This is a genomic window from Myxococcaceae bacterium, from assembly GCA_016000045.1.
Classification (GTDB): Bacteria; Myxococcota; UBA727; order UBA727; family JABDBI01; genus AER2-1.
On sequence record JAECQY010000001.1, the window covers coordinates 1 to 57261 of the forward strand.

The following is a 57261-nucleotide window of genomic DNA, read 5'->3' on the forward strand; positions in this document are numbered from 1 at the left end:
GCGTCTTGTTGTTGAAAACGCGTTCGCTAATTCCCCAAGGAATCCAGGAATCGGGCAAATCTTGACGCACGCCTGCCGGCAAAGGCTCTGGTTGAGGCGGTGGGCCACCGGCGGGAACCAACCGTAGCCCCGGCACCGAATCCTTGGCTTGAGAAGCAGGCAAAGACAACCCACCCGGTGCTGCATCTCGAAGCTCCAGCCCTATCTTCAAAGCTCCTGCCTTCGAACATTTCTCAGGCAGAGACCCCAGCTCGATCAATCGCAAGAGCTCTTCTTCCGCGGCCGAAGCCTCCGAAGCTTTGTCTATTTGACGCAGCCTGTGCATCTTTTGTCGGAGCTCTTTCATGCGCTGGTCCCGCTGGATCATTTGCGCGATGTAGTCGTCACCGATGCGAGTGAGCGGCACCCAAGCCGAACCGAGCGAAAGGGGCTTTACCTCTCGAACGCTGTCTCGAATTTGCCGACCCATTCGAGCCACTTCCGAGTAAGCATCTTGCAACCAAGCTGGGCGATATCCCAGCAGATTCCAAGCGAACAAGTTGGGGGATAAAGCAAAAACAAAGAAAATAGAAACGAAGATTTGATTCATACAAATAAACACTCTCCTCTCATTGACGAGGCCATTCAAAAAACGACTTTCTCTGTTCCTAGACTTTCCACTAAAAATCGTCAATGCTTAAACCGATTGGATCAGGGCAATCGCAAAAGGTGCTAACCGGGCACATAGGTGACACTCTCAAAAAGGAGAGTCACGATAAGCGATTCGTACCGATAACGGAACACCGTTTGCGGGACTCGGGGTAGTCAGGCTTAGTCGTCTATCCATCTGGTGGCTGAAGTTGGGGATTCTCCCTGAGCGCATGGAGCCAAGAAAACCACAAGTATTTGACCAATGGGGTACAAATGCGTTAATCAAGACGGACATCCTGACAAGAGTCGCGAAAAGAGTCGAAAATGTTGAGCGCAGAAGTTGAAGATATTATCCAAGATGCTTTTCAAGAAGCGCACCGACGTAGCCACGATGTGGCGACGGTAGAGCATCTTTTGTACTCTCTCCTGGAAGATCGAGACATTCAGCAGCTTTTGAAAAATTGTCACATTGATCCCAACCCCATTCGGTCTCAGTTGGATCTTTATCTGGATGCGGAGATTGAGAAAGTAAGCTTCGACGAAAGTCGCATCAAAATTGAAGCCAGCCTTGGATTTCAACGTGTCATCGAAAGCGCTACGATTCAAGCTCGTTCTGCCTCGCGCCAATTGGTGTGGCCCTTTCATCTCTTGGTGGCTATCTTTGACGAAAAAGAAAGCCCGGCGCTTTATTTCTTGGCCCAAGCGGGCCTCTCCAGGCTTGAGCTCGTGTCTCATATTGGGGATCCCATTCAAGACGACGAAGAAGACTTTGGAGACGTTTCAAACGCGCTGGAAGCCTTCACCGTCAATCTCACCGACAAAGCCAGGAATGGCGAACTGGACCTTTTGGTAGGGCGCCAGGAAGAGCTGACTCGTACCATTCATGTTTTGCTCCGACGACGCAAAAATAACCCCTTGCTTGTAGGCGAAGCGGGCGTTGGGAAAACAGCGATCGCCGAAGGACTCGCTCAAAAGATTGTCTCAGGCGACGTTCCCAAAGGACTCTTGGACGCTCAGGTGTATTCGCTGGATCTGGGATTGCTGCTGGCTGGGACTCGTTATCGAGGCGATTTTGAAAATCGCTTTAAAGCGCTGATGAAAGCACTTCGAGAAAAACCAGGAGCCATCCTACTGATTGATGAAATACACAATCTGGTCGGAGCGGGCTCTGCTTCCGGCAGTGGACCGGATGCGTCTAATCTCCTAAAACCCATCTTATCGGATGGTCACATTCGTTGCTTAGGCACCACGACATACAAAGAATATCGCACGCACTTCGAGAAAGATCGCGCTTTGGTTCGACGGTTTCAAAGGATTGATGTGGGAGAACCGACCGAAGACGACTGCCTCAAGATACTTCAAGGTCTGAAAGCGCGTTACGAGGAATTTCATGAAGTTCGAATCAACGCCAAAGCCCTTCAAGCCTGCGTGTTGCTCGCGAACCGATATTTGCCGGATCGGCATTTGCCAGATAAGGCCATTGATATCTTGGATGAAGCGGCTGCAGGTCTCAAACTCAAGGCTAAGAAAAATCCGATCGTTTCCGAGCAAGAAATACAAGCGACTGTGGCTCGTATGGCGCAAATACCGGCTAAACAGATCAATCCGGATGATCGAGCCTCTTTGCGAACTCTCGAGCAGCGTTTGAAAAATCTTGTATTTGGCCAAGACAAAGCCATCGAAGAATTGAGCGCTGCGATTAAGCTCTCGCGAGCGGGCCTGAAAGAACCTGAAAAACCGATTGGCTCTTTTTTATTCACAGGACCCAGTGGAGTCGGAAAAACTGAAATTGCGAAGCAATTAGCCAACGAACTCCAGATTGCTTTGATTCGCTTTGACATGAGCGAATACCTAGAGCGTCATGCCATCAGTCGCTTGATTGGAGCTCCACCGGGTTACGTTGGATTCGAGCAAGGCGGCCTGCTCACCGATGCAGTCTACAAAACCCCTCATGCGGTTTTATTGCTCGACGAGATCGAGAAAGCGCATAGCGATGTCTACCATATGCTGTTGCAAGTCATGGACTACGGAAAATTAACGGATAGCAACGGTCGTTCCACGGACTTTCGCCATGTTGTTTTGATCATGACCAGCAACGTGGGCGCTCAGGAATTGGCGCAACTGCGCATTGGATTTGGAGACACCACCAACGTCGGAGCCGATGAAACCGCTTTTAAGCGGCTATTTTCACCAGAATTCCGAAGTCGACTGGATGCTCGCATCTCATTTGAACCCTTAAAACAAGAATCCATGCGCTGCATCGTCGAAAAATTTCTCACCAAGCTCGTCGCACAAGCCCAGGAGCAGAAAGTCAGGCTTGAGATCACAGAGCGAGCAAAAGATTATTTAGCCCAAAAAGGCTACGATCGAGCCCTTGGGGCTCGACCTTTGGCTCGGGTCATCCAAACAGAGATTAAACGACCACTCGCCGAGCTTATCCTGAACGCCGAGTCAGCCGAGCTCCAGGTGAGCGTCGACTTGGACTCTTCAGAGCTTCGACTCAAAACGCTCAATTAGCGATTTGTAGGGTGTTTCAACAAACGACAAGACTCGTTCGCATCGCATCCCAAGTAAGTTCGAAGAACCAATCTGGCTTTCTCGAATTCAATGTCTAGGGACGATGCCCAGGTCTGAAGATTCTTTTTCGTGACGTGACATGCCTCAGAGATGGAACCATGGTTTCGCTGAGCTTCAATATCCGTGTCTAAACATCCGCTATCTGCCAAGAGTTCGATCACCCTTGCATCCATCGTGGCTTCAGCAGACAAAGTTTCATTCGACAACTCCGAGTCTGATGCTTCCTGCCTCGAATCCGGAAGGGCCGCAGGGACTTCGTGAGCAACCGATTGGTCACTGACTGGTCGAGCTTCCAAATTCGTCGCCACTTTGCCATTGTCTGAACCACAAGCAGACAGAAACAATCCCAAGACTAAAAGATATTTCTTATTCATAATTCCTCGAGGGAATAAGTTTATGGGTTCGACAATTAGATGTCAACAGGGCGAAAGAGTGCCTTGTCAGCGGCTCGGGCCACGGAACGTTCAGTTCTTTTCGAAACTTCTTCTCACGGATAAAACAGCCTTGTAACGCTTCACAATCACGACGGCCAAGAGTATCCATGCAAACATCAGCGACATGGCAATGTGCATGACGTAATCTGAAAACTGGATCGAGATTAAGAAAATCATCAAAAGAGCCGCGCTGCTTTTGGCGACTCGGTAGATGAGAATATCAATGAGAGCCTTGCCTTGTGTCTTCTCCAAATGACTCAGAGGAATGTACAACATCTCTTTAGAAGCTCGAAATATCGAGTAGTCAAAACACTTGCTGGTCACTTTCAAAATCGCTGCGGTCAAGAAATGAGGCGACACGATAAAGCTCAGGATAGCAAGTCCAAGCGTGATCGGAATCCCAACAAAAACTCCCCCCGTGCCCAAACTTCCGATCACCATCCCCGAAAAAAACTGTAAAAAGGTAGCGAACACATCAATGACAGCATGCACCTGACCAATCATCCCGGTCCGAGCATTCATTTCAGGATAGGCTATCTCGAGTGCTGCATTGAATTGCAAATCCACTAACGAAATCGATATCTGAACAATGGCGATCAAAAATAGCAGAGGCAACAAGTAGCGACTGTTTCGAACGACCGACAGACTTCCCGCTCCCAATTGCTTCACATCGCTTTTCTTAAAAACAGGCTTGCCTCCAAGTGTTCTTGAAAATGCAAGAGTCAAAATCGTGCAGAGCCCCAAACAAGGCAAAACCCCCAACAAAGCCCATTCCGTTCCGATTCGCATCGAAATAGGACCCACCATCAAATTGACCGCAAACCCGCCCAAGGAACCCATTCCCAACACAATACCATACGACTTTCGCGCGGATCGGATGTTGAACAAGGTATCCGCAAGGCTCCAGAATATCTCCACCAGCAAGATCATATAGACTTCTCGCCAAACGTAGAGGCCATAAACCGCATAAGGAATCTGCATTTTAAAGGCCAATAACCCAAGACACAGGAGAAGAGAGCTGAGAGTCGCGGCTCCTCCTAACAGCGCCAACAGCGAGTAGCGCGCATTGAATCGATTGTAGACCGCCATCGCAACGACTGTCGCGGCAGCGGAAAGCAAAAATACATTGGGAAGCCCCTTCGCACCGTAATGCTCCAGGAAAAGACTGTCGGTTACCGGCCGAGCAAACCCGTAGCTTGCGATAATGCACATTTGCAAAAGCGAAAACTGGAATAGCTTTAACTTGGAGGGTGATAGGTGGGAAGTCACCGTGCTTCTTTAAACAAGCGCGGATTGATTTTCAATGGGCATCCTTTGTAAGCTGAATCATGCCACTGAGTTTGCGAACGCTCACCCTGAAAGACAGCTTTACGCTCTACCACCTGCTTCTCAAAAACAAAGAACACTTAGCACCGTGGTTCGAATGGGCCCATGACATCGGGAGTATCCTCGATTGCACGGAGTTTATTCAGCAATCTCAAAACAGAGACTTTGGTATTTGGAACGACGGTACCATGATTGGAGTGGTGGGGCATCACGCGATCAACTGGCGCCACAAACACGCGGAGATCGGATACTGGATTGCTCAAGACTGGCAAGGAAAAGGGCTGGTCCAGCAAGCAGCCTCTTCGCTCATTGCTTACCTTCTCCATCAATATCAATTAAACCGAATTGAGATTTTGTGCACCGTTCATAACCAAAGAAGCCGCAAATTAGCTGAAAAATTAGGATTCACCTACGAAGGAATCCAACGCGAGGGTTATCTCTTTAGGGACCGCTATTGGGATGTCGCTTGCTATTCCTTGCTCGCTCGAGAGTTTAGAGCCCGAGTTCCGAACGAGTTAATACATCTTCCTTCGATACATCCACAGACACCCCTCGTCCGAGCAATGGAACTTGGACCGTAAGCCGATTTCTTCCATTCGCTTCTTTTTGAACAATCCCCCAAACCCCTTTTAAGCTTCCTTGAGCAATTTGAACTTCGATTCCAGGAACCAAGCAGGCAGTGGGTTCTACCTGCAACCCTGCGAGCGCTAAAACCTTCAGGCTTTCAATCTGTCGAGCAGGGATGCTGGGTGCAATTTGGCCGGATGACAAAGCGCTGAACGAACGACCCACAAAGTCGTAGATCGGTTTCAGCCGAATGATTTCGATGCGCGCTGGTGCGCTAAGTTCTAATCGTACGAACAGATAACCCGGGAACAGAGATTGCTCCAAGCGCTTGACGCGATCGCTCCAGGCTTTGCGCACCACCTGAGTGGGGAGAAACGTTTCTACTCCGTGCTGATTCAGCTCTTCAGAAACGGCTTTTTCTTGACGGATATAAACGGAAAGAGCGTACCACTTAGGTCCCGGACTGTTCGCCATACGAGCTATAATATCGCCCGAACTGGTAATATTTCCCAAAACCATAGACTTCGCTTCTTTGAGGAGAAAAATCGTTCAAAACCGTCCCAAATATCCGAGCACGAGCATCCGTCAGCGCGCGCAAGGTACGAAGCACTGAGGCTCGATAGCTCTCTCCGCTCTTGATCACCAGCAGCGTGCCATCCACTTGAGTGGCTAAGACAATGGGATCGGTGACCGCATTCACAGGAGGAGCGTCAAAGATAATGCGATCGTACTTGGTTTTTAATTTCTCCAATACCTCCCGGAATCGAGCCGTGTGAAGCAGCTCGGAGGGGTTTGGAGGAATGGGACCTGAGGTTAAAACGTCGACATTGGAAATGGAAGTCGTTTGAATCGCACGGGCTAAATCATGCTCTGACACAATTAAATTCGATAACCCTACCTCGTTCGAAAGTTTGAAACTCTGATGAACACGAGGCCTTCTGAGATCGCAATCGACCAGCAGCACACGATTTCCCGCATTCGCCATCGCAATCGACAAGTTAATCGCTGTCGTTGTTTTGCCTTCTCGTTCCGCTGAGGAGGCCACCAACAAAGATTGAAACGGATGATCGGGCGACATAAACAACAAATTCGTTCGAATCCCTCGACAGCATTCCGCCACCGCGCTTTTGGGGTTTGCTAAAGCGTAGAAATCGCGATTGATGATTTCTTCACCCGCAATCGTCGGCAAAACACCCAAGAAAGGAAGCTCGAGGGCGGCCTCAATATCGCTCTGCGTCTTGAAAGTTTGATCCATCAACTCCAACACAAGGGCAATGCCGATCGATAGAAACAAAGCCAGCAGAAGCGATACGACCAAATTGATTCGCCAATTGGGTTGGTAGGGCTTCGGCGGAATCCGAGCTTCATCCATCAAAGACACATTGCTCGATTGCAACATGCTGGTCACATTGATCTCTTTGAGACGATTCGTGACCATATCGTAAAGCTTCGTATTGGTATCGACTTCCCGTTTCAGGCGACCATAGTCATAGCTCAGTTTGTTCAGATGCGTTTCTTGCTCGCGCTGCTCTTGGATGGCATGCTCGAGGCCCATCTCTGTTGTGAGAAGGCTTTGACGATCGCGCTCTAACAGAGCGATGGTATTTTGAACTTCCTCTTGAACGGTTTTCTGAAGCGAGCCCAGCTCCAAATCGACGACTTTTAGTTTAGGGTGATCGGGTAAGTACCTGTGTTCGAGTTCGAGTCGCTTAGCTTTAAGCGCAATCAACTTTGTTTTTAAAGCCCCCATCATGGGCGCATTCTGAACTTCCGACAACGAATCGAGCAGTTTGGGATTCTCAGACACGCGCGCAAGCGCTTGAGCATTGACACGGCCTTCGATCTCTCTGGACTGGATTTCAGCCAATCGAGCCGTGAAAGTACCCATTCGTCCCTTGATCGCATCCATCTGACTCTCAAAGCTTGCATTCAGAATTCCACGCTCTTCCATGAACGCATACAAAGCTTTTTCGGAGTCGTCGAGCTTCTTCTTGAGTGTTTCGTATTGAGCCAAAAGCCAGACTTCAGCCTGTGTAGAGCTTTCTCTTTTTTTCGCTAATTTGTAGTCCAAATAAACTGCTACAACCGTATTCGCCAGTTCAGCTGCGAACTTTGGGTCCCAATGAATCGCATCCACCGAAACCATTCGGGTCTTTTTCTGTGGATTGATGCTAACGTAGGTAGGCAAAAATGCTTCAGGGTTCAAATCCTGGAACTCTTTGCGTTTCCTTAGATTGAGCCGTTCGTAAACTCGATGGGAAATTTGACGGCTTAGCATGGTCAGATATTCTGTCTGGAGATTCGCTTCTTCTGAAAACCAATTGGAGCTCGGTGTGACTTCTTGCAGGCCGGTTAAAATCTGAGGAAGGTTCGGCATCACCACCATCGTAGCCGAAGCTTTATAGAGTTTTTGTGTTCGCGCCGTGTAAATAACTCCCAAGAGAAAGACGGAGATAAAAACCGTCAAACAAAGAGGCCATCGTCTCAAAAGCGATGTCCAATAGCGCTGAAAATCCAAATTTTGCGAAGAATTCACAAGAGGCCTCTTTTAAAAAATGCTCTGAGGAACAAAGATAATGTCTCCAGGAAGAATGGGAATATCGGGAGCTTCGCCTCGGCCCATGTCGGACACTTTTGCTGTGAATCGTATAGACTTTCCGGCGTCAGACCGTGTGACACAGGCTCGATTGGAAGCCGATTGAGCGGTTGTTCCACCCGCTTTCGCAATGGCTCCGATCAAAGTCATGTTTTCCTCGTAGACATAAGGCCCCGGCGATTTCACCTCGCCCAACAGATAAACTTTTCTCGAGTTGGATTGCTGAATCAAGACGGAGACATCGGGATCTCTCAGGTATTTTTTTTGATATTCCAAGGCAATCAAATGAGCCGCCTCTTCCGAAGTCCTTCCCGTCATAGGAAGAAATCCAATCAAAGGCATGCGAATCGAGCCATCGGCACCAATCTGTCGGCTTCCGGATAATTCCGGTTCGTCAAAAATGCGAACTTCGATCACATCTCCAACTCCTAAAACAGCTTTTCGAATGCTAGCGAATTCCGGTTCGACCCTCGCTGAATGGACTCCCGTTCCCTGGTGAACACAGCCTAGAAACCCGCTCATCGCTAAAAAAAGTGACAGAATCGTTTTCATCAATAAACCACCCGAATGAATAAATGAATTTGGTAGCGCGTATAAAGTGATTCAAAAGTACCGCCATCTCCTCGAGCAACCCAACCGGAAGGCCCGAGAATCTGAGCCTCATCCGGATTGCTATTCGTCCATCTCCAAAATCCATCTGCCGCCAGCCCCAAACTGCACGCTTCGTTCATGGCATAGGCCAGACCGAGTTGCGTTTCGACAAAGAAGTCCGTTCGGTTGACCCAATTGGGATCCAGGCGATAATCGATGCTGGAAAGACTGGTATCGGGTTTGCCGTATTCGAATAGGCCGAAACTGGGTTTTAGCGTAAAGCTGTACTTCTGCGCCAGTTTTTGTTCGTAACGAAGCGAAAAATGATGATTCACCGAATCCAAATAAATTGGCGTAGGCGTCATTTTTCGAGAGGCTGAAAGACCCAAGGCAGAGCGCTTCGTGGGGGTCCAAGCCAGCATCGCATCAAAACCGATCGGGAAGAAGGTCGAAGCCAAAGACCTGTCTTTAGTTCGAAGCAAAATCCGTGAAAAGGAGGCACTGCTGGATAAAACCAACTGTTCCGTGATGCGACCGCTGAGCCCAAGACCCAGGTGAAGAGGGTTTGTCGTGACCCCTACTTGGTTGCTGTCGACGGATCCAAAAAAGCCATATCCCCCTTCCAAAAATACGGCTGTTTTGGGTAAAAACTGCCACGCCAGTCGACTGGAAAGCCCATACGACTGGTTATTTAAGATTCTAGGTTGAGTCGTTTTTGCGCCCAATGAAATGCTTGGATACCCCTGAGCTTGGTAGTCTCCTTGAACGGTCCAGGCTAATTTTCCACTGCCAGGGCGCCAAGTTTCCCCCACGGATAGTTTTCCGGTGAGGTTGGTCATATTTCCAACAAACAGTTCTCCCAAATTTCGAGAAGCCATGACGCCGCCACGGCTAAAAATGGAGAATTGAGCATTCGGATGATAGCTGCTTGCAGCTTCCACCTTCCCCGAAAAAACCAAAAATCCTGGATTATCCCCGAGGCCCATCAACCAAGCTAAAGTCGTCGCTCCTGCCGCCTCCAACACCAAGCGTTTGCTTTGGTTTGCGAAGGAGAAGGTTGGCGTCATCCGAAACAGAATGTCACTCGTCGATTTTCCTGCGCGTTGAGCATCGGTTTTAGAGTAAGGATTCGTGTTATACCCCAAACCAGCCTCCAGCGAAATCATCGGTTTTTGCCCTGAAGTTCCTTGAGCCCACCTAGGGCCCGCTCCCACAAGCATCCCCAAGATGCTGATGTACTTCAAAAGCCTAGGCATCATTCACCGATACGAGCGAAGTTCCATCTCATGCTGGCTCATCCAAACCCGCACTTCTCCATTGACCCCTGTGTCCCAGACTCGAGCTCCTGAATTTTTCCACCGCAACACCACCTCCGCATGGGGGAAACCAAATTGATTTCCAGGCTGCGTGCAAAAAACAACCTCACTGGGTCGAACTTGCCGAACCAGGTGTTCAGAAGACGAGCTTCGAGAACCATGGTGTGGAACCTTCAGCACTTGGGCATGCCACTGAGCGTTCGCCTGCTGTTCCACTGCGGCTTCCAGATCGCCCGGCATCAAGACGCTATTTTGACCCCATGAAATTTTCATCACGATGCTATTGTTGTTCGTTGACCAATTTGGATTTAGCTTTTGAGGAGCCAGCACCTCAATCGCTGCATCGCCGATGGGGTGAACGCCAAAAATCTCAGGCAACATGCGAATGCGAGTCCCCTGACGCCGGGCCAAGTTCGTGATTCGCTGGATCATGGGGTGATCCAGCGAAAACCCAGTGTGCCACAATTCTTGAACCGGCATCTGTTCTAAAACGTAGAGAAGCCCCAAAGCATGATCCAGGTCAGGATGCGACAAAACCATCAGATCCACCTTCGAAATATTTTTGCGCCTTAGCTGTCGGATCAATCCTTCTTCGCTGGGCCCGCCATCCACAATCGCGATATAGCCATTCGGAAAACGAAAAAGCGTCGAGTCCCCTTGACCAATCGCTAGGAAAATCACTTGCAAAGCCTTACGAGTTCGTATGCTTTCCTGGATCACCGGCCATAAAAAACAAGCTAATACCCAGCAAAGAGCCAACAACTTGCCAGGGAGCCGGCGCTTCCAAGTACCAATAGCCTCCCAAATAATCTCCCAAACCTTCACACAGTGCCTCAATCATCCCTGCAAACATCGCTGCGCTGGATACAAATCCCAAAAGCGCTAAAAGAATCGCTGGCGTTTGTAAGAACAAGGCGACTGGAACCAAAATCCAGTTGGCCACAATGCCGCCGATCGCTAAAGCTCCGAAGTAGTAAGCGGAAAGAGGCAAGGTCATCACTCCAGCTCCCAGCATCCCGCCGACTAGAATTCCGTAAATCGCTAAATAAGACAGGGTAAAGCTCGGGTCCAAAACGGATTCTGGCCACAGAAACACCGAGATCCAACCCGCTAGGCCAAAAGCATCCCAGAGACTCACGGACCGTTCACCCAGCAAACCGACTAAAAGACTCGAACTCATCAAAGCCGCTCGCACAGTGGAGGCCGAGCAACCCGATAATAATACAAAACTCCAAATAGCCGACAGGCTGAAGATTGCGGCTGGACAACTCGCCCACGATCGTCTACCAATGGCCGGGATCAGCAGCAAAATCCCTCGCAAAATCACAAAAAACAAAAACGACAGACCGCTGACTTGAAGCCCACTCACCGCCAATAAGTGCCCTGCTCCCACACGCTGGTAAATTTGCTTTTGCTCGTTCGAGAATAAGGCTGTATCGCCAATCATCAAAGCCAGCAAAACAGCGGCGTAGCGTGGATTTCCCGCCTCTTGAATCCGATTTCTGAGTTTTTGCCGCTGCTGACTCCAAAAGTTGGCCTCGGCATGAGTTTGCAGCACCTGAACTTTGAAGGGGTTGGAAACCCGAAGGTATCCATCCAAATGACGGGCCAAGGCAAACCAATACCCATCCAAGTCTCCAGGGGCCAAAGCGTGTTGTGGAGGGTGAACCACTCCCCACAACGCTAAGCGATCCCCGACGAAAACAGGTTTTAGAGCCGCTCCCTCTCTCAAAGAGACTTGGAGACGATAGCCCCGATCGCTGCGAAACCAAATTCGCCTTCCGTCTTCCAGGGTGTCGAACACTTCTTCCACAATTCCATCGATTCGTTCGTATTGTTTGGGTAGACGGCTCAAGCGATCCTCAAATTCGATCCGCCGATGCTGAGATTGAAAGCCACAAAGACCCCCAATACCGAGGATGAGAGCGAAGGCTCTCAAAGTTCTGGGGAGATTGAAGAGACCTAGAAGGCCCGATAAAGCGGCCAAAATCCAGCCATACGAAGGAATCTGAAGCACAAAACCCCCGTAGGTTCCAACAAGCGCGATCACAAAAATGAGAAAGCTCGGGGCCATGCTTACCAACAAAGGCCGAGGAAGTCGAAAGCAAGAGCCCCCATGGCGGCAATCACTTCCACACTGGCTTTTCGTTGAATTCGAGTGGATTCAAACAACCCCCAGGGCGCTGGCTTTGGCAAGGCAAGAAGGTACTGAACCACCTCCTCCTGAGTAGCCAATTGCCGAGCCTGCAAACCATACTGCAACAGCGCTTGCTGAAATTCCAGCGCAGACTGAAATCTTTGCGCACAGTCTCGTGCCAGCGCCTTTTGAAGAATCGCCTTCAGTGTAGCGCTCAGAAATTCGGGAAATTCAATCGAGCATTCATCGATCGCTTTAAGCGTCAAAAAATCGGTTTCGCGTTTGAAGAGCCTTTGACGAGTCAATAGCTCATAAAAAATCACCCCCATCGAAAACAAATCGCTCTGAATGCTCAGGCTTTTTCCAGCAGCCTGCTCGGGAGACATATAGGCGTACTTCCCTTTCAAGACTCCCGTGTTTGTATGCTCGGTGTAGCGTTCGCGTTTGGCAATTCCAAAATCGAGTAATTTAACCACACCGCTGTCGCTGAGCATCCAGTTCTGAGGCGATATATCGCGATGAATGATCTTTTCACCGTGAACCAGCGAAAGTGCCTGCAAGGCTTCCACGAACAAATAATTGACAACCGATTGCGGGATATAATACTGAGAAAGAACCCGCCAATCGAGCCCTTCAACGTATTCCAGGACCGCAAAATGCGGACCTCGTTCGATCACGCGGACAATTCGTTCGGATGAAAACGTCGACATGAGTTCGAATTCATGGACAAACATGCGTCGATAATCCCGATCGGACTCCCACTGAGGCAATATTTTTTTCAGCACCACTCGACGATTGCCGGCATCCCGAGCTAAATAAACCTCGGCCATTCCTCCTGCAGCGATCTTGCGTTCGATTTGATAAGTTTCCACGGAAAATCCAACAAAGCAAGGTTGGCAGCTTCTTCCAATTGCGATAAGTTCAACCGATGCCGTTGAGAGGGAAGCTGCAACTGCCCGGAGATAAATCAATTTCTCACCGCGCTCTGGTACTGGCCGCACTGGCCGAGGGGACTTCGTGTTTTAAAAACCTATCCAGCGGTTTGGACGTACGCTCTACCCTGCACTGCCTTCGATCCTTAGGGGTGGAAATCAAACTTCATCAAACCCTCGCACACGTGAAAGGAGTCGGCCTTTGGGGGCTCAAAAGCCCGACTCGCGCTCTGGATTGTGGGAATTCAGGAACGACTCTGCGCTTTTTAGCGGGTCTTTTGAGCCATAGCTCTTTTCAATCGACTCTGATCGGAGATGAATCGCTGTCCAAACGACCGATGAGACGCGTGGCAGACCCCTTGCGAGCGATGGGAGCCAATTGGGAGCTTCGGGATGAAAATTTTGCTCCAATCCTCATCAAACCCTCCCGTTTGCAAGGAACAAGCCTTCGTTTGGACATCCCAAGCGCTCAAGTCAAATCGGCTTTGTTGCTGGCTTCGCTTGGCATTGAAGGCCAAAACCGTCTCTTCGGACAGCTTCAGAGTCGCGATCATACAGAAAGATTGCTCGCTCACTTGGGTGCGAAAATCAAAATCGAATCGGATCAAATAAGCCTCGAAGGCGGACACCGTTTAGAGGCCCAAACCTTGTTCATCCCGGGCGATCTTTCCAGCGCTTCTTTTTGGATCACGGCCGCAACATTGATCCCCGGCTCCGAACTCCTTTTGGAAGACGTGTCTTTGAACCCAAGCCGCCTGCATTTCATCCACACTTTGCGGAAAATGGGCGCATGGATTGAAATTTTGGAGCAAAGCTCCGCCATCGAGCCCTTTGGAACCATCCGAATTCGATCCGCTCAGCTTCAAGCTTGCTCGATCGGCCCCGAAGACATCCCCGCGTTGATTGACGAAATACCCGCGCTTGCCATGGCATTCACGCAAGCGCACGGGCTCAGTGAAGTCACAGGAGCCGCAGAGCTTCGCTATAAAGAAAGCAACCGTCTTCAAGCCATTGCGCTGAATTTAGAATCCATGGGAGTACGGGTTGATCGCAGTGAAAATGGCTTTCGGATCCAAGGTCCTCAGCCTCTGCAAGGATCTCGGATTCAGACCTTCGGCGATCATCGAATCGCGATGGCTTTCACCATCGCTTCTTTGATCGCCAAAGGCCCGACTTACTTGGACAACACGCGCTGTGTTGCGGTTTCTTATCCTCAATTCTTTGAAGATCTGGAGCAATTGACTTCATGATGGATTGGACACCCCAGAGTTGGAGACATCAACGCATTCGCCAAATACCAGAATATCCCAATCAGGAAGAACTTCAGGGCGTTGTCTCTCGTTTAAAAACCTACCCTCCAATCGTTCAACCGAGAGAGTCCCAACAGCTCAGCCGCCGGCTTCGTGAAGTTTGCGAAGGCAAAGCTTTTCTTTTGCACGGGGGAGACTGCGCGGAAAGCCTTGATCGTTTTTCTCAGTCTGTCTTGCAAGCCAACATGCGTGTTCTCTTACCAATGGCCACGATGCTTGCTTGTGCCATGAATAAGCCCGTTCTCAAGATAGGCCGTTATGCAGGGCAATGTGCGAAGCCTCGCTCTCAGGAGTCAGAAATTCGAAACGAGATCTCTTTGCCTTCATACCGGGGAGATTTGATCAATGGATTTGAATTCGATCCCCTCGCTCGAACACCCGATCCCAAACGCATGGAAAAAGGTTACTTTTTCTCAGCCGCCACTTGGAACATCCTCAAATCCCTGACGCATGGAACCGAGTTCTACACCTCTCATGAGGCTTTGCTGTTACCTTACGAAGAAGCGCTCACGCATCAAGACTCGAGCACTCCCAACGCTTGGTTCGATGGCTCCGCGCACTTTCTTTGGGTGGGCGAGCGAACGCGCCAGCTGGACAGTGCTCATATCGAATTCTTGCGAGGCATTTCCAATCCCATCGGAATGAAATTCAGCTCCGAGATCACAGGCGATGAGTTGTGCCAATTGATTGAAACGCTGAACCCTCAAAATCAAAAAGGGCGTCTTACTTTAATTGCCCGATTTGGGCACGATAAGATCGCTGAATCGCTTCCAAGTCTGATTCAAGCGGTCAAGCATTCAGGGTATCACGTGATCTGGTGCTGTGATCCCATGCATGGGAATACACAAACGACTCCCAGGGGTTACAAAACACGTTTCTTTCAAGACATTTTATCGGAGGTTCAACAATTTTTTTCGATCCATCAGCATGCGGGAACGTACGCAGGCGGTGTCCATGTTGAGATGACAGGCAGTCCTGTGATCGAGTGCCTGGGAGGAGATCAAGCGATCACGGAAGAAGAGCTGGGAGAAGGCTTTTACGAAACGCTTTGCGATCCTCGACTGAATGCCAATCAAGCTCGGGAGCTTGCTCGCAGATTGATCCTGCAAACCGGCCATCCGATCAAGCCCCCTTGGTGAAAAAAGGTCAAAATATTATTTTTTTTCCTATTTATTTAGAGAGTTGGAACGATCTAGAAAATCCGACCTTGCCTAACCATTTCCGTTGCTGATACACCCACTGGGACCTATGGTAGCGATCCAAGAATTTGAGACCCAACCGGCTGACGCGTTCAGCGAAACCCTGCAAATCTTAAAACGCAGGCTCAGCCTGTTTGTTTGGCAAGGCTTCTTTGAACCCTTGCATTTTGTCTCTTTGGAACACAATACGCTCACCGTATCGGCACCCTCTTCCTTCCACCGAGATTGGATACAGAACCACTACTTAGTGGAACTTCAGGAAAGCGCCGCTCAGGGTTTTCATCGATCGATTGCGGTCAAGATCATCGAACAGGCTACGAAAGCCCAAAATTCCAGCTTTGGCGCTTCTCAAACGCCCAGTTCCCTCCCCCAATCGATCTCGCCTCTGAAAGCGCCTCGACTTGGTTTTGAGACAAACCAAGCCCCCATTATCCTGGAATCTTCTTTACTGAACCCGAATCACACCTTGGATTCCTTTGTGATGGGTCCTTCCAATCAAATGGCCTACACGGCTTGCGATGCCGTCGCTCGCGAGCCAGGCGCTCAATACAGCCCACTTTTCTTATTTGGACCGGTGGGGATTGGAAAAACCCATCTGATCCAAGGAATCGGTCTTTACGCTCTGCAAAAAAATCCCAACGCTCGCATTCTCTACATGAGTGCCGAACAGTGGGTGAATGCCTATATCTTTGCGATTCGTGAAAAACGATTTGACGCATTTCGAAAAAAATTTCGCAATGACTGCGATATCTTGCTCATTGACGATATCCAGTTTTTAGCCGGAAAAGATGCGAGTCAAGATGAGTTTTTCCACACCTTTAATTGCCTGCACCAGGCACACAAACAGATTGTGGTTACCTCCGATAAGTACCCTCATGAAATCGAAGGACTTGAAGAAAGATTGCAAACGCGTCTTTCTTGGGGTCTTATCGCAGACATTCGCCCTCCTGAAATCGAAACCCGAATGGCCATCTTAGACCGAAAAGCCAAAAGCTGTGGTTTTGAACTTCCCAAAGAAGTTTGCCACTATTTGGCTTCTCAGATCACCACATCTGTCCGAGAATTGGAAGGTGCACTCATTCGCCTGACCGCTTTTCTGTCCGTCACCAAATCTCAACTCACCGTTCAAGCAGCGAAAGAGTACCTGTCTCCTGTATTTCGTAGAAGCACAGGGGCTTTATCGGCAGAAAAAATCTGCGATCACGTAGCCGCTTATTACGATCTTAAATCGGTTGAACTCAAAGGCCAAAGCCGTCAACGTCAAGTGACACTCGCTCGTCAGATTGCTATGACCCTGTGTCGAAGCATGATGGCTTTTAGCTTACCTGAAATTGGCCGCTTCTTTGGAGGCCGAGATCACACAACCGCCTTATCCTCGATTCGTAAAATCAACGAGATGAAAGAGAGTGATATCAGCCTTCAAACCGTACTCAGCAAACTCGAGAAAAGTCTGCTCGAATCTTGTTAGCTTTCGAAAATTGCAAAAAGGCCTTCCGACAAAGCTGATCGGTTAAGTTTGATTATCAAGAGTTTCTATGCTTTAAACCATCACACATGCAAACTCGAAAGCGACTCGATGTCGCTCTGGTAGAGCGCGGTCTCGAATCTACCCGCGCACGGGCCCAAGCACGGATTTTGGCTGGGGATGTGGTCGTTGGAGAGCACCGAGTCGATAAAGCAGGGCATCTTGTTTCGGCATCCGATCCCATCCGTTTAAAGAATAATTCGCTGCCCTATGTCTCGCGTGGCGGGCTCAAGCTCAAAGCCGCTCTTGAAACGTGGCCGATGAAAATAAAGGATGCCATTGCGATCGATGTTGGAGCCTCCACCGGTGGCTTTACAGACGTTCTTCTCCAAGAAAACGCTCAACTCGTTTATGCGGTCGATGTTGGAACCAACCAACTGGCTTATTCCATTCGAAATCATCCTCTTGTGCGGGTATTCGAACAAACACACATTCTGAAAGTACCCGTGGGAACCTTTGAACCGAAACCCAGCGTTGCGGTAGTCGACCTCAGCTTTATTTCGCTGGAGCGGGTCTTACCCGCTCTACTCCCTCATCTTGAGCCCAGCGCTCGGCTATACCTTCTGGTGAAGCCTCAGTTTGAAGTCAGAAGAGAACAAATTGGCAAGGGCGGAATTGTTCGCGACGCTGCAGTGCGTCAAGGGGCTCTGGCCCGAATTCAGAAAATCGCCACTCAATTAGGACTCTTAGAAATTGGGCATCGCGAAAGCCCGATTCAGGGAACCGATGGGAACACCGAATTTCTGGCCTGTTATGAATCGCCGGCTGGTATTTCTCCGTGAAATTGGTATGAAGCCCTATGATCCTTTTAGCTCTGGCTCTGCTTTCTGGCGCTTGCACCTTTGCTCTTGCCTGGTCTTTGGTTAGCCTGATAGCAGCCATCATTCCTGCTCTGTTCGTGACTGCATTGGTTTATTTTTTAGCGGCCCGCAAAATAGCAAGCTCGGCGCAAGCTGCCATGATGTTTGCCGTTTCAGAGATCCAAAAAGGACGCGTCGATCGCGGCATAGCGCTTTTGGAAGACGTCAAAAAACGATTCGGAAATTGGCAGTTTTTCACCAAGAGCGCCATCAATGGGCAGATCGGTAGCATCTATTTTATGCGCCAAGATTTTCAGCGCGCCAAACCCTTTTTAGAAAAATCGTTTGCAAAACATTGGAATGCTCGTGCCATGCTTGCGGTGCTTTATTTTAGAAAAAAAGACTTTGGCAGAATGGATCAAATTTTTGAAACCGCGGCACGCTACTCACCCAAACAAGGCTTGCTGTGGTCGACTTGGGCTTATTGCCACTGGAAAGCCGGCCAAACCCCCAAAGCCATTGAGATTTTAGCTTCAGGGGAGAAAAAACTTGGAAATTTAGATGGCCATTTGATGGCCAATCTTAGCCACCTGAAAAATAACAGAAAAATGAAAATGAATGGCTATGGTCAGGAATGGCATCAGTTCCACTTAGAACCTCTACCTCAAAATCAAGCATCCGTGAGATATGTCCGACGTTAAATTTTGTTGCGCTCACTGCAATGCAGAATTGAGTTCAGGTCGATGCGACGTCTGTGGAACTTGGGTGGATACCAATTTTCTTGGAAAAGCCAAGAAAAGCGTTGGAATTCATCCAGCACTCGCCAAACGTTACGCTTCCTCTCGAGCCTCCGAGCCTCCTGCAGGCAAAAAGTCCAGGGACTCCATTCTGTCCGATGAACTCAAACCGCCCAGTATTCCAGGGTATGAGCTTCTCGATCCGATCGGAAAGGGAGCGATGGGTTCCGTCTATCAAGCCAAGCATATCGCTTCGGGTCGTACAGCAGCCGTCAAGATTCTTTCCGCAGAAATGTCTTCGCGTTCGGATTTGGTGGCTCGTTTTGAACGAGAATCGGCTGCACTCAGCTCGTTTCGCCATCCGAACGTGGTCGCTATTTTTGACAGCGGAACCGTTTTCAACACCCACTTTTTCTGCATGGAGTTCATCGACGGCATCACCCTGCGACGATTCCTGAAGGATGGGCCCTTGCCTTTAAAGCAGGCCATTCACTTTGTTCGTCAAATTCTAGCAGGCCTGAGCGCGGCACACAGCCGAAGCATTATTCATCGCGATCTCAAGCCCGAAAACGTTTTAGTGGCAGCGGATCTCAATCGATGCGTCTTGGTCGATTTCGGGCTCGCTGGACTTTTAAACGAAGCGACCAATCCTCATCCGAATCTGACCCGCAGCCGTGTCACCATGGGCACGGTTAACTACATGGCTCCCGAGCAACACATGGACGCCAAGCGAGTCGATGGAAGATCCGATCTCTATTCGGTAGGAGTCATTTTCTATGAATGTGTGCTCGGCGATCTTCCCTTAGGGCGTTTCGCTCTTCCCTCCGAGCGCCACTATGAAGCCCCCGAAGCACTGGATCGAATTCTCTCAAAAGCCCTATGCCGAGAGCCTGAAAAACGTTTTCAAAACGCAGCTGAGTTTGATTTAGAGTTGCAAGCTCTTGAAAGAGAAACGGAAACGTGGACAGCGAAGGGTCTTCACAAAACCCGTTTCTATTTTGACTCCGCCCTTTCTCATCAGACTGAGCACCCCACTCAATGGGCGGCTGTTCCTCCCTGGGTCAGAAAACCGCGCTTTCTGTGGGGGGCGACGGCCATGGCTGTTGGGATCATTTTGGGAATCTTGATCTCCCGAACGCATCCCAAAGAAATTGTGCTCTCTCCATCAGGAGCCTATGCCATCGATTCGGCTTCTGAACTTCAATATCATGGTTCGGTTTGGAAAAGCGAATCACCCGTGTGGGAAGAAGTCAAAGACACGCTTGTCTATCAAGCAAAACAAGGAAATTCCGGCCATTTTAGACGAGATTTATCGTTGCTTATTCAACAAGATGCGATGGATCAGCTAAGTTGGTCTTCACACCTATCCCTTGAACGTCTCAAGCTTTCTTTAAGCGTTGCCAAAACCCAGCACCTCGCTCGCGAGAAGCTCGGTTCCAACCCCGAACCTCCAGCAGGAGGACTGTTTTTTGTCTCTCCCAATGCGGAACGCGTTTTAGGAATGGTGACGCTATCCGACAATTCTTGTTGGCTCTGTGAATTTCGCAAACAAGATGGGTTTTTAAAATCGACTCAACAGGCTCAAATACCCTGCAAAGGAAAGCATCCCTTGTACGAAATTCGACTCGATGCTCACAAAGGGCTCATACAGGCCTGGATCGACAAAAAGCCAGCCGGCTCGCTGGAAGTCAAAAATGTGGCTTCTGAAAAATGGCAGCGCGCGCTAGGATGCCGAAATGTCATTTGTGATTTCAAACCGGTTTTCTAGCTTAGCCGGCATCGTTCTATCTGCTGGACTGATGGCGAGCAGCCAGTTGACCTCCTGGGGGTTCTTGGCCTTGATTGGCTATGTCCCAATCTTGCTGATTTGCTCCCATCTCCCACCTCGTCAAGCCTTCTTATGCTTTGGGGCCGCCACGAGCCTGCAATACATGGCAACGCTCTCCTGGTTGTTAACCGCAATGACCGTCTTTGGCGGACTCCATGGCTTCGTCAGCATCTTATCGCTTTTTCTTCTGACCGCGTTTATCGGACTTCATCTAGGCCTCGCAATGGCACTTTCCCGCTATCTTGACAGGAAGAAAAGCGCTCCGATGATGTTTTGGTTTCCTCTGGCCCTCTGCAGCGCCGAGTACCTTCGCGACTATGGGTTCATTGGATCTTTTCCCTGGGGATGTTCTGGTTATTCTTTGATTTCAACTCCTCGTTTGCTTCAGTCTGCCTCTTGGTTAGGTGTCTATGGATTGGTATTTTTCATTGGGCTCCTCAATTGCCTGATCGCGCGATCGATCCAAGAACGCAGGCTTTGCTGGGGAGCTTTCGCTCTGGCTCTGGTTGGCTTGATGAGCCTCTTGGGCGAGTATCGGCTTCACACCTGGAAGAATCAAACCCCTCAGACCGTTTCGATCGCTCTGCTGCAGGGAAACATCGAACAAGGCCTCAAAAACGATGCCTTGATTTATTCGGATGAAATCCTGGAACGCTATCGTGCACTCCAGACAAAAGCCACTCAGTCCGGTGCCGAGCTCGTCATTTGGCCGGAATCTTCCTACCCTTTTTCCGTTTCAACCGAGGAACCTCGATTTGAATCGCTGGGTGAATTGGCGCCCATCAATATTATTGGGGCGATTGCGCAAGATCCAGAAGGCAAATTTTACAACTCGGCTTATATTCTAGATTCTGCGGGCAAAGCCCTGGGGCGTTTTGATAAAGCTCAGCTCGTGCCCTTTGGCGAATACGTTCCTTGGCCCTTTGCTTCGATCGCAGCCAAACTCGTCCCGGGACTGGAGCAACTGGAGTGGGGAACTCAATCAAAGCCCTTGCGGGTTGGAGCTCTCGCCCTGGCGGTCACGGTTTGCTACGATGGCGCTTTTCCCAACGTCGCTCGCACCTTGGTCAAAAATGGAGCCAATCTTTTAGTGAATATAACCAACGATGCTTGGTACGGATTTACCCAGGGACCCCGTCAACATCTCGCCATGTATCAGATGCGCAGCGTCGAAACCGGTCGTAGCTTTGCTCGTGCAACCAATACAGGCATCTCGGCTTGGATCGATGCCACCGGGCAGGTTCATCAAGCCACACCGCTCTACGAACAAACCCTGGTCTTTGCTCACATTCCACTCAGCACAGGCAACACCTGGTTTGTGCTTGGGGGTCAATGGGTTCCACGCCTAGCCCTAGCCTGTCTTCTCGCTGGCTTACTCTGGGCTCGCAGACCTCGAAAAGTCTCAGATTGGATTTGGCTTCTTATCGGTTTGGCAATCGCTCTCTTTTCCTATACGGTGTTCGAACTCAAGAGTCCGATGTTCCAAGAAGCAGCCAAAACCCAAGAAACGCTGCTTTTTGCCCTGGGACTTTTGCTCGGACTACGCGTATGGAAATCGACAACCTCAAAATAAAACTCGATTCACTCGAGAAAGCCTCTCAAATCCCTTCGAAACAAGATCGGATCCGGGCCTTAGAAAACGAAATGGAAGCCCCCCATTTTTGGTCCGATCAAAAGAATGCAGCCATCGTTCAAAAAGAAAAGGCTACCCTCGAAAAAGAAGTGGCTCGTTTTTTGAACGCCAAACAATCGCTTGACGATTGCGCCGAACTCCTCGAACTCGCAACAGGAAATGACGACGAACTTCGAGAACTGGAGGCTGAGTTGGAGCGCGTCAAAAGAAGCATTCATCGCCTTCAGATCGAACACATGCTGGGAGGACCCAGTGATCGCAACAACGCGATTTTGAGCGTCAACGTCGGTCAAGGAGGCGTTGATTCGCAAGATTTTACCGAAATGCTTCTACGTATGTACACTCGGTATGCGGAACGTCGTGGCTATACCGTCGAACTCATGGACATCATGCCGGCCGAAGAAGCGGGTCTTAAAAATGCAACGATTTTAGTTTCAGGCGAATACGCTTACGGGTACCTCAAAGCCGAAATTGGGGTTCATCGTTTGGTCCGTATCTCACCCTTTGATTCAAACGCTCGCCGGCATACTTCGTTTTCATCGGTCTGGGTCATCCCTGAAATTGATGATTCGTTCGAAGTGGATATCAAAGTGGAAGATCTACGAGTCGATACTTATCGGGCCGGAGGCGCTGGGGGCCAACACGTCAATAAAACGGACAGCGCAGTGCGCATTACGCATCTTCCCACCAACACCGTCGTAGCGTGCCAATCGGAGCGGAGCCAAACCAAGAATCGATCGACTGCCATGAAGCTGCTGCGTTCTAAGCTCTACGATTTGGAAATGAAGAAACGTTTAGCGGAGAAAGACAAAGCAGAGGCGGTAAAGATGGAAGCTTCTTTCGGATCTCAGATCCGCAACTACGTGCTTGCACCCTATCAACTCGCCAAAGATCTCCGAACCAACTTGGAAGTGGGCAATGTGAATGCGGTTTTAGATGGAGACATTCAGTCCTTTATTGAAAGCGTGTTGATCGAAGGGGTCAAAGTCCCTCAATAGATTTCAATTCGAAGCTTGGGTGTTTTTAAAACAGTCTTGAAGATGGTCCTGAACCAAGCCAGTCGCCTGCATGTGCGCGTACACAATGGTCGAACCCACAAACTTAAAGCCCCGTCGCTTAAGGTCTTGACTTAAGGCATCCGACTCGGGAGAAGTTGCCTTCAGATCTTTGAGTGTTTGAGGGTGATTCACGATAGGCTCTCCATCCACGAATCCCCAAATATACTTTGAGAATGTTCCCCATTCGTTTTGGACTTTGAGAAAGGCCTGGGCATTGCTGATGGCGCTTCGAATTTTAAGCTGATTTCGGATGATACCAGCATCCAGCATCAGAGCTTGGACATCTCGTTCTGAGAACTGGGCCACTTGTTGGGCATCAAAATGCGCAAATGCGCGACGATAATTCTCTCGGCGTTTTAAAATCGTCAACCAACTTAAGCCTGCCTGAGCACCTTCCAGAATTAAAAACTCAAAAATTTTTGCGTCGTCATACACCGGAACGCCCCATTCTTCATCGTGGTATTTTACATACAAGGGATCGTTCAAGCACCAGCCACAGCGTTTAAGAATCATGATTCGATTGTAGCACTCCATAAACCCCTTGCATATTCGTCATGATGCATACGCCCTAACGAGCCAAACCAAATGCTTTTTTGAGGCTCCCATTCGGGTCCACAGAATCAAGCTTGGTTCCATAAAGAGCCACAAACGATCCGGCCAAAGAACGCGAGCAAGGATTGCTTGAAGGGCTTCCCAAGGTTGAGATCAACGAAAAGACTTTTCGAGCGTTCCGGTTGCTGCTCAAAATACCCTGTGAAACCGTGCTGATCGAGACTCCTGGTGGATACAAAGCATCGATGACAGCGATGAGATCTGCTCTCAGCACTGGGTTTTGAACAGGTCCGCTGAAAAAGTCAGACAAATCGAATTTTTCCGCTATTTGATCGTTTGCTAAGATTCGAAGCGCGTCTCCAACTTTTTGAGCGTCTTCGATGCTCATGGTTCGGCCTAAATATTTGGCTTGCTTGGGCAATCGATCTTGTAACTTCGCGATCGCTTGGTTCATCGTTTGTAGACGAACTTCTGCCGAATCATTAAAAAATCCAGAGAATCTAGGCAATGCAGCAACGAAACTTTGCATGAAAAGACCCGCAAATTTGCTACTGGCATCCGCGCCGCTGACTTGGCTGTTAGGGGGACAAACCCGGTCCAATGTCCCGTCAACCTGATTTGAAGTTTGATTCCCGCAACCGATGGTTCCAGTTAACACACCAAGCAGAATTATTTTTTTCATATTTAATATATATCAAATATAAGAATTTAAAATCAATCTATGAATACGATTTCAAGCTTGTGAGTTTGCATTTTGGCGAGCTCACTCGAAATAGCCAGATTCGAAGCCTCAGGAATAAAAGTCTACAATGTCCGCCTTCTGCATTATCCCCGCCAGGCTTTATTCTGCTCGATTTCCTCAAAAGATTCTGGCCATCTGGCATGGTAAAACTCTGTTACAACATGTTTGGGAGCGCGCTTCTTTAGCCAAACGTTTCGATCAAATTTGGATCGCCTGCGATCACTTGGAGACATTCCGAATCGCAACCGAATTTGGGGCTCGAGTCGTTTTAAGCTCCCGCGATCACCCAACCGGAAGCGATCGGATTGCAGAAGTCATTCAAGCCCAAGAAGTGGACTTCGTTGTCAATTTGCAAGCAGACGAACCTCAAATGAACCCGCAGCTCTTGGACCAAATCGTCGACTGTTTGGAATTTTACCCAAGCGCCGATTGTGTGACTCCCATTTCTACTCAGATGCAACCCCAAGCTGTACGCTGCACGACGGATCGTTGCGGGAGGGCGCTCTATTTCTCACGTCATTTGCCTTATGGCTATCGCCACGTGGGTCTTTATGGCTATCGGAAAGCTGCTTTATTGCGCTTTGTGAATCTGCCGCCCGGTCAATGGGAAGCCTCCGAAAGTTTAGAGCAACTTCGTTTGTTGGAAGCAGGTATGAGCATTCAAACTTTTCAAACCTCTTATAACGGTATTTCAGTTGATACACCGGAAGATTTTGCGCGTTTGGACCAACAGCGTGTTTGAGCTCATTGCGGGCCCGTGCGTCATTGAGAGTGAACAGCACGCTTTTCAAATGGCGATGGTTCTGAAGAGCATCTGTTCAGAACTTAAAATTCCGCTCATCTTCAAAGCGAGCTTTGATAAAGCCAATCGCACCGAGCTCAACGGCTATCGTGGCCCTGGGCTCAAAAAAGGGCTCGCCGTTTTACAGACCATCAAACAAGAGCTGGGGTTGCGAGTCACCAGTGACATTCACGAATCCTGGCAAGCGGAACCCGCCGCAGCCATCTTAGACGTCCTCCAGATTCCAGCATTCCTATGCCGCCAAACGGACTTATTGCGCGCAGCTGGCCAAACCGGCCGAATTGTGAATATTAAAAAAGGGCAATTTTTGTCCCCGAGCTCGATGCAGCCGGCGATCGAAAAAGTCCGCTCAACAGGCAATTCTGAGGTGTGGATCACAGAACGCGGAAGCTGTTTTGGCTATAACGACTGGGTGGTTGATTTTCGAGCTTTTGACCTCTTCAGGCCGATGGGTTGTCCGATTGTCTTTGATGCTTCGCACAGCGCCAAAGCAGCCCAACATATTGAAACACTTGCTCGGGCCGCATTGGTAACGGGAGCCCAAAAACTATTTTTAGAGGTCCATGAACAACCTGAAAACGCTTTGTCAGATGGAAAAACCAGCTACCCTTTAGAAAAACTCAAGCCATTTTTAGAAAGGCTTCAAAAAGACTTGCAGAAATGATCACGCGCTCTTCCTAAGAATTCAGTTCTTTCTCAAGCTGCTCAACTTGCTCGAGGACGAGATCGGTAGCTGTCGCAATCAGAGATTTATCCAAACCAAGCTTTAACAGCTTGATCGCTGTTTCTACTTTGCTTTCCGCTTGGCCCTCCATCTTGCCTTCTGCTCGCCCTTTCGCTTCGGCACACAAGTAGTAATCTTGCTCGGAGGCGCTTTGTTTCAGATACTGCCAATAGTTCCTGCGCTCGACATCCGTCATCTTGAGGATCTGAAGCCGTTCAGAAACTTTTTCCATCCCTCTCGATTGGAAATCAGGCCGAATTTGTTCATGTTTCGCCATATAAAGCCACTCATCGATTTCACTTCGAATCTCATCGTTGAATTTCTGGATGCATTTGAGCAGATATTTGATGGCATAATCGAAACTAATTAGGGGTTTTTCCATGAAAAGTGTATACCCTATTAGCTGCTTAAATTCAATTGGCGAGGTTGAAATGAAGCTTTGCATGGCTGGAACATCTTGATCGGCACGTCGCGACGATCTGGATACGAATCAAAAATTTGCACAGATAAGATTGACAAACTACGCCATCGGTTTAGACCGATGGGGTGATTGTTCATCAGCTCATCGAGCTTGGGTGTCAGTACTTTTGTCTGGCGCCGGGTTCCCGTTCAGCCCCTTTGGTTCAAGCTCTTGCTTCCGAGACTCGAGCGCAAGCCATTGTCTGTCACGACGAACGAAGTCTGGGTTTTTTCGCTCTGGGTATTGCCAAAGCCACTCAGAAGCCAACAGTCATTATCGTCACGTCTGGAACGGCAGTAGCCAATTTGTTTCCTGCTGTTGTGGAAGCCAGTCAGGCTCTGGTACCCTTAATCATTCTAAGCGCTGATCGCCCGCAAGAGCTACGAGCCTTAGGCGGGAATCAAACCATCGATCAAAATCATATTTTTGGCCGATACGCTCGCGCTTTCGTTGATTTACCAGAAGAGGCTCCTGCCGAATACGTCCAGAACCAGGTTCAAGAGCTCTACTTGCGTTCGATGCACCCTACGCCCGGACCGGTTCAGATCAACTGCCCTTTTCGAGAGCCTTTTGAACAGAGTTCAAAACAATTTTCAGGGCTTCGATCAGCGACTCGTTCCTACCCTGCAACAAAAATACTGAATCCACATCGCCTGCAAAGCTTGCATGAACGCTTGCGCATCGCTCAGTCGGGCACTGTTGTCGTAGGCCATTTGCGATCGCCTGCTGAACAAAAATCCGTTTTGCAGGTGATCGAACGGCTGGGCTGGCCAGCAGTTTGCGATATTAGCTCTGGTTTACGTCTCTTGAAGCACCCTTTGCTCAGGCACGATCGACAATTCGATCATGTTAGACCGGACCTGCTGCTTCAAATCGGGGGAAGATTAACGCTCAAAGCAACGCATCAGTGGCTGCATTCCTTGAAAGGCACAACGCATTTTTATCTAGACCCTTGGTTGGAAAATCAAGATCCCTGGTTAACGGTCACCGATCGATTCGAATGCGATTTAGAATGGTTTTCGGAGCACTGTCCGGTTCTGCCCAACTCTGGCCAGATGTTCGAAGTCGTCGAAACCACTTTAGCCAAAAACGATGAGGAAGCTTGGCTGGCTCGCTGCGTCTCCCAAATTAACTGGAAAGATCGAGTCTTGTTTGCTGGGACCAGTCTGCCTATCCGATACCTGGATCGTTACGGAAGCGCCGGAAGCGAAATCCCATGGGTGGTTTCCAATCGCGGTGCGAGTGGAATTGATGGAATCATCAGCACAGCGGCTGGATTGGCTCTGGGCTGTGGAAAAGCCCTGGTCTTGCTCTGTGGTGATATGACCTTTTTGCACGATGTGAATGGTTTATCGCTCCTCAAGAATCTCAGCGTGCCCTTGTTGATTGTCTTGGTAAATAATCGCGGCAACGGCATTTTTAAGTCCTTGCCGATCGCCAACTCCGGGCAAGAGATCTTCGAACGTTATTTTCAGACCCCTCATGATTATTCGTTGAACAAAGCAAGCGAACTCTACGGAGTCTCGCATTGGACCACACGTTCGAGAACCGAATTCAGCGAGCGTTACCAGACCAGCATCGCCAACAACCTATCCGGCGTGCTGGAATTTCAAACGACCTGAAACTCGATCAAGACCCATTCTCCCAAGCACTCGGTCTGAATGTGTTTGAGCCCTCGCTCTTCGTAGGCAGCCTGGTTCAAACGCCCGCTCCGGCACCGCCAGCGACTGGTCATCCTGAATTTCAAGCCCCAAAGCTCCAAGTTCAAGCAGCCGCTGCTGAACCCAATCGGAGTCTTCTTCTGGAACGGTGATGATTGCTTGACGCCACATCTGGAAACCAGGGCTATCCGCCAATTTTACCGGATAAGGTGAAGGCAATCAGCAACGCGAAAAGCACCAGAGACTCGATCAGCGCCATGCCCAAAATCATCGGAACGAAAATTTTGCCCGATGCACTTGGATTTCGAGCGATTCCTTCCAATGCAGCCGAAGCCGCACGCCCTTGCGCCAAGGCTCCGCCAAGAACAGCTAAGCCAATCGCTAGAGCAGCCGCAATAGCGTACCAAGCATCATTTGAGTTCGTTGAAGCAGCCTGAACACCTTCGTTCGCGAAGGCAGTTGTAGAAACCAATGTCATCCATGCAATCCATTTTTTCATCTTTTAATGACTCCCTGCTTCTTGTGTGTGAAGCGAAATATAAACACAGCTTAATATGCAAAAGACCGCGGCTTGAATCACTGAAACCAAAAAGCCCAGCGCAAAAAAAGGCAAAGGCAGCAAGAATGGCATCACCCCGGCAAAAGCGAACAAAACCTTGTGATCGCCAATCATGTTGCCTGCAAGACGAATGGCCAGCGAAAACGGGCGTACACACAGGCTGATCACTTCAATCGGCAACAGAAGCGGCATCAGAAACCATCCCCACCACTCGCCAATGGGATTGGCAAGGTGGGTAAAATGCCCCATGCCGTGAACACGAATCCCTTGAAGGTTAAAATACACAAAAACGACCAGCCCACAAGCCAAAGTCGTGTTGAGGCTATCGGTCGGGGGTGAAAAACCAGGGAACAGACCGACCCAATTCGAAAACAGAATAAAAAGCCCAAGCGAACCAATCAAAGGAACATGGCGTTTATAATCAGGCCCAATCGTGTCACGCATGAGACCTAGGCAAGCTTCTAAAATCACTTCAAAAAAATTGAGGACCGACCATCGAGGAGATGGAACCAAATAATCTTCCCAATTCTTCAAACGCTGATAACTAAAAAACGACAGAATCCCCAAGGTCAACACCACCAAAAGCGCAGCGATAATATGGTTAAAGCCATGACCCGGGTATCCCGGCAAAAAATCATACCAAGATTGATGATGATCCATAAAGGCTCATTTTTGCCTAAATCAACAGCAACGTCAACAGCAAATTAGTACTGTGCACCAAGAACTGGGAGGCGCACACAACGAACCGAGTTATAACCGTTCATATCGTAGTCATCGATATCCCCATCCTTGAAATAAAAGATCCACACCTTTTGAAAGCCCCTGATTCGTAGGGCTTTGTTTATTTGAACTTAAAGCGAGGACTTTAGTTCAATCAACGTTTGCAAGGCCTGAATCGGTGTGATTTGATTCAGATCGATGGCTTTGAGAGTACTTCGAATCGGGTCGACAAAAAGTCCCAATTGTTCTTTAGGAGGGCGTTTGACCTGAGGAGTTGCTTTTCCCTGCTCCAACGATTTCAAGACTTCGTTCGCACGGTCTAAGACGGGCTTTGGAAGACCTGCCAGTCTGGCCACTTGGATGCCATAACTCTGTCCAGCAGCGCCTTCCAGCAGCGTATAGAGAAACTTGATCTCTCCGTTTTGCTCTGAAACCGCCACTTGGAGATTGCGCATGTGCGAGAGTGTCTCTGAAAGCTGCGTGAGTTCATGGTAATGAGTCGCAAAGAGGGTTCGAGCACGAATCTCGTTGTGCAGATATTCCGCTACAGCAAAAGCAATGGAGAGACCATCAAAGGTGCTGGTGCCTCGGCCGATTTCGTCCAATAAGACCAAAGAATAAGACGTAGCGTGTTTTAAAATATGCGCCGTTTCGCTCATTTCTACCATAAACGTCGAACGCCCCGTTCGACTGTCATCGGAAGCACCGACCCGGGTAAAAATACGATCGCAAAGGCTCAGCTCCGCAGAACTTGCCGGCACAAAAGAACCCATCTGTGACATGAGTTGAATGAGAGCCACCTGACGCATCATCGTGCTTTTACCGGCCATATTGGGGCCTGTGAGCAGCAGCAATTGGCGATCGTGCCGATTCATCTGCATGGAGTTGGGCACAAAAGAAAGACCTTTCTTTTGATGCAGCGATTCGATGATCGGATGACGACCTTCTTGGATGTCGAGGCGATTCAGTTCTTTCTCAAGAATGGTTGGTCTCACGTAACGGTACTCATCCGCACATTCGGCAAGGGCGCAAAGGGTATCGAGTTCTGCCACCTGAGCAGCGGCTTGAAAAAGACGTGCCGCATGTTGATTCATCTGAGCTCTCAGCGTTTCAAACAATTCTGTTTCACGAGCTAGCCGACGTACCTCCGCAGTCGATACCCTTTCTTCAAGCCGCATGAGCTCTTCCGTCACGTAACGTTCACCATTGGCCACCGTTTGCTTTCGTTTGTAGCCTTCCGGAACTTTAGCCAAATGCGTGTTCGTGATCTCAATGTAGTAACCAAATACCCGGGTAAATTTGACTTTTAGACTGGAAATCCCGGTTCGTTCACGTTCGCGCTGTTCGATGGCAGCAATCTGATCCCGACCCCCGGAGGCATAGCCTACATAGTCATCCAAGAGGGCATCGTATCCCGCTTGAAAGACACCTCCTTCTTTCAAAAGCATCGGAGGATTGTCTGCCAACGAACGGTCTAAAAGCTCGAAGAGATCAGGCATGGGGTCCGAAACTTCTGAGATTTGGGGGAGTCGCGCCAACGAATCTCGAACGTTCGCAAGTTCCCGAGGAGTCGCTCGATTGACCGAGATTTTGACCGTCAACCGTTCCAAGTCGTACAAGTGGCGCAAAATCTCACGAACAGACTGCCTTCGACTGGCTTGATGAAGCAGGTTTTCCACACCATCGAAACGCCTTTGAATCTCAGGCAAATGCGTGGAAGGAGCATTGAGCCAACGCCTGAGAAGCCGAGCCCCCATAGCAGTACACGTTTTGTTGAGAAGATGAAACAAGCCCGGCAAATCGAGGTGCTCACGCGAGACCGCATCGATGATGAGTTCCGATTCGATCGAATATGCTTTCGGAGCCCCCAGGCAAGAAAAGCGAGCCCCTTGTGTTTCAGAGATGTACTGCAAGATAAGCTGCGAAGCGCTGGTTGCTTCAGAAATAAATTCAAATCGACAAGATTTAGTTTGATTGGCAACCTGTTTCAGCTGATTCAACAGGGGCTTGCTCCAATGTGTGCCTCCAATCAAGATTTCCGAAGGCAGCCATTTGCCCACCTCGTCCAGCAAGCTTTGAGCATTGGGAGTTTTGGTTTCTAAAAAGTCACCCGTAGAAAGATCGATGGCGCTCAACGTGTATTGATGACCGGAAGCGACCAGAGCCAGCAGGTAGTTATTCGAGCTCGGGCGAAGGCTATCATCTTCTAAGACAGTCCCTGGGGTGACAATGCGTGTAATATCGCGCTTCACAATCCCTTTGGCCAACTTCGGATCCTCAAGTTGGTCGCAGATAGCAACTTTGTAGCCCAGCGCCACGAGTTTGGCGATGTAAGCAGGAGCCGCATGATGTGGAAATCCAGCCATCGGAATATCGCGATCCCGAGAGGTGAGCGTCAACTCCAAAATCGGTGCAGCCAGGTTGGCGTCTTCTGCGAAAAGCTCGTAGAAATCCCCCATTCGAAAGAGCAAGATCGCGTCTTTGGCCCGCTCTTTAGCTGCAGCCCACTGTTTTTGCATGGGAGTCATGCTGGTTTTATACGACTTATTTCAAAGATTCCAAGATGGATTCTAATTTGGTTTTTAAGTTGAGCAAGTTTTGCTGCACTGCGTTGGGTTCTGGCAAACTAAGGGCCTGCCTGGCTCCTGCAATCGTAAAGCGCTCTTTGTACAAAAGTTTCTGGATGCGAGCCAAGGATTCCAAGTCGGATCTTCGATACAATCGCTGACCGGTTTTGGATTTGAAGGGCCTAATCTGAGGAAACTCCGATTCCCAATAGCGAAGCACATGGGGTTTGATGCCTAGCAAAGAAGAGGTTTCACCGATTTTAAAATATTTTTTATGAGGCAATTCAATATCCTGCATTTCATCCTCCCATTCTGCTACGTAGCACGGGGCTGGACTTAAAAGTAACTACTTTCCGAGCTGTGATCTCCAATTGCTCACCGGTTTGAGGGTTTCTTCCACGGCGCGTCTGCTTGCAACGAACGGTAAACCGGCCCAGGCTGCTGAGTTTGACTTCTTCGCCTTTTTCCAAACTTTCTTTCATCATTTCAAAGACACGATCCACCAAAGCAGCACATTGGGTCTTGGAGAAACCTAATTTTTGTGAGACAGCTAATGCAATGTCGGCTTTGGTCAAGGTTGAATCAGCAGGCATACTCTTTGTTATCTCAAAAACAATGGCGAAATACAATCGGAAAGATCCTTATTATCACGCAGCTAAGAAGCAAGGCTTTGTCGCGCGTTCTATTTTCAAACTGGAAGAAATCGATCGCGATTTCCGCTTGATTCGCCCTGGAACCCGAGTCCTGGATCTGGGCTGCTCACCGGGTTCGTGGCTTCAATACGCGGAACGTGTGGTTGGAGATACCGGCAGTATCGTCGGAATCGATTTAGCACCGCTGGCTTTAAGCTTTGGCTCGCACGTTCAGTTTATCCAAGGGGATATTTTTGAAGTCAGCCTCGAGGGCGTGTTTGACTTGGTGCTGAGCGATATGGCGCCGAAGACCTCCGGCATCAAAAGCATGGATCAAGACCGCAGCCTGGCATTGTGTGAAGAAGCACTTCAAATCGCTACCCGAGTCTTGAAGCCCGGTGGCCGATTTTGTGTCAAGGTATTGGAAGGCGGTGGGCTGCCGGATTATGTCCAGCAATGCCGACAGCATTTCAAAGAAGTCAAAATCCGACGCCCTCAAGGAACCCGTCCACGCAGCATGGAGACCTATGTGATTGGGATCTCGTTTCTGGAATCCTCTGCTCCCAGATTCGTTTGAGCTTTTAGCTCAAGTCAATTTGATCGAGAAATTGGATGTTCGTATTGCCTTCGCAAGTATGAAAAATCGCTCCGGTGTAGACGAGAAAGAGTCTTCTGGAACAGCCTAGGTCATGATTGCCTGGATTCGCGATCGAAACGCCTAATAGCTTGATTGGATTGGCAAGAACGAAGGGAGACAGGCTGGTCGCTTCAGCAATTTTGACTTCGTCCTTGTTTTTAGAAAAACCATTCTCTGTGTACGGCCAGTATTGGAGCTTGCCATCCACCAGCAAGATGCCTAACCAACTCGATGATCCATGGCAGCACGTATTGGGGGTTCCTGGCACGCTGCTGGGCAAGTAGACGGCACCCGCATTCGCCTCCAAAGTAGGTGTGGTTGCCAAAATACTCAGCGGATCCAGAGCAACCAGGACAACGGTTTGATTGCTGAGTGCAAGAGCGGCCAACTTTTTCCCATCGTTGCTGAGACTTCGAACGGAACTGCCCAAGGGAAGCGTTTGGATCCTGTGAAGATCGAGATCGAGCGCGTAAAGCGAGTCGCCAGATACCACGAGCAAAGACTTTTGATGAGGCCCCCATTGAAGATGCGTAATATCCTGAGGCATTTCGACTGTGATCGCGCCTGGTAAGAGCGAAATGGTACGGCCTTGCGTTAGGTAGGTGTAGGGTTTTTGATCGGCGCCGATTCCGATGACAAAATGTTCTGCACTGGTGTCCACCGGCAAAGAAGTCTGAGGAGCAGGGGAAGAAAAATTCTCCGAGACCGAAAAGATGGCTTTTTTCACAGGATCGAGAACAAAAAGTTGATTTTCATACACTGCCAGTGCAGAGGGAGCTTGCCCTACCAAGATATTCAAGGGAAAATAAGCGATAGGCGCCAAAACAAATTGGTTGTCGCTTGCATCAAAGACTTTCAGGCTGCCTTGATAGGGGTTCGAGAATACAATGCACACATGCTGAACCCCATTTTCTTGATAGGGATTACAAGAAATGACGGCAGCATCCTGGATTTGCCCCATCTGACCCGGAAGCACCGTTCGATTATCGAGACAGCTGGAGCCACTCGCTAAAAGCAAGAGAGCGTTGACGAGAAGAAACATTCGCATAGCTAAAAATTCCGATTTTATGGTCTTGTTGGTAAGTGACAAAGATTCGATGATCCGTCGTTTGATCGAACAAAATATCCACCGGCCCTCCTGGAGCATCCGAGCGATTCTCCTTTCCATACAAGAGAAGATCTTTCGCGTTGTAAGCCACCAGTTCATTGCTTTTGGCGCAGCTCACGAAGACGGACTCTTCATTCGGTGAGAGTTTTAATCGAGTCGGTCCACGGCAGGTAGCAACCCGCGCCGTTACCATTGGCGAAGGTTGCAGAGAAACACGCAGCAAAAGAGGTTCTTCATCCATCAAAACATAAGCCGTGCTTTGATCTTTCGTGATGGCGAGATCTCGAAGCCCTTGTGATTGCTCTGTCTGAGACAGATCGAAAGGTCGATTTGAGCTTGAGCAAAGATGGCCTGCCTGCACGTCGCTGAGCGGCGCCTGAAGAAAAAAGGCGTGTTTATAAGACCGATTCACGTGATCGGGATCGTCTACAACAAATTCAAACAAGACGAATACTTGACTATCTTGAACGATCAGCGCACCCAAACGACCTATACGCCTTAAAGAACGACTGGGCGAAGGGAAACAGTTCTTCAATTGAAAGCTATCTTTGAGCTCGATTCCGCTGGCAGACAACGCAAAAGATTGTATTTCTGGTTGGTTGCTGAGCAGCGAATCTTTCGAGTCGTTCCAGCTCTCACTGACGACCGGCGTCAGATAACCCACCAACCCCCAGTTTCGATCAGGGCTTAGCTTCAAGAAATAAGCAGCTTGATACGTTAACGGGAGGAGTGGTTGAGCACTTTGAACCAGTTGCGGATGGGTTTGGTCCGTTATGAGAATTTGGTTACTCGCTAATAAGCAGGCCTCACCCGCCAAAGACGGCGTCGATTGAAGCCCAACAACGCGCTGGGTGTTCAAATCAATCTGAAGGATGTTTCCAGACGAATATTGCAAATCCAGATTGCTATTGACAACGAATAAATGGTCTTGATCTTGAAGCAGCACACTGGGAAAGTAGAAGGTATCTGCAGGAATTGACCTCTGATCTGGGCTAGAACAAGACACAACACCCATGAGAATCGGCAACCAACAAAAACGAGCGATGCTCAAAGCAACAGCCCTCGATAAGTATCGATATTCTCCAACACCTGCCCTACCCCATCCACTACGGCGTGCAAAGGATTATCCGCTACACAAACAGGGATACCGCACTGATCTGCCAATAATTTATCCAGGCCTTTGATCTGGGCCCCCCCCCCGCACAGAACAATGCCGCGGTCGATAATATCGGCAGATAATTCAGGAGGGGTTCGCTCCAGGACAAACTTGGTGGTGGCAATAAATTGGCGAAACGAATCTTGCAGGGCTTCTCGTATTTCCACACTGGTCACGCGGATGGATTGTGGAATACCCGTAATCAAATCACGGCCTTTGACATCGATTTGAAGCTCTTCTGCGAGCGGGACAGCGGAGCCTATCTTCATCTTAATGAGCTCTGCGGTTCGCTCACCAATGAGAATATTGTGACGTTTTCTAAGAAAATTAACGATGGCTTCGTCCAATTTGTCGCCCGCGACACGAAGAGTCTGAGAAGCCACAATGCCATTCAATGAGATGACAGCGACGTCGGTAGTTCCACCGCCAATGTCAATAATCATGGAGCCCCGCGCTTCTCGAACCGGTAAACCAGTCCCCACGGCGGCTGCCATCGGCTGTTCAATCAGATGGACTTCCTGTACGCCCGCACTCAATGCAGCTTCTCGAACCGCTTTTTGCTCAATGGAAGTGATTTCAGCCGGGACTGAGATAATCAAACGGCCTCGGACGAAAAAGGCCTTTTTGGTTGCTTTCGTGATGAACGCTTTAATCATCGATTCGGTGATGGTAAAATCCGCGATAACCCCATCGCGCATGGGCCGAATCGCAACAATATTGCCAGGGGTTTTGCCAAGCATTTCCTTGGCGTCTTTGCCAACTGCAAGAACCTTGGTTTCGTAACCGTTTCGCACAATGGCGACTACACTGGGCTCATTCAGAACGACTCCACAGCCCCTGACATGAACCAAGGTATTAGCAGTTCCCAAATCGATGGCCAAGTCGGCTCCAAACATCCCAAAAAACTTTCCAAACATAAATCAAGATCCCCGGTTTGTGTGGTTCAGCACACAACAAGGACAGAGTTGTATGCGCTTTTTTAGCATTAGTCTAATAGGCAATTGATTTTTTGCACTTAGCCCAATTAACGCTATTTATTCCAAGAAGAGCTCCAGTGTTCAAGCGCGTAGGTCAACAAATAAGGACCTGTTCCATCGAGGACCCCAAGAGAGGCCTTGTTTTTTCGAAACAGCAATCGATATTGTTCACGATAAGCTCGCATCAGCTGCATGCAACGCTTGGTTTTACACAAAACAACTTGAACGCAACGCAGGTGCTCAGAGCCCTGCGCTGTTGTATCGAAAGATACGAACTCATTTTGCAGGCACATTCCACCCTTCATGCTCACACCCAGCAAGCAACAACAAACATAGGGCGCTGAATTTGAGCAGCATTTGGTTGAGCGGGCTTCTAGCGCGAGGTGAATGGATTGACAACAGGAGACCTGATCTTGACAGGAAAGTCATAATATCCCATGGTATCCTCTGCTTGCCCAGATGGCGGAATTGGTAGACGCGCTAGGTTCAGGTCCTAGTGAGGGAAACTTTGTGGAGGTTCGAGTCCTCTTTTGGGCATTGGTTTTTAATCGCAGGCTACACGATGAAAGACAGGTTAGGATTGCCTTCATGATTGACTGGAAACAACTCATTGAAACGGAAGAAAAGACGCGCAAAGCAAGTCACAAAGCCCACGAGCTCGATTGGCAACAAGAGGCCGCTTACAGCTTGTGCGAGCTTTACTATACCCAGTTTCGCACCCAACGCTACGGCTCAAACCAGAGAATTGACCTTAGGCCAGGCTCTGACTTTAATCGTTTTATGACTTCGCATATGGAGCCGCTTGGCCAGTATGAAGTGTGGGATGCCTTATTTCCCAACAAGATTTCAGCCACTTCGGCTGGTGCCTTAGACGAAGCCTTGAACTTATTAGCCGATTCTAAGATTGTCGATCGCGTTTACTCAGGCGATATTATCACCGTTCAAAAGCTGGTACACACCATTCGTAAGAAAAGAGCCAAATATCTGGATAATCTGTGATGAGTAGATGGGTCCGAAATCATGATGACAGACTACTACCAAATCACCATGGCTTACGCTCATTGGAAGCAGAATCGCCATAAGACTCTGGCGCGATGCCAGCTTTTCTATCGCAAACCTCCCGCAGGAGAAAAAAGCATCGTGGCCTGTGGCCTTGATACGGCCATTCAGTTTCTGGAAGCATTTCGATGGAGCGAGGCCGATCTCGCGTTTTTGCAAGCGAATCATTTTGAGCCCGAGTTTATCAATCACCTAAGAACTCTTCGATTCACAGGGTCCCTATACGCTGTGCGTGAAGGAGAGCGTTGCGATCCTTGGGAGCCCATTCTTCAGCTTGAGGCTCCGATCGTTGAAGCCCAGCTGCTGGAAACACCTCTCCTCAATCTCATCAATTTTCAAAGCCTCATTGCGACCAAAGCGCATCGGATCTGTCAAGCAGCTCAGACCGACCCTGTGTACGAATTTGGTTTGAGACGCGCCCAGGGTCCCAATGGGGCCTTGCTCGCCAGTCGCGCTTCCTACATCGGTGGATGCGCTGGGACTTCTAATTTTGAGGCAGCGGTTCAATTTGGAATCCCTCCTCGGGGAACGATGTCTCATGCCTGGGTGATGGCGTATGAGAGAGAATCGGAGTCCTTCGAAGCTTACTGCCAAGTTTATCCCGATCATACCATCCTGGCGGTGGATACCTACGATACGCTCAGGGGAGTCCAAGCGGCCATTCTGCTCGGCAAAAAACTCAAAGGAATTCGATTGGATTCGGGCGATCTTTTGCATTTGAGTCGAGAGGCTCGCAAAATGCTAGATGAAGCGGGACTTTATGAGACCCAAATCATAGCAAGCGGAGATCTCGACGAGAAAGCAATTGCACACCTCAAACAAAACCAAGCACCCATCGATGCTTGGGGAGTCGGAACTCGCTTGGTCACTGCATTCGATGAGCCAGCATTAACCGGTGTTTACAAGCTGATTGCAGTGCAGCGAGAAGATGGCATCTGGAGAGACTGTCAGAAAATCTCCAACGATTTGGGCAAACGTTCGCCCAACGCACGTTGGAGAGAATCTCTTAAGCTAATGCCCATTTTTGACCAAGGTCGATGCTGCTATCAGCGACCCAACCTGCATGAGATTCGAAGCTATGCTCATCAAGCTTCCTGAAGTTCCTCAAGGTAGCCGAATCGGCATTTTAGGAGGAAGCTTTGATCCTCCTCACCTCGGACACCCAACACTCGCCTTGGCAGCATTGGCCACTCATTCTCTGGATCAAATTTGGGTGATTCCCTGTAAAGAGCACCCATTCTCCAAAAAGCTGACGGTCTTTGAACATCGATTTAAAATGAGCCAGTACGCTTTTCGTCGGATTCGGGATGTTGAAGTGCTGGATATTGAGCGCCATTTGCCAATTCCAAATCATACTTACATAACACTCATGGAGATCTTGAAACTGCGTCCTGATCTCGATTTAAGTTTGATTTTAGGCAGTGATCTTCTAGAGGGTTTAAGTACCTGGAAGCAGGCTAAAGAATTACAGAAGATGTTTAAGATTTATGTCTTTGATCGTGCAAGCTTGTGCCCTTCAATGTCGAGTACGAATATTCGAGAAATGGCGTTTCAGGGCTTCTATGAACATCTCGATGTCGCAGTGCAAGCTTACATTCGGAAAAAACGTCTTTACAGGTCATGATTTTGTTGCCATGACGACATGGAATCGACTGTATCGATCTTATCAAATGGAGAATTACAATGTCAGAAAAAATAATGAAGGTTGGTTTGAAACGTGAAAAAGGTTGGCTATACTACTTGAACTCAGATTTAAATATCCAGCGTTCAAGAATGGTGGTTGGGGGGCAAAGAAAAGATCCCAATCAACGGCCAGAGCTTGTTCTAAAAACAGGAATGAAGCGAGATCCGGGCTTTCTCTACTTTGTCGACAAAGTCGGAGATATTGCACGCACGCAAGCTAAGCGCGGACGATAGAAAGTTTTGAGAATCTAGGCCAAGTCATCCTAGACCATGGCCATAGATTGGGTGGGGCCTTTCCTATTGCTTCTATCGGGGGCAAGCTTTGGGAACAACTGCGTACAGCTCTTCTTCGTGAGCGCGTAGACAGTCTCCTGTTTCCCAATAAAGTTTGGTTTTAGGACCTTCTACCTCCTTCAACCAGCAACTTCGATTAAAATGCGGGACTGCGCGCGTGCCACAAGCAATCCCCCAAGGATAGAGAGTCACAGACAACGAACACTCTTGCAAAGTCTTGGGACAATCGATCGAATGAAAAGCGAAATCGGTGTTGCCTTCGCACCAAGTGTCCGCACAAAACCAATCGATGTCTTCTAGAAGTTTCTTTTCGACCGCAGGAGATAAGAGAGAAACAAAGAAAATCGCGCTAAGCATACTCGATGAAACAAGCTCCATCGTGAAGCCTATTCCATCCTGATGTCAAATTTCGACCTTAGAGCGGTTCCGGTTTGAAATGGTTTAAACACTGTGGGTACTAAACGGCCCGCGAGCATAAGAGCCTGCGTATCCAGCAAGATTTTCATACATACTCTTGAAAATCTTTAGGAATCTCATCAAATGCTGAGAGCATGGTGATACCCGTTGCAAAGCCAAGCGCCCTCGGCCCTTGCGATTGGGAAAACGGCATGATTTTTGCGATGGGACGACCGCGATTCATAATCATAACGTTTTCTCTCTGAAGCGCTTTTCTAACAGCTTCTGAAAATTTTTCCTTTGCTGCATAAAGATTATAGTAATTGGTAAGCTGATTGTCCACAATCTCATACTAGACCTAGTAGGTCTTATTGTCAAACTATTGCCCGAGTTCAACAAATTGGAGACTGGGAAAGGCTGGCTTACATCCCTAAGCTTATGCCAAGCTTGATGTCTTGGATATCGCGTCTAATTTGCTCTTGTAATGCTTCCACCGAAGCAAACTTTTGCTCATCTCGAATACGTTTTTGAAACTGGATTTCAAGTCGCTGTTCATAGAGATCGCCGTCGAAATCAAGAAAATGAGTTTCAACTTGCGGGACCAAATGCGCTCCTAGAGTGGGCCTTAGGCCAATGTTACAGGCCCCAAACCCGGCTTGTGGAGAAAACACCGCGTAAACACCATGAGGGGGCAGAACGTCTTGTTCCACATCCAGGTTCGCCGTTGCAAAGCCGATCGATTTTCCTCGACCGGCTCCTCGAAAGACGGTTCCAGTCAGTGCGTAGTTATGTCCTAAGAGCTCTCGAATTTGTTCAGAATTGCCTGCGCGAATCGCTAAACGCACGCGAGAAGAAGAACAGACAGACCCTCCTATCGATACCGGATCGATTGCATGAGTCTCAAAACGCGGATCCGACTCTAAATCCAATCGATTGCCGGAAGCTTGATGCCCAAACACGAAATTGGATCCAATCACCAAATGCTTGGTCTTCAACTTGGAAACGAGAATTTGTGCCATGAATACATCGGGTGGAAGGCTTGAAAATTCAGGGACAAAAGGCTGAAAAAGGACCTGATCCACGCCCAAAGAACGAAGACCTTGCTCTTTCTGAAGGTCGGTCATCAACCTGGGAGCCCCTCGAGGATGAGGAGTCAGGGTCAAAACCAGGATGGGAAGGTTTTGGGAACCCTTCAGTTGCAGCGCTTTTTCGATGAGAACTTGATGGCCTCGGTGGAGGCCATCAAAATTTCCGATTAAGACAATGCTCAAACGGTTCCTTTCGGAACAAATACGCGTTTCTCACGCTTTCGAGCGCGTGCCTCAGCGGCTCGTGCTTTCAGTTTCTTCTTAATGGAGGGTTTGACATAGTGTTCGCGCTTACGAACTTCTTTCAAAACACCCGACTGCTCGACTTTACGCTTGAATCGCTTCAAAGCGCGATCGATGGGTTCACCATCTCGGACTGCTACTTTCGTCAAATTATTCACCTCCTTCGTTGAGTTCTTCGGAATCCTCATTATCATCAATTCGAGTCACTGCAATAACCCTTTCGGTACTATTGCGGTCCACGGAAATCAGTCGAACGCCTTTCGTGTTTCGGCCAATTTCAGACACATCGCCCGCTTTCATTCGGATCAATATTCCAGCGTCGGTCGTTAGCATGACATTATCTTGCTCTGAGACCTGAATCGTCCCGCAAACACGACCGTTGCGTTCATCACACTTAATCGTAATTAGACCGATCCCACCACGGGTCTGGCATCGATATTCTGCTACATCGGTTCGCTTTCCATAGCCAAACTCTGTAACGGTTAGAATGCTGGATTTATCGCCCAAGACTTCCATGCTTACCAGCTCATCGCCCGTTCGCAGTGAGACTCCACGAACCCCGGCCGCTTGCCTGCCCATCGGGCGCACATCAGACTCTCCGAATCGAATCGCCATACCGGCTTTGGTCGATAGAATAATGTCATTTTTGCCTTCTGTGATTTTAACACCGACTAATTCGTCGTTGTCTTCAATCCCACAAGCGATCAATCCCGAGCTTCGAGGACTTGAATAAGCCATCAAATCCGTCTTCTTAATCTTGCCCCACTTGGTGGCCGTGACCACAAATGCCTTGCCTTCTTCCGCAGGAAAGTGGCGAACCGGCAAAATAGTCCGAACTTTTTCATTTTCGGAAAGTTGGATCAAATTCACAATCGGTCGACCTTTGGATTGAGGGCCTGCCATCGGCAATTCATGAACCTTGACCCAAAATACACGACCCAGGTTGGTAAAGGCCAGAAGGTAAGCGTGCGTCGAAGCCGAAAAAGCGTCTTCAATAAAATCTTCTTCCTTCGCTGTGACGGCTGTTTTACCTTTACCACCACGGCGCTGCGACCGATAGTTGGCCAGTGGAGCGCGCTTGATATAACCCTGGTGGGAAATGGTGACCAACATGTCTTCTTCGGGGATCAAGTCTTCATCGGTCATCTGGCCTACGCCGCCAATGATTTGAGACCTTCGAGGTGTTGCAAATTGAGCTTGAATCTCGATCAATTCACCCTTAATCACACCCATCATGACTTTCAAATCGCCCAAAATTTCGAGCAATCGCGCAATGGTATTGAGCAATTCTTGGCCTTCCGAGACCAATTTTTCACGTTCTAAGCCGACCAAACGAGACAAGCGCATTTCCAAAATCGCTGCTGCTTGAGTTTCATCCAATTGCGCAAAGCCTTGCTTTATCCACGAATCAATTTGATCCGTCGGGGCCGAAGCAAACAAAGCAAGTTGCTCAGAACCCATGAATCTCTCTTCGCACAAACGCGTTTTTGCTTCTTCGGTATTCTTGCTCGAGCGAATGATTTCGATGACCCGATCAATCGCATCGAGGGCGACCAAAAGCGAAGCAACAATATGAAAACGCTTCTGAGCTTCCTGAAGCTCATATCGACTTCTTCGCGTCACCACTTCGCGTCTGAACGAAATAAACTCTTCTAAAACATCGCGCAGACCCAGGGTACGAGGTTGTCCTTGCACAATCGCCAGCTGATTGACGGGGTAAGAAGTTTGCAAAGGTGTCAGCTGATAGAGCTGGTTCAGGATAACATCGCCCATCGCATCGCGCCGCAGATCAATCGCGATGCGCATACCATCTCGATCCGATTCGTCGCGAATGTCCGTGATCCCATCCACGCGTTTGTCTCGTACAAGCTCGGCAATACGCTCCAAGAGTCGAGCCTTGTTAACCTGGTATGGAATTTCATCGATGATGATTTGCTGGCGTTTAGCGCGTTCGTTATACTCAACCGCCGCTTTTCCACGAAGTACAACCGAGCCTCGACCCGTTTCCAGAGCCGAACGACAGCCTTCAGTACCGCAGATGAAACCACCCGTTGGAAAATCAGGACCCGGCACCATTTGAAATAAAGCCCGATTGTCAATCTCCGGTCCCTCTTCATACTTTTCAGCAATGACCGCCAACAACGCAGTAATGATTTCTCCGAGATTGTGCGGAGGGCAACGGGTGGCCATGGCCACCGCAATTCCTTCGGATCCGTTCACCAAAAGATTCGGGATGCGAGAAGGCAGAACCACAGGCTCTTCCACGGTCCCATCAAAATTGGGAATGAAATCAACCGTATTTTTTTCGATATCGCGTAAAAGCTCTTCGGCAATTTTTGCAAGCCTGGCTTCCGTATACCGGTAAGCAGCCGCGGGATCCCCATCCACGCTACCGAAATTCCCTTGACCATCAATCAGCAGTTCGCGCATGTTCCAAGGCTGAGCCATTCGAACCAAGGCTTCGTATACAGGCATATCGCCGTGGGGGTGATACTTTTTGAGCACTTCCCCCACCACACCGGCGCATTTGGAAAACTTTCGAGAAGAAAGTAAACCTTCCGAATACATGGCGTATAGAATTCGGCGGTGAACCGGCTTCAAGCCATCGCGCACATCGGGTAACGCACGGCCAATGATGACGCTCATGGAATAATCGCGAAAAGAGGTACGAAGTTCTTCCGCAATGCTAATGGAGTGAATGTCGGACATAAGAGGCCTCAACTTAAGCTAAAAAGGCTGAAATGACAATGGCTGCACCTGCTTCTAAAGCATCATCGCAATCAAAGTGATCAACAAAGTCGCAAACACCGGTACTTTGACGAATCGAAAGCCAAAAAGCTTATGCGCCAGATTGACGATCGCTAAAACAATCAACGCCGGGTAACAAGCAACAATCAAAGGGACAATCAACCCCATCAGTTTGGCAAAACCTAAGTTGGCCATCGAACCGCTGATCGCCGTTGTCATCAAAAGACAGAGCGGGTAGCTCAATTTTTCCCGAAAAATGGTCTTTCGAAGATAATCCGCAAACACAGTCGTCAGGGCTAAAGCAGTGACCAGGCAAGACACGGCCACTGTTGCATTGGTCAGGATGCCTCCCTGAGGCCCGAGGATATAAGGAGCTAGCGCATTTAAGAGCTCGTATCGGTTTATATCCCCCACCGAAGGCCCGTGGAAAGCCGCTACTAAGCAAAAACCCGCGTAGACCAGGCCGAGTAAAACAGCACCCACACAACCTGCTTTCAGCCCCTCAATTGCCAAGCGTTGATAGCTGGTTTCTTTGCCAAGCCCTTGTTTCAGGTTGGTCAGAATGAGGCCAGCAAAAAAAATGGTTCCCAAGAGATCCATGGTCCCATAGCCTTCCACAACTCCCTTGAGAAGAGCCTCGGAAGGAGCCCAATCGCTTGGATTAGGAGATCCGTGAACCCAGAATAAGCCCACAATAATAATGCTTAAGAGCAAGAGAAGCTTGACGGGACCCAGAAATTTTCCAATCAAATCCACCACGGTGTTTTGCTTCAGCGCAAAGAGAAAAACCACACCGGAAGCTAAAAAGCTGAAATAACCCAATGAAAAATCGGGAAAATACCACTTGGTGGCAGCAAACGCCGTATTGATGCACCGAGGAATCGCCCCAAACGGGCCGATTAAAATCATGCACACGGCTGCCATCAAAATGCCAGGAATCACTCCCACGCGTCCCAAAAACTGCCGGTAGTCTCCATCGTACAGAACGGTCGATACGAGCCCAAGCAAAGGAACAACGACAGCCGTTAGGCAAAAACCCGTCACAGCCCAACCCACTGAAGCGCCGGCTTCTCGACCCAGGGCCAATGGAAACACAACGTTGCCCGCGCCAAACAACATGGCAAACATGGCTATCCCAGCTGATATCGATCGCGGCATAATCTGACGCCTGTAGCAGGCCATAAGAACCTTGGCAACGGGGACAAAGTGCCCTTAGAGTTCAGCCCAGAAGCGATACTGACTGCTGACTCGCTTGCCATCAAACGCAATCGAATAGGCTTGGATTTTTGAACAACCCGCCGTTTGCAATTCCTGATAATACGCTTTTTCTTCGACCTGCTTCAGACCCGCTGAAGCCTTCAAACCCATTTGACTTCGATCAAAATACCCGGATCTTTGCAGGCATCGCTGTGGTGCTTGAGAAAATTCAAAACGGACCAGGGATTGTAAATCGTCTGTCTTTTTTCGCCAAAAAGTAGTCCAAATAAAAATCTTGGCTAATGTCGTACACGCTGATGTTATTGAGATCGGAAAACAGGCTTCCTTGGAAATTCGCGTCATCACAGCCTTGTATAGGAAGGCAACGGCTTCCGGAAAAAATCCGTTGAGGTAAGCCTGTTGCAAGGGCGTGTCGTATTCATCAATCAACACCCAGACTTTTTGATTAGGGAAGAGAGGCAATCAAAACTTGTTTTTCAGTCCAAGAATACCCGGTAAATCAACTCCTTGAATATACTCAAGACTTGCGCCTCCACCGGTTGAAAGATAAGATATTTTGTCGGACAACCCAACTTTGCTCAGAGCGGCTACCGAATCTCCACCGCCCACCACACTGAATGCCTCGCTTTCTGCAACCGCTTTCGCAATCGACTCGGTTCCAGCAAAGCCAGATTCCCACTCAAACAAGCCTACCGGGCCATTCCAAAAAATAGTTTTGGCAAAATGAATGGCTCGCTCGCATTGGGTGCGCGTTTGAGGACCTATATCGATTCCAATATCTTGCTCGCGCATGTGAGTCACAACCTCAGCCAAGGCTTCGCGTTTCAATTCGGAAACCACCACATGATCGGTGGGAAGAATAACCGATACGCCCAGGCTGGAAGCTTTTTGAAGAATTAAATGAGCCATATTAAGCTTATTTTCTTCGAAGAGGCTTCGGCCGATAGGAAGTCCTTTAGCCTTCAAGAACGTGTATGCCATCGCTCCACCAATGATCAACGTATCCACTCTGGGAAGGAGCTGGGCAATCACACCCAACTTATCGCTGACCTTAGCTCCCCCCAAAATAGCCACAAAAGGCTTTTTCGGAGCAACCGTGATTTGGTTGAGGTTTTCAATTTCTTGCCGAATCAAGAAGCCAGCGCACTTGATCGGGATAAATCGCGTTATGGCATCCACAGACGCGTGAGCACGATGCACCGTTCCAAAGGCATCGTTGACGTAGGCATCCATATTTTGCGACAAAAGCCGAGCGAAAGCCTCGTCATTTTTCTCTTCGCTTGGGTGAAATCTGAGGTTTTCCAACATCAAGATTTCACCGGGCTTCATTTCTGCAACAAGCTTTTTAACTCCATCGCCAATGCAGTCGTGGGCAAAAACAATGTCCTGTCCAAGCAATTCATGAAGTCGCACCGCTACAGGCTCCAGCGAGCACTCAGGCCTTGACTTACCTTTAGGCCTGCCCAAATGGCTTGCTACGATGACTTTCGCTCCGCATTCGCGAAGGTAGTGAATGGTAGGAAGACAAGCACGGATCCGTGTATCATCGGCAATGACGCCCGGTTGCTCAAAGGGAACGTTAAGGTCTAAGCGGCAAAATACGCGCTTTCCAAGCCAATCGATTTTGGGGTCGTCTAGGTAGGTCAGCACGATTGAGCCATCAAAGACAATAAATCAACAGCACGGTTGCCAAAGCCCCACTCGTTATCGTACCAAGCCAGAACCTTGACGAGGTTGCCACCCAGTACTTTGGTACAGCCGGCATCAACAATCGACGATTCGTTCGTTCCGTTTAAGTCCACGGAAACCACCGGATCTTCGGTATAACCCAAGATCCCCTTCAAGATACCTTGTGAAGCTTCTCGCAGTTTGGCATTCACTTCTTGCACAGTCGTGTCCTGATTCAAAACAGCCACCAAATCAATGCAACTGACATTGGGAGTCGGTACTCGAATCGCCATTCCATCAAATTTGCCTTCCAATTCCGGAAGCACCAACGCGACAGCCTTGGCTGCGCCTGTGGTCGTCGGAATCATGGATAGGGCTGCCGCACGCGCGCGGCGTTTGTCTTTGTGTGACAAGTCCAGAAGTTGTTGATCGTTGGTATAGCTGTGAATCGTTGTGACAGAAGCTTTTTTGATCCCGAAATGATCGCTCAAGACTTTAGCAACCGGCGCGATGCAATTGGTGGTACACGACGCAGTGGAGACGACTTGCATCTTGGAGTCAAACACGTTTGAATTCACTCCGTAGCAAATCGTAGCGTCCGGTGCTTCTCCGCTGGTGGGTGCGCTGATCAGCACCTTTTTAGCCCCAGCTTGGATATGCAACAGGGCCTTATCGCGACTTAAAAAGTGACCGGTTGATTCCAAAACCACATCCACTTCCAAGTCCTTCCAAGGCAAATCCAGTGGATCTTTCCGCGAGTATACCTGAAGGGTTTTGCCATTAACCATCAAAGCTTCTTTTTCCGCTCGGACTGTTCCAGGGAATCGTCCGTGGACGGAATCGTACTTCAAGAGATAAGCCATCGTATCCACATCGCTGAGATCATTGATGGCTACAACTTGAAGATCGGATCTGTTTTGAATGATCCGCAAGACCGCACGTCCAATGCGACCGAAGCCGTTAATGGCAATACGCTTCATACAACCGGATAGACGTTGGCGTGGATGCGTTCTTGGCTGGTGCGTTCAAACTTGACCACTCCGTGGGTCAACGCAAACAAGGTGTGATCTCGGCCGCAACCCACGTTCTTACCCGGTTTAATTCTCGTTCCACGTTGGCGGACGAGAATATTGCCGGCCAGAACTTGCGTTCCATCCGATCGCTTAACACCCAAATACTTCGGGTTTGAATCTCGCCCGTTTCGAGTTGAGCCTTGCCCTTTTTTATGTGCCACTGTGAACCTCGTTAATCAAAACTTCAACAAAATGCTGACGGTGTCCTTGAGACTTTTGGTAGCCTTGGCGTCGTTTTTTCTTGAAGACCAGTACTTTTTTGTCTTTGCCGGTGCTCAGCACGGTTGCTTGAACCTTCGCATTCGATACGAGAGGTTTGCCAAGCTTGACCGCTTCTCCACCAATCATCAAGACTTTATCAAAGGTAACGGCGTCGCCGGCTTGATAAGTCCGAGTGAGATCGAGCTTCAAGCGCTCGCCAGCAGAGACACGATGCTGTTTGCCAGCAGCTTCAATAATGGCATAAGTCATGTTGTAATCCTTGTTTGGCGCAATTGACTGGATTTTACGAGAAATGTCAAGAGAGCTAGGCAGATCCATTGGGAAGTAGATAATCCCAAGGCCCAGAAGCCCCGATTCTCATCCGTGCGAAGAAACTCAATCCCAAACCGAAAGACACCATAATATCCTAAAAATTGTTTCCAGTCCTTGGCAATCCAGATCAAAGAGAATGCGTACAAAGATTCAATGAGTTGTACAGGAATGCCTCCGACGCCTTCGCAGCAACCCGTGACATAGCAGCCAATACGCCCAAACCCGAGACCCGTGCACAAGGCGGGGACGCATAAGTCTGCATATTCTCTTATCTCTGACCAGAGACTCGCAGCCATGAGAGCGCCCAAGATTCCGCCCAACAAAACGTAGCCTGGATCGCTCCAACGAAAAGCATGGCCTGGATCGTCGTATATCAAGTCCCAAGCGCTGACAGCAATGGTTCCATTGCTGAGCCAGTGCCCTTTGGCTTCAAACAAAACATGGGCCCATTTAGAACCCACAAGCCCAGACACAACCAGTGTCAGCCAAACGAATAGAGTTTTTGAAGAAAGCTTTTGAGCTTGCCAACACTTTCCCAAAAACACCGCAGAACCGATGGCATAAGCTCCGCTCATAAAGCAAAAATAAGTTTCCAAAACTTCTGTTCAACCATTCCGTGCTCAGCCGTATTTCACGATTCCTTTTCAACCCAAAAGATCATCGACACCGGGTCTCGACCAACTCTGCTTCAGAGGACAGCAAGTCCAGAACGCGGGTCCCATGACCTCATAAACCACCTCAAACCGGAACCGCTCTAGAACATCGCAAGAAAAGCTCGTAGGGGCTCATGAGACTTCTTGCCTAACTAGAACAGGAGCTAAAGACTTCGAAAGCTAGAATCGGGCAACTTCGTATCCGTTGACAAGGGTATAGCACTTGATCTTCTGACGCCTGCAGGACTTGCTCTAGAATCATTTTTTTTTCAGGACCTGAAACCAGGAAACGAATTTCTCGAGCCTGATTGATCGCATCCGGCAACAAAGTAATGCGGTACTCGCCTTGGCGAGCCACATAAATGGCCGCTACTTTGCTATTAACAGGCAGAGAAATGCCTGGAAATAACGAGGCAGTGTGACCATCTGTTCCAATGCCCAAATACACCAAATCCAATCGAAGCTCCTCGAGATTCTTAGCATAACGCAAAGCGCATTCATGAGGATCGGCTAATCCAGTCTCTATTGCGTGAATATGAGCTTTGGAAACCGGAACGTGATCCAGCAGATCGTGCTTGGCGCTTCCGGCATTGCTTCGCGGGTGTTCGATTGGCACGTAGCGTTCATCGCTCCAATAGATATGGACCCTGGACCAATCGACCGGGATCGTTTTCAGCGCTTCCCATACAGGCTTCGGAGTTCTTCCACCAGATAGCGCCACATTGAATCGACCGCGCTCCGCGATCGCTTGTTCCGCAAGCGTGTTAAACTCTTCAGCCGCGTAGCGGGCGAATTCCGATTCGGATTCAAAGTTTATTAAATTATATTTCGCCATTTTCGACCTTCTCTTTCCATTAATTCACTTGCTTCTTGAGGACCCCAACTTTCAGAGCCATAATTTGGAAAATCTCGAGGAGGAAGCGCATTCCAAACATCCAAAATCGGTTGAACCACTCGCCAACCGGTTTCCACCATATCGGCTCTTTGGAATAAAGTGCTATCGCCCATCATGCAATCGTATAACAAGGCCTCATATCCCGTTCCAGGCCGCGATCCGAAATAATCGCGATACTGAAATTTCATGTTTACATCTTCTAACTTCACCACCGGCCCGGGCACTTTGGCACCGAATCGCAGAGAGATCCCTTCTTCAGGTTGGATATGGACGACGAGCAGATTAGGAGACAAATTCTCAACCTGCGTTTCCTTGAACATTACCGCCGGAGGAGTTTTGAATTGAATGGCAATCTCCGTAGCGCGCTGAGGCATTCTTTTTCCCGTTCGGAGGTAGAACGGAACACCTGCCCAGCGCCAATTGTCCACCATCAAACGAAGCGCCACAAAGGTTTCCACATTGGAATCCGGCTTCACATCTTTAGAGGATCGGTACTCTCGATACTGCCCGCGAACGACGTAACGGATTACATCTTCGGGCTTTAGAGGCTGAATCGCGCGCAATAATTTGGATTTTTCATCTCGAACCGCATCCGCGTCTAAGGAAATCGGAGGTTCCATGCCAACATAGCTAAGCAACTGAAAAATGTGGTTGGGAACCATATCTCGAAGGGCCCCTGCCGTTTCATAGTAGTTGCCTCGAAGCTCAACACCCAAACTTTCCGCTACCGTAATTTGGACGTGATCAATGTAGCGCCGGTTCCAGATCGGTTCGAAAATGCCGTTTGCAAACCGAAACGCCAATAGGTTTTGGACCGTCTCTTTGCCCAAATAGTGATCAATTCGAAAGATTTGATGTTCTTGTAAAATTCGTAAAATATCCGCATTCAGCTTCTGAGCGCTTTCCAGATCACGCCCAAAGGGTTTTTCGATAATCACTCGACGGCGAAATCCATTCGATTCATCCACAAGGCCCAACTGCCCAAGCAGCTTAATGATTTTAAGAAAAAATTGAGGAGGAACGGCTAAGTAAAAAATATGATTCCGATTTGGGTCCAAGGCTAATTTTAAGGATTGGAATGTGCTTTCTTGGGTTAAATCACCCGAGATAAAATGCGTATTTTCCATTAACTTTTCGCCAAAGGCTTTGGAATCCGAATCCGATACAAAACTCTCCACGTTGCCTTTCATGGTATTTCGAAAAGCCTCTGGGGTTTGCTCGGTGCGTGCAACACCAAATAAAGAAAAGTGATCCGGCAATAGCGAAGCGGCTCCGAGGTTACACAGAGCAGGTAACAGCAATCTCTTGGTTAAATCTCCGCCCGCACCAAGAATCACGAGTTGACAATCTGTAGCCTTCATTTTTCAACATGCCCCCCGAATTGAAAGCGCATGGCGGACAAAGTTTTTTCCGCGAAGCTGTGGTCTTGCCTCGAACGGAATCTCTTAAACAAAGCCGTTGAAAGAACTTCTGCAGAAACACCCGACTCAACGGCAGCTTGAACGGCCCAACGCCCTTCTCCTGAATCCCCAACCTGTCCCGTATAAGAATCCAATTCGGGATCTTGCTCTAAAGCCATCGCGGTCAGGTCCAGAAGCCAGGATCCAATCACACTCCCTCGACGCCATACTTCCGCAATGTCTTTCAGGTTGAACGAAAACTCACTAGAACCTTTTAAAATATCAAATCCTTCAGCATAAGCCTGCATCAAGCCGTACTCGATTCCATTGTGAATCATTTTGACATAATGGCCAGCTCCTACCGGCCCACAATGCAAGTAGCCTTGCTCGGCTGGGCGCAAGGGACCCCCCTCGCCAGCCGTACGTTCCAGATCTCCGGCTCCCGGAGCCAAGGTCTGAAACAGAGGTTCACAATGCTCAAATACAGCTCGATCGGCCCCAATCATTAAGCAATATCCTCGTTCTTTTCCCCAAACCCCTCCGCTGGTTCCGACATCCACGAAATGGATCCCCGCTTGTTGGAGGCGATCGGCTTGTTTCCGATCATCCTTGTAATAAGAGTTTCCGCCATCGATCACGATATCTCCGGCTTCCAGCGTATGGGCCAAGGCTTCCATCGTACCCTGAGTGGGTTGACCCGCAGGAAGCATCACCCAGACCACACGTGGAGCGCTTAACTGGTTTTTCAGATCGGCAAGAGAGTAAGCGGCCAAAGCTCCTTGCTGCTGAAGCTGGTCTATATGACTCGGCTGAATATCGTGCACCACGCACGTATGCCCTCCATCGAGGAGGCGCTGAGCCATCTTGGCCCCCATTTTGCCTAATCCGATCATTCCAATTTGCATAATTCCTCCAGGCTAATACATAAGATTCTGCGCTCCCTTTCGCATAAAACACGCGCGTCGCCCAGTGCCTGTGCGCGTTTAACCTGATTAAATGTATAGCCACGGTTGGGAACCGAAAGATCGGGCTTCGAGTCTTCAAACACCTGAAGCGCAACACAGGTGTTAGGTCCTCCTTTGTGAAGTTGACCGGTAGAATGCAAAAATCGAGGACCGAATCCAAGAGTGGTGGCAACTTGCTTCTCATCGCGGATTTGATGCCGGAGCTTTTGTAGAAATTCTTGATTTTTGGAATTCATGTTCACAAATGCTTGAATAGCCACATAGTCTCCAGGCCGAATCTGCAGGAGCCAATGTTCATAATCTTGAAGGGTACTCGATGGATAAGCCGGTATCTGCTCAGGGTGTTCCATCAAAGCGCGCGCAGCTATTTTAGCGGCTTCAACATCGGGCTGATCAAAGGGATTGATCCCTAAGATTGGACCCACCATCGCAGTCGCCACTTCCCATCGATAGAATTCGCCTCCCAAATCTTCTAAGTCGGAAATCTCGATTCGGATAACGGGTTGACCCGCACGTTCCAGGGCTTCCACGCCGTGCTCCAGCTCTGGGTCACCGCATAGTTTAAAAAATACAAAGGCTCGATCGTTTCCATAAACACTTGGATCCGCCAAAGACTCGCCCACGATCGGAATCAAACCTTTGCCTTCTTTGCCAGTGGATTCTGCCAGCAATTGTTCGATCCAGTCGCCCAAAGGTGCCAAGGCGCTTGAAGTCAGCAGGGTGACTTTATCACGTCCTTGAAGAGCCAATTGTCCCAACGTGAGCCCCAGCTGAGCGCCTGGGTTTTTGAGGGGTTCGAGAGAGCGACAGGCATGACGCATGCGCTTGGCACTCGCCAAAATCGCGTTCACATCAATTCCTCTATAAGCCGCTGGAACCAGGCCAAAGTTGGATAGCGCAGAATAGCGTCCCCCGATCGACCGCACTCCTGGATAGATCGCAAAAAATTCTCGCTCTCGGGCTACTTTCTCCAGCGCCGAACCCGAGTCGGTGATGGCGATAAATTGAGCCGGATTTTTGACTTTATCCCAAAAATAATCCAAGAAGATATTCGGCTCTAATGTGCTTCCGGATTTGCTGGAAACGATAAACAGTGTCTTTTTCAGATCAATCTGGCCTTCCATATCGGCGATTTGCGCCGAGTCCGTAGAATCCAGCACCCAAAACCTTGGCCATGCATCCTGTTTTTGAAGCAAACGTGAAAGAGTATCGGGAGCCAGGCTCGAGCCTCCCATTCCGAGCAAAACAATCGATTGAATTCCTGTAGGCAAAGGTTTTAACTGGCAAGGCTGGTCCTCGAGCACGTTCAACCAACCCATCCATGGACTCGATTTGGCTTGCTCGAACAGATCGGGAACTGGCAAAAGGCGAGCGGGGTATTTCGCCGCAATGGCACTCAACATCTTATCAAACGGACCCGTAAACAAACGAATCCCTTCGGTTAAAAGCGAGTCGGTCACACTCTGAAGCGAAATCCCCTTTTTTTCGAGTGCTTCCAAATCCGCTTTCGCTTCTTCTAAACGCGTCTCTAATTTTGGGTCCCAATTTCCATGATCTAAGAATGCCTCATACGTAGCGGGTGGAAGCGTATTGACCGTATCAGGCCCGATCAGCTCTTCCACGTACAAAACATCTCGATAGGTCGGATTCTTTGGACTGGTACTGGCCCATAATAAACGTTGTTTATGCGCTCCGCGCTGACTCAGCTGTTTCCAGCGATCGGATGCGTAAAGCGCTTTGTAGACTTGGTACGTTTGCTTGGCATTGGCGATCGCGATTTTACCCGCCAATTCTGGAGCCAAGGAGTCTATCACCGAATCAATGCGACTAATAAAAAAGCTGGCGACACTCGCCACATGAGCCACGGGAAAGCCTTGCTCGACCCGCCGTTCGAGTCCCTTCATGTATGCCTCGGCGGCTTGAAGGTAGAGCTCTTGGGAAAATAGCAGCGTCACATTAACCGGGATCCCTTGAGCAATCAATTCTTCGATCGCCGGAATGCACTCGGGCGTCGCAGGGACCTTGATCATCAGGTTCGGTCGATTCACGCGTGCCCACAGGCGTTTTCCTTCCGCAATCGTTCCCGCGCAATCAAGCGCTCGATGAGGCGAAACTTCTAGGCTCACGTAGCCATCCAGCGCATTCGTTTCTTGGTACACTTCGAGCAAAACATCGGCAGCGTCTTGAACATCTCGAACCGCTAAGGCTTCGTAAAGCTCGATCGGCTTTAAAAGCTGCTGCTGGTTCAAAGCGTTCAGAAAATCATCGTAATCGCTTCCGGAGGCAACAGCCTTCTCAAAAATCGCCGGGTTCGAAGTAACCCCTCTTAAACCCTCTTCCTGTACCTTGCGTTTCAGCTCACCAGAAGCAATCAGACCACGTTGAATAAAATCAAGCCAAATCGACTGACCCACTTGACTAAGTTCTTGGAGCGCGTTCATGCGCCAAGTCTAGCATAAATTCAAGCAATCGTTCGTTAATCTCTTACACGAAGTGCTTCGTAGACTTTTTTTCCTCTGGGAGACATGAGCTGCATATCGAAGTAATCGGCGTTTCTCTCCAGTTCCTGGAGCGCGGTTCGGAGCCCCAACTGGATGCTTGGGTAAACCATGCCTTCGGGAAGCTCGATATCTTGACAGTTGTTTTTCAGGTTAAAAGCGTTGCAGTAGTCTTGAGTCGGTTCCTCGCAACTTCCTTGGTAGGGGGAAACCATCGCAGATACCCAGCCGCGCTTGCTCACATGCGTCAGAACCGAACCAGACGCTTTCATTTTGGGCCATACCATATCTCGCAAGAATAGCTCATCATCGCCGTAGCGAAACCGATACGGAAAGTAGGTCATCGCCTGGTGTAAATCCGAGAATTCACCTGCCCCTTCGTGCCATCCACCCCACCAACTGGCCGTAAGAGGGCCGATGCAAATCGGCACCAGATGCGCTCGATGATAACGATGCCCACTCGCGATCCATTCGCCTATTGAAAATGCTTCTGCCCCTGTCATGACCCAGTCTGCATCTCGAAGCAAATAGCGAATCCTTTGCCCGGGTGGCATCTTCTCGGCTGCGACTAAGAAACGCCAAAAAGTAGCATCTTTCCCCACTTTTTGAAGACCATTATCCACGTAAGCAATCTCGACACCGGCCTCAAGAAGCTCCTGGATCTGTTTCGAACTCAGTTCACCTTCCAGAGGTTTCTTTTTTCCTTTGGGAACATACACACGAGGCGTAAAGGTCTCGAGCCCCCAGACAGCATCGGTCACCCCATTCACACGCTTTAATACCTGAAAGCTCTTCAAAAAATCCAAGAGGCCTGCGTAATAGATCGGATTCTTCCCAAATAGGGAAAAGGCGATCACACGGGCCTCGTTGGAAGTTTTCCAGAATGCTTTTTGAGTCGAGATGGGATTTGGCGAAACGTGATTCCGGTAAACATACTGCCAAACATCGACTTGCGGGCAAAAGGGTTGACAATCGCTGCTTGCCCGACGATCGTAATACAGCGTGTGAGCATAAGCCTCCGAAAGACGCTTGGGAAGAACCGGTTTTAAGACGGTCACCAAATGATTCGCTCTTCCTTTTGCCGAAACATCCCCACTCCCACTAACCGAAACACACGAACCCACCAGAATACTCAGAATTAAAAATAAGAAATAAAACACAAGGCAGATCTTGTTTATTAGAAGATAAAAGGTCAATAGGGACTTGTTTTTAGTATGGATTTTGCTATGTTTCATGCTTGCAAGGAGAGTTTGATGTCGCGTGAAGACCAGATTGAAGTCGATGGAACCATTAAGGAAGTCCTCCAAGGAGGTATGTTTCGCGTCACCCTTGAAAATGGACATGAGGTTCTTGCTTACACTTCTGGAAAAATGCGTAAACACTTTATCCGGATCGTGTTGGGGGACAAAGTTCGCGTTGCTCTATCTCCCTACGACCTCACGAGGGGACGAGTTATTTTCCGCTCGAAATAGTCGTTTCTGAGGATTTGTGCTAGCCTAAGGAAAGGAAACGAAGTTCATGACTCAGAAACGTCGGATTTTTTTACAAAATGCCCTGACCCTTTTGTGCGAAGCACAAAAACAGGCTTCCAACTTCAAAGATGAGACTCAAGGTGAAATCCGTCAGGTGATGCATCAAGTTGCAGCTCAAGCCAAAGAAAGCGTGAATCAGCTGATTGTAGCTTGGAATGAAAATAAAAGCTGCCTCCCGTCCAAACTCAGTTCGGAGATGGATCGCATTTTAGATAAAGTCGGCATCTTGAAGAAAACGAAGCCTCGAGCTACCCCGAAGAAAGCCACTGCCAAAAAGTCTGCAGCTCCTAAAAAGAAAGCAGCCTCCTCAAAAGCCGCTCCCAAAAAACCGAGAGCTCCTCGTTCATCAAAAATCGTCGATCTCACACCCTAAGCACAAAAGCTCTGTTTCGCATTTAAGACCCCAGAGGCAAACTCAGCGATTCGCATTTCATCAATGACTTGTTCCAAGAACTCGAACAAAGCCCTCTCCCCGGCCATGGCTGCGAGCAAGATTGGGCGAGCCATCGACGCAATATCAGCTCCTAAATGAATCGCTTTAAGCGCTTCTTGGCCATTCTGAATCCCACCACAGGCGATCAGGGGAATTGTTTTGGAGACCGCGCGAACATTTTGAATCGACCGAGCCGTGGGAATACCCCACTCTCCAAAACGCAAAGCCATGGCTCTTTGTTCGCTCGAAGTCGAGCACAATGCTTCGACTTTGGACCAGGAAGTTCCACCAGCACCCGCACAATCCAGACCAGAAACCCCCATCGAAATCAAGCGTCGTGCCGATTCTTCGGATAAACCAAAACCCACCTCACGCGCGAACACGGCAA

Annotated in this window: 61 protein-coding genes and 1 tRNA gene (1 of these 62 only partly in view); 21 read left to right on the plus strand and 41 right to left on the minus strand. The window is 49.1% G+C overall.

Going from position 1 to position 57261, the window contains the following annotated elements:
• On the minus strand, positions 1-589 hold a 589-nt coding region (locus I8H75_00005; GenBank protein MBH2005727.1), incomplete at its 3' end, for a hypothetical protein.
• Between the two features lie 365 nt (positions 590-954).
• Between I8H75_00005 and I8H75_00010 the strand changes: the two genes are divergently transcribed.
• Positions 955-3147 carry an AAA family ATPase gene (locus I8H75_00010; GenBank protein MBH2005728.1) on the plus strand — a complete coding sequence of 731 codons (2193 nt, stop codon included), beginning with the start codon at positions 955-957 and terminating at the stop codon, positions 3145-3147.
• On the opposite strand, the gene I8H75_00015 is transcribed toward I8H75_00010, so the two are convergent.
• Both I8H75_00015 and I8H75_00020 read right to left on the minus strand, forming a co-directional pair.
• Complete coding sequence (locus I8H75_00015; protein MBH2005729.1) at positions 3144-3581, minus strand: hypothetical protein; 438 nt, start codon at positions 3579-3581, stop codon at positions 3144-3146. The two genes, I8H75_00010 and I8H75_00015, sit on opposite strands and share 4 nt — an antisense overlap.
• A gap of 90 nt (positions 3582-3671) precedes the next feature.
• On the minus strand, positions 3672-4910 hold the full coding sequence (locus I8H75_00020) for a hypothetical protein (protein ID MBH2005730.1): 1239 nt from the start codon (positions 4908-4910) through the stop codon (positions 3672-3674).
• A 59-nt stretch (positions 4911-4969) separates the two neighbouring features.
• Between I8H75_00020 and I8H75_00025 the strand changes: the two genes are divergently transcribed.
• Entirely contained in the window at positions 4970-5548 is a 579-nt protein-coding gene (locus I8H75_00025) for a GNAT family N-acetyltransferase (protein MBH2005731.1), read from the plus strand.
• Here the strand turns inward: I8H75_00025 and I8H75_00030 are convergent.
• Genes I8H75_00030 through I8H75_00060 form a run of 7 tightly spaced genes read right to left on the minus strand, consistent with a single transcriptional unit; the run spans position 5460 to position 13046 of the window.
• Complete coding sequence (locus I8H75_00030; GenBank protein ID MBH2005732.1) at positions 5460-6008, minus strand: hypothetical protein; 549 nt, start codon at positions 6006-6008, stop codon at positions 5460-5462. The two genes, I8H75_00025 and I8H75_00030, sit on opposite strands and share 89 nt — an antisense overlap.
• On the minus strand, positions 5986-8070 hold the full coding sequence (locus I8H75_00035) for a polysaccharide biosynthesis tyrosine autokinase (GenBank protein MBH2005733.1): 2085 nt from the start codon (positions 8068-8070) through the stop codon (positions 5986-5988). Before I8H75_00035 ends, I8H75_00030 begins: the two co-directional genes overlap by 23 nt.
• Positions 8071-8082: 12 nt before the next feature.
• Positions 8083-8682 carry a polysaccharide biosynthesis/export family protein gene (locus I8H75_00040; GenBank protein ID MBH2005734.1) on the minus strand — a complete coding sequence of 200 codons (600 nt, stop codon included), beginning with the start codon at positions 8680-8682 and terminating at the stop codon, positions 8083-8085.
• Positions 8682-9965, minus strand: coding sequence for an outer membrane beta-barrel protein (locus I8H75_00045; protein ID MBH2005735.1), 1284 nt, complete (start codon positions 9963-9965; stop codon positions 8682-8684). The genes I8H75_00040 and I8H75_00045 overlap by 1 nt, the downstream gene beginning before the upstream one ends.
• Positions 9966-9980: 15 nt before the next feature.
• The gene (locus I8H75_00050; protein MBH2005736.1) at positions 9981-10757 is read right to left on the minus strand and encodes an MBL fold metallo-hydrolase; all 777 of its coding nucleotides are present in this window, start codon (positions 10755-10757) and stop codon (positions 9981-9983) included.
• Positions 10729-12111: a ComEC/Rec2 family competence protein gene (locus I8H75_00055; protein MBH2005737.1), complete on the minus strand. Its 1383-nt coding sequence runs from the start codon at positions 12109-12111 to the stop codon at positions 10729-10731. Before I8H75_00055 ends, I8H75_00050 begins: the two co-directional genes overlap by 29 nt.
• A gap of 2 nt (positions 12112-12113) precedes the next feature.
• A complete protein-coding gene (locus I8H75_00060) occupies positions 12114-13046 on the minus strand; it encodes a serine/threonine protein kinase (GenBank protein ID MBH2005738.1) in 933 nt (310 codons plus the stop codon).
• A 56-nt stretch (positions 13047-13102) separates the two neighbouring features.
• On the opposite strand from I8H75_00060, the gene aroA reads away from it, so the two are divergent.
• The 8 genes from aroA to prfB all read left to right on the plus strand — a co-directional run bounded on the left by aroA (position 13103) and on the right by prfB (position 23136).
• Positions 13103-14356: a 3-phosphoshikimate 1-carboxyvinyltransferase gene (gene aroA, locus I8H75_00065; protein MBH2005739.1), complete on the plus strand. Its 1254-nt coding sequence runs from the start codon at positions 13103-13105 to the stop codon at positions 14354-14356.
• Complete coding sequence (locus tag I8H75_00070) at positions 14353-15555, plus strand: 3-deoxy-7-phosphoheptulonate synthase (GenBank protein ID MBH2005740.1); 1203 nt, start codon at positions 14353-14355, stop codon at positions 15553-15555. The genes aroA and I8H75_00070 overlap by 4 nt, the downstream gene beginning before the upstream one ends.
• Before the next feature lie 109 nt (positions 15556-15664).
• A complete protein-coding gene (gene dnaA, locus I8H75_00075) occupies positions 15665-17083 on the plus strand; it encodes a chromosomal replication initiator protein DnaA (GenBank protein ID MBH2005741.1) in 1419 nt (472 codons plus the stop codon).
• 86 nt (positions 17084-17169) lie between these two features.
• Positions 17170-17922: a TlyA family RNA methyltransferase gene (locus I8H75_00080; protein MBH2005742.1), complete on the plus strand. Its 753-nt coding sequence runs from the start codon at positions 17170-17172 to the stop codon at positions 17920-17922.
• 17 nt (positions 17923-17939) lie between these two features.
• A complete protein-coding gene (locus tag I8H75_00085) occupies positions 17940-18641 on the plus strand; it encodes a hypothetical protein (GenBank protein ID MBH2005743.1) in 702 nt (233 codons plus the stop codon).
• The gene (locus I8H75_00090; GenBank protein ID MBH2005744.1) at positions 18628-20445 is read left to right on the plus strand and encodes a serine/threonine protein kinase; all 1818 of its coding nucleotides are present in this window, start codon (positions 18628-18630) and stop codon (positions 20443-20445) included. Before I8H75_00085 ends, I8H75_00090 begins: the two co-directional genes overlap by 14 nt.
• Positions 20414-22078, plus strand: coding sequence for an apolipoprotein N-acyltransferase (gene lnt / locus I8H75_00095; protein MBH2005745.1), 1665 nt, complete (start codon positions 20414-20416; stop codon positions 22076-22078). The genes I8H75_00090 and lnt overlap by 32 nt, the downstream gene beginning before the upstream one ends.
• The gene (gene prfB, locus I8H75_00100) at positions 22054-23136 is read left to right on the plus strand and encodes a peptide chain release factor 2 (protein MBH2005746.1); all 1083 of its coding nucleotides are present in this window, start codon (positions 22054-22056) and stop codon (positions 23134-23136) included. Before lnt ends, prfB begins: the two co-directional genes overlap by 25 nt.
• Positions 23137-23139: 3 nt before the next feature.
• Here prfB and I8H75_00105 read toward each other — a convergent pair whose 3' ends face one another.
• Together I8H75_00105 and I8H75_00110 are read right to left on the minus strand one after the other, a co-directional pair.
• Positions 23140-23730: a DNA-3-methyladenine glycosylase I gene (locus I8H75_00105; GenBank protein ID MBH2005747.1), complete on the minus strand. Its 591-nt coding sequence runs from the start codon at positions 23728-23730 to the stop codon at positions 23140-23142.
• Between the two features lie 34 nt (positions 23731-23764).
• Entirely contained in the window at positions 23765-24430 is a 666-nt protein-coding gene (locus tag I8H75_00110) for a hypothetical protein (GenBank protein ID MBH2005748.1), read from the minus strand.
• Positions 24431-24557: 127 nt separating this feature from the next.
• Between I8H75_00110 and I8H75_00115 the strand changes: the two genes are divergently transcribed.
• Positions 24558-25232, plus strand: coding sequence for a 3-deoxy-manno-octulosonate cytidylyltransferase (locus I8H75_00115; GenBank protein ID MBH2005749.1), 675 nt, complete (start codon positions 24558-24560; stop codon positions 25230-25232).
• Positions 25225-25956 carry a 3-deoxy-8-phosphooctulonate synthase gene (gene kdsA, locus I8H75_00120; GenBank protein MBH2005750.1) on the plus strand — a complete coding sequence of 244 codons (732 nt, stop codon included), beginning with the start codon at positions 25225-25227 and terminating at the stop codon, positions 25954-25956. The genes I8H75_00115 and kdsA overlap by 8 nt, the downstream gene beginning before the upstream one ends.
• 13 nt (positions 25957-25969) lie before the next feature.
• On the opposite strand, the gene I8H75_00125 is transcribed toward kdsA, so the two are convergent.
• Positions 25970-26398: a hypothetical protein gene (locus I8H75_00125; protein ID MBH2005751.1), complete on the minus strand. Its 429-nt coding sequence runs from the start codon at positions 26396-26398 to the stop codon at positions 25970-25972.
• Between the two features lie 164 nt (positions 26399-26562).
• Here I8H75_00125 and menD point away from each other — a divergent pair, with 164 nt between their 5' ends.
• Positions 26563-28098 carry a 2-succinyl-5-enolpyruvyl-6-hydroxy-3-cyclohexene-1-carboxylic-acid synthase gene (menD, locus tag I8H75_00130; protein MBH2005752.1) on the plus strand — a complete coding sequence of 512 codons (1536 nt, stop codon included), beginning with the start codon at positions 26563-26565 and terminating at the stop codon, positions 28096-28098.
• Here the strand turns inward: menD and I8H75_00135 are convergent.
• The 6 genes from I8H75_00135 to I8H75_00160 form a co-directional block, all read right to left on the minus strand.
• A complete protein-coding gene (locus I8H75_00135; protein ID MBH2005753.1) occupies positions 28066-28332 on the minus strand; it encodes a hypothetical protein in 267 nt (88 codons plus the stop codon). The two genes, menD and I8H75_00135, sit on opposite strands and share 33 nt — an antisense overlap.
• The gene (locus I8H75_00140; GenBank protein ID MBH2005754.1) at positions 28322-28636 is read right to left on the minus strand and encodes an ATP synthase F0 subunit C; all 315 of its coding nucleotides are present in this window, start codon (positions 28634-28636) and stop codon (positions 28322-28324) included. The genes I8H75_00135 and I8H75_00140 overlap by 11 nt, the downstream gene beginning before the upstream one ends.
• Positions 28637-28639: 3 nt before the next feature.
• Positions 28640-29356 (minus strand): F0F1 ATP synthase subunit A, encoded by a 717-nt coding sequence (atpB, locus tag I8H75_00145; protein MBH2005755.1) that lies wholly within the window; start codon positions 29354-29356, stop codon positions 28640-28642.
• Positions 29357-29547: 191 nt separating this feature from the next.
• A complete protein-coding gene (gene mutS, locus I8H75_00150; GenBank protein MBH2005756.1) occupies positions 29548-31935 on the minus strand; it encodes a DNA mismatch repair protein MutS in 2388 nt (795 codons plus the stop codon).
• Positions 31936-31960: 25 nt separating this feature from the next.
• Entirely contained in the window at positions 31961-32281 is a 321-nt protein-coding gene (locus tag I8H75_00155; protein ID MBH2005757.1) for a MerR family transcriptional regulator, read from the minus strand.
• A gap of 1 nt (position 32282) precedes the next feature.
• On the minus strand, positions 32283-32558 hold the full coding sequence (locus tag I8H75_00160) for an integration host factor subunit alpha (protein ID MBH2005758.1): 276 nt from the start codon (positions 32556-32558) through the stop codon (positions 32283-32285).
• 40 nt (positions 32559-32598) lie between these two features.
• Between I8H75_00160 and I8H75_00165 the strand changes: the two genes are divergently transcribed.
• Positions 32599-33192, plus strand: coding sequence for an RlmE family RNA methyltransferase (locus I8H75_00165; GenBank protein ID MBH2005759.1), 594 nt, complete (start codon positions 32599-32601; stop codon positions 33190-33192).
• Positions 33193-33196: 4 nt separating this feature from the next.
• Here the strand turns inward: I8H75_00165 and I8H75_00170 are convergent, their stop codons facing one another.
• From I8H75_00170 to I8H75_00185, 4 genes are all read right to left on the minus strand, one after another.
• Complete coding sequence (locus I8H75_00170; protein MBH2005760.1) at positions 33197-34300, minus strand: hypothetical protein; 1104 nt, start codon at positions 34298-34300, stop codon at positions 33197-33199.
• The gene (locus tag I8H75_00175) at positions 34236-35375 is read right to left on the minus strand and encodes a hypothetical protein (protein MBH2005761.1); all 1140 of its coding nucleotides are present in this window, start codon (positions 35373-35375) and stop codon (positions 34236-34238) included. Before I8H75_00175 ends, I8H75_00170 begins: the two co-directional genes overlap by 65 nt.
• Positions 35376-35407: 32 nt before the next feature.
• Positions 35408-36433 carry a rod shape-determining protein gene (locus I8H75_00180; GenBank protein MBH2005762.1) on the minus strand — a complete coding sequence of 342 codons (1026 nt, stop codon included), beginning with the start codon at positions 36431-36433 and terminating at the stop codon, positions 35408-35410.
• A 113-nt stretch (positions 36434-36546) separates the two neighbouring features.
• Positions 36547-36798 carry a hypothetical protein gene (locus tag I8H75_00185; protein MBH2005763.1) on the minus strand — a complete coding sequence of 84 codons (252 nt, stop codon included), beginning with the start codon at positions 36796-36798 and terminating at the stop codon, positions 36547-36549.
• A gap of 148 nt (positions 36799-36946) precedes the next feature.
• On the opposite strand from I8H75_00185, the gene I8H75_00190 reads away from it, so the two are divergent.
• The 5 genes from I8H75_00190 to I8H75_00210 all read left to right on the plus strand — a co-directional run bounded on the left by I8H75_00190 (position 36947) and on the right by I8H75_00210 (position 39469).
• Positions 36947-37030: transfer RNA gene (locus I8H75_00190), tRNA-Leu, on the plus strand.
• 51 nt (positions 37031-37081) lie between these two features.
• A complete protein-coding gene (locus I8H75_00195; GenBank protein MBH2005764.1) occupies positions 37082-37492 on the plus strand; it encodes a hypothetical protein in 411 nt (136 codons plus the stop codon).
• A gap of 21 nt (positions 37493-37513) precedes the next feature.
• Positions 37514-38650, plus strand: coding sequence for a nicotinate phosphoribosyltransferase (gene pncB, locus I8H75_00200; GenBank protein MBH2005765.1), 1137 nt, complete (start codon positions 37514-37516; stop codon positions 38648-38650).
• Complete coding sequence (locus I8H75_00205; protein ID MBH2005766.1) at positions 38616-39176, plus strand: hypothetical protein; 561 nt, start codon at positions 38616-38618, stop codon at positions 39174-39176. Before pncB ends, I8H75_00205 begins: the two co-directional genes overlap by 35 nt.
• 59 nt (positions 39177-39235) lie before the next feature.
• The gene (locus I8H75_00210; protein ID MBH2005767.1) at positions 39236-39469 is read left to right on the plus strand and encodes a hypothetical protein; all 234 of its coding nucleotides are present in this window, start codon (positions 39236-39238) and stop codon (positions 39467-39469) included.
• Between the two features lie 72 nt (positions 39470-39541).
• On the opposite strand, the gene I8H75_00215 is transcribed toward I8H75_00210, so the two are convergent.
• From I8H75_00215 to I8H75_00295, 17 genes are all read right to left on the minus strand, one after another.
• Entirely contained in the window at positions 39542-39907 is a 366-nt protein-coding gene (locus I8H75_00215) for a hypothetical protein (protein MBH2005768.1), read from the minus strand.
• Between the two features lie 124 nt (positions 39908-40031).
• Positions 40032-40268, minus strand: coding sequence for a type II toxin-antitoxin system prevent-host-death family antitoxin (locus I8H75_00220; GenBank protein ID MBH2005769.1), 237 nt, complete (start codon positions 40266-40268; stop codon positions 40032-40034).
• Between the two features lie 79 nt (positions 40269-40347).
• Positions 40348-41196, minus strand: coding sequence for a riboflavin biosynthesis protein RibF (ribF, locus tag I8H75_00225; GenBank protein MBH2005770.1), 849 nt, complete (start codon positions 41194-41196; stop codon positions 40348-40350).
• Positions 41193-41405, minus strand: coding sequence for a 30S ribosomal protein S21 (locus I8H75_00230; protein ID MBH2005771.1), 213 nt, complete (start codon positions 41403-41405; stop codon positions 41193-41195). The genes ribF and I8H75_00230 overlap by 4 nt, the downstream gene beginning before the upstream one ends.
• 1 nt (position 41406) lies before the next feature.
• Positions 41407-43965 (minus strand): DNA gyrase subunit A, encoded by a 2559-nt coding sequence (gyrA, locus tag I8H75_00235; GenBank protein ID MBH2005772.1) that lies wholly within the window; start codon positions 43963-43965, stop codon positions 41407-41409.
• A gap of 54 nt (positions 43966-44019) precedes the next feature.
• A complete protein-coding gene (gene brnQ / locus I8H75_00240) occupies positions 44020-45162 on the minus strand; it encodes a branched-chain amino acid transport system II carrier protein (GenBank protein MBH2005773.1) in 1143 nt (380 codons plus the stop codon).
• Positions 45163-45216: 54 nt separating this feature from the next.
• Positions 45217-45654 (minus strand): hypothetical protein, encoded by a 438-nt coding sequence (locus I8H75_00245; GenBank protein ID MBH2005774.1) that lies wholly within the window; start codon positions 45652-45654, stop codon positions 45217-45219.
• A gap of 30 nt (positions 45655-45684) precedes the next feature.
• On the minus strand, positions 45685-46872 hold the full coding sequence (locus tag I8H75_00250) for a phosphoglycerate kinase (GenBank protein ID MBH2005775.1): 1188 nt from the start codon (positions 46870-46872) through the stop codon (positions 45685-45687).
• The gene (gap, locus tag I8H75_00255; protein MBH2005776.1) at positions 46866-47870 is read right to left on the minus strand and encodes a type I glyceraldehyde-3-phosphate dehydrogenase; all 1005 of its coding nucleotides are present in this window, start codon (positions 47868-47870) and stop codon (positions 46866-46868) included. The genes I8H75_00250 and gap overlap by 7 nt, the downstream gene beginning before the upstream one ends.
• Positions 47867-48124 (minus strand): 50S ribosomal protein L27, encoded by a 258-nt coding sequence (gene rpmA / locus I8H75_00260; GenBank protein MBH2005777.1) that lies wholly within the window; start codon positions 48122-48124, stop codon positions 47867-47869. The genes gap and rpmA overlap by 4 nt, the downstream gene beginning before the upstream one ends.
• Positions 48114-48434, minus strand: a complete 321-nt coding sequence (gene rplU / locus I8H75_00265; protein MBH2005778.1) for a 50S ribosomal protein L21 — start codon at positions 48432-48434, stop codon at positions 48114-48116. Before rplU ends, rpmA begins: the two co-directional genes overlap by 11 nt.
• Entirely contained in the window at positions 48431-49072 is a 642-nt protein-coding gene (locus I8H75_00270; GenBank protein ID MBH2005779.1) for a prolipoprotein diacylglyceryl transferase, read from the minus strand. Before I8H75_00270 ends, rplU begins: the two co-directional genes overlap by 4 nt.
• Before the next feature lie 226 nt (positions 49073-49298).
• Complete coding sequence (gene pgl / locus I8H75_00275) at positions 49299-49985, minus strand: 6-phosphogluconolactonase (GenBank protein ID MBH2005780.1); 687 nt, start codon at positions 49983-49985, stop codon at positions 49299-49301.
• Complete coding sequence (gene zwf / locus I8H75_00280) at positions 49967-51406, minus strand: glucose-6-phosphate dehydrogenase (protein MBH2005781.1); 1440 nt, start codon at positions 51404-51406, stop codon at positions 49967-49969. The genes pgl and zwf overlap by 19 nt, the downstream gene beginning before the upstream one ends.
• The gene (gene gnd / locus I8H75_00285) at positions 51403-52350 is read right to left on the minus strand and encodes a decarboxylating 6-phosphogluconate dehydrogenase (GenBank protein MBH2005782.1); all 948 of its coding nucleotides are present in this window, start codon (positions 52348-52350) and stop codon (positions 51403-51405) included. Before gnd ends, zwf begins: the two co-directional genes overlap by 4 nt.
• On the minus strand, positions 52335-54851 hold the full coding sequence (gene tal, locus I8H75_00290; protein ID MBH2005783.1) for a transaldolase: 2517 nt from the start codon (positions 54849-54851) through the stop codon (positions 52335-52337). Before tal ends, gnd begins: the two co-directional genes overlap by 16 nt.
• Before the next feature lie 35 nt (positions 54852-54886).
• Entirely contained in the window at positions 54887-56068 is a 1182-nt protein-coding gene (locus I8H75_00295) for a hypothetical protein (GenBank protein ID MBH2005784.1), read from the minus strand.
• Positions 56069-56161: 93 nt separating this feature from the next.
• On the opposite strand from I8H75_00295, the gene infA reads away from it, so the two are divergent.
• Both infA and I8H75_00305 read left to right on the plus strand, forming a co-directional pair.
• A complete protein-coding gene (gene infA, locus I8H75_00300; protein ID MBH2005785.1) occupies positions 56162-56380 on the plus strand; it encodes a translation initiation factor IF-1 in 219 nt (72 codons plus the stop codon).
• A 46-nt stretch (positions 56381-56426) separates the two neighbouring features.
• On the plus strand, positions 56427-56813 hold the full coding sequence (locus tag I8H75_00305; protein ID MBH2005786.1) for a hypothetical protein: 387 nt from the start codon (positions 56427-56429) through the stop codon (positions 56811-56813).
• Here I8H75_00305 and I8H75_00310 read toward each other — a convergent pair.
• Positions 56810-57261 carry the 3' end of a type 2 isopentenyl-diphosphate Delta-isomerase gene (locus I8H75_00310; protein MBH2005787.1) on the minus strand. It continues 562 nt past the right edge of the window, so 452 of the gene's 1014 nt are visible here — the last part of the coding sequence; the start codon falls outside the window, past its right edge; it ends in the stop codon at positions 56810-56812. The genes I8H75_00305 and I8H75_00310 overlap by 4 nt on opposite strands.

Coding starts and splice junctions, on each gene's coding strand:
- I8H75_00205 (MBH2005766.1), top strand. CDS start 38,616: ATGAGATTCGAAGCTATGCTCATCAAGCTTCCTGAAGTTCCTCAAGGT.
- rplU (MBH2005778.1), bottom strand. CDS start 48,434: ATGACTTATGCCATTATTGAAGCTGCTGGCAAACAGCATCGTGTCTCT.
- brnQ (MBH2005773.1), bottom strand. CDS start 45,162: ATGCCGCGATCGATATCAGCTGGGATAGCCATGTTTGCCATGTTGTTT.
- I8H75_00115 (MBH2005749.1), top strand. CDS start 24,558: ATGTCCGCCTTCTGCATTATCCCCGCCAGGCTTTATTCTGCTCGATTT.
- I8H75_00155 (MBH2005757.1), bottom strand. CDS start 32,281: ATGCAGGATATTGAATTGCCTCATAAAAAATATTTTAAAATCGGTGAA.
- gnd (MBH2005782.1), bottom strand. CDS start 52,350: ATGCAAATTGGAATGATCGGATTAGGCAAAATGGGGGCCAAGATGGCT.
- I8H75_00170 (MBH2005760.1), bottom strand. CDS start 34,300: ATGCGAATGTTTCTTCTCGTCAACGCTCTCTTGCTTTTAGCGAGTGGC.
- dnaA (MBH2005741.1), top strand. CDS start 15,665: ATGGTAGCGATCCAAGAATTTGAGACCCAACCGGCTGACGCGTTCAGC.
- I8H75_00080 (MBH2005742.1), top strand. CDS start 17,170: ATGCAAACTCGAAAGCGACTCGATGTCGCTCTGGTAGAGCGCGGTCTC.
- tal (MBH2005783.1), bottom strand. CDS start 54,851: ATGAACGCGCTCCAAGAACTTAGTCAAGTGGGTCAGTCGATTTGGCTT.
- I8H75_00195 (MBH2005764.1), top strand. CDS start 37,082: ATGATTGACTGGAAACAACTCATTGAAACGGAAGAAAAGACGCGCAAA.
- I8H75_00110 (MBH2005748.1), bottom strand. CDS start 24,430: ATGAAAAAAATAATTCTGCTTGGTGTGTTAACTGGAACCATCGGTTGC.
- I8H75_00215 (MBH2005768.1), bottom strand. CDS start 39,907: ATGGAGCTTGTTTCATCGAGTATGCTTAGCGCGATTTTCTTTGTTTCT.
- pgl (MBH2005780.1), bottom strand. CDS start 49,985: ATGGCGAAATATAATTTAATAAACTTTGAATCCGAATCGGAATTCGCC.
- I8H75_00010 (MBH2005728.1), top strand. CDS start 955: ATGTTGAGCGCAGAAGTTGAAGATATTATCCAAGATGCTTTTCAAGAA.
- gyrA (MBH2005772.1), bottom strand. CDS start 43,965: ATGTCCGACATTCACTCCATTAGCATTGCGGAAGAACTTCGTACCTCT.
- I8H75_00055 (MBH2005737.1), bottom strand. CDS start 12,111: ATGGCCCCGAGCTTTCTCATTTTTGTGATCGCGCTTGTTGGAACCTAC.
- infA (MBH2005785.1), top strand. CDS start 56,162: ATGTCGCGTGAAGACCAGATTGAAGTCGATGGAACCATTAAGGAAGTC.
- I8H75_00185 (MBH2005763.1), bottom strand. CDS start 36,798: ATGAAGGGTGGAATGTGCCTGCAAAATGAGTTCGTATCTTTCGATACA.
- I8H75_00140 (MBH2005754.1), bottom strand. CDS start 28,636: ATGAAAAAATGGATTGCATGGATGACATTGGTTTCTACAACTGCCTTC.
- aroA (MBH2005739.1), top strand. CDS start 13,103: ATGCCGTTGAGAGGGAAGCTGCAACTGCCCGGAGATAAATCAATTTCT.
- I8H75_00105 (MBH2005747.1), bottom strand. CDS start 23,730: ATGGAGTGCTACAATCGAATCATGATTCTTAAACGCTGTGGCTGGTGC.
- I8H75_00165 (MBH2005759.1), top strand. CDS start 32,599: ATGGCGAAATACAATCGGAAAGATCCTTATTATCACGCAGCTAAGAAG.
- zwf (MBH2005781.1), bottom strand. CDS start 51,406: ATGAAGGCTACAGATTGTCAACTCGTGATTCTTGGTGCGGGCGGAGAT.
- atpB (MBH2005755.1), bottom strand. CDS start 29,356: ATGGATCATCATCAATCTTGGTATGATTTTTTGCCGGGATACCCGGGT.
- I8H75_00085 (MBH2005743.1), top strand. CDS start 17,940: ATGATCCTTTTAGCTCTGGCTCTGCTTTCTGGCGCTTGCACCTTTGCT.
- I8H75_00125 (MBH2005751.1), bottom strand. CDS start 26,398: ATGGAAAAACCCCTAATTAGTTTCGATTATGCCATCAAATATCTGCTC.
- I8H75_00270 (MBH2005779.1), bottom strand. CDS start 49,072: ATGAGCGGAGCTTATGCCATCGGTTCTGCGGTGTTTTTGGGAAAGTGT.
- I8H75_00070 (MBH2005740.1), top strand. CDS start 14,353: ATGATGGATTGGACACCCCAGAGTTGGAGACATCAACGCATTCGCCAA.
- I8H75_00040 (MBH2005734.1), bottom strand. CDS start 8,682: ATGAAAACGATTCTGTCACTTTTTTTAGCGATGAGCGGGTTTCTAGGC.
- I8H75_00175 (MBH2005761.1), bottom strand. CDS start 35,375: ATGGGTGTTGTGTCTTGTTCTAGCCCAGATCAGAGGTCAATTCCTGCA.
- gap (MBH2005776.1), bottom strand. CDS start 47,870: ATGAAGCGTATTGCCATTAACGGCTTCGGTCGCATTGGACGTGCGGTC.
- I8H75_00210 (MBH2005767.1), top strand. CDS start 39,236: ATGTCAGAAAAAATAATGAAGGTTGGTTTGAAACGTGAAAAAGGTTGG.
- I8H75_00305 (MBH2005786.1), top strand. CDS start 56,427: ATGACTCAGAAACGTCGGATTTTTTTACAAAATGCCCTGACCCTTTTG.
- I8H75_00030 (MBH2005732.1), bottom strand. CDS start 6,008: ATGGCGAACAGTCCGGGACCTAAGTGGTACGCTCTTTCCGTTTATATC.
- lnt (MBH2005745.1), top strand. CDS start 20,414: ATGTCATTTGTGATTTCAAACCGGTTTTCTAGCTTAGCCGGCATCGTT.
- pncB (MBH2005765.1), top strand. CDS start 37,514: ATGATGACAGACTACTACCAAATCACCATGGCTTACGCTCATTGGAAG.
- prfB (MBH2005746.1), top strand. CDS start 22,054: ATGGAAATCGACAACCTCAAAATAAAACTCGATTCACTCGAGAAAGCC.
- I8H75_00180 (MBH2005762.1), bottom strand. CDS start 36,433: ATGTTTGGAAAGTTTTTTGGGATGTTTGGAGCCGACTTGGCCATCGAT.
- I8H75_00025 (MBH2005731.1), top strand. CDS start 4,970: ATGCCACTGAGTTTGCGAACGCTCACCCTGAAAGACAGCTTTACGCTC.
- I8H75_00090 (MBH2005744.1), top strand. CDS start 18,628: ATGTCCGACGTTAAATTTTGTTGCGCTCACTGCAATGCAGAATTGAGT.
- I8H75_00015 (MBH2005729.1), bottom strand. CDS start 3,581: ATGAATAAGAAATATCTTTTAGTCTTGGGATTGTTTCTGTCTGCTTGT.
- mutS (MBH2005756.1), bottom strand. CDS start 31,935: ATGCAAAAACAGTGGGCTGCAGCTAAAGAGCGGGCCAAAGACGCGATC.